Here is a 53,561-nt window from a genome sequence, read left to right as displayed (position 1 = left end):
TCAAAAGAAAGCCGTATCTTTGAACCCGAAAGTTAGGCAGACAAACAGCGGTCAAAGTTGGACAAGCCCAACATCTGAAAATCGTTACTGTTTCGTTACCTATTTGAAATTTTGAAAGCAAAGTAGCTGAAATATAAGCGGTTAGATTTGTAGGTTCAAAACCCTGTCTCTCCGCGAAAGCAAGTCACTGAAAGAGAGTTAGTACACGAGAACTGACTCTCTTTTTGTATCTAAAGGGATTCGAACCGAAACACTGGCTTCCACGCAATTCCTCCTTTTTCGTAAGTTTCAATAATCGGAACCAATCTGCTTTGTTTTACTTTACAACACGAAATTAGAATCTATTGATGTTCGTTTTTACTATTCCGAACTCTTTTTCTAATCTATTGCGTTTTTAGTCTCACTTATTCCACTCCACTATCAACATTAGAAACAATAATAATTCTTTATTCTCTCAAGTTTAAGGATATTTACATTCCCAGAACACGACTTGAAAATACAAAAAGATCAAGTCTAGAAATGGATGGGGCTTTTATTTTTACACAGAAAGGGATGTGTCGTACCTGCAGTCCGAGCATCATGGGATATAATTTTAGGGAGAATATATGCATATTAATAGAATAAAAAGTTACTTAAATCTACTGCTATTCGCGGTACTTTTATTACCGGCTTCTTGTATCGATGAAAAAATACACCACGAAACAAAAGAAGGTTATATAGAAATTTCCGGTATCAATTCCCGCAGTTACACGGGAAGTTACGCGGGTGACGAAGCTGACAACAAAGTCGAGACGCTCCGCATTCTTGCATTCAACAAAACGAGCCGTGCCTGTGAAAACAACGTACTGTACTACGGTTCCGCATTAGCCGAAAACACACTACGTCACCCGATCGAGCAAGGCGAATACGATTTTATCTTTCTGGCGAACGAACCCGCAGAGAACAGTATCAAAACAATACTCGACAATATCAGCGAATACGATGATCTGAAATCAATCGCATATCCCACGACACATTTCACCTCCGAGCGTTCTATCCCCATGATCGCGGAAAACAACGGCGTGAAAATATTACCCGAGGGGAAGATTGAGGTAAACAACAACACAAATTCCGAATTAAAAATAGGACTTCGCCGACTGGCGGCACGCTTTGACGTCGTTCTGAAATCGACTATTGACTGGGGAGCCACTAACACCGGGGAATTCAAGGGTATCACGTTATCGAACCTCCCGGACAGAGTGCCGCTTGTATATGGCTTACCCAGTACCCCGCAATCAAACTCATATACATACGACGAACCAACTCTGCCTTATACCGGGACAAACATCACAAGGGACGTGATCCGCCAGTTCACACTAGCGGACAACGCCGGATATTTTGAAGTAGACCCGAGCCTGTTGACAGTCGAAGATCAGGCAAAAGGCCTTGTATGGGCAGCCAAAATAAAGAGAATCATTCTCCCTTCCAGCTATTTCAGCGTGAAGACAGCCGAGGCAAACGCGATCATGTTCACGGTCAACCTGATTGACAAATACAGTCCCTCGTGCAAGTTGAAAATCCTATCCGACCCGGATTACAGACTACCCGCCAACGCAAGACTGGAACTGCTCGGAACGATCAAGGAACCTTTAGAAATGAATATACAGCCTGCTCCATGGACCCGAGATGAAACCGGTTGGGAAATATCCGGTATCCGCAAACTGAACGTGTCGCAAACAGAAGTCAAGATGACCGACCAGAACGGCGTTCGAATCTCATTCTGGTCTAATATGCCGGCTGTCAAGGTACTCGGTACCGTGCAAAAGGAAGGAGAGATAAATGACCGACCGACAAACGAAGTATTCAACTGCCTAACGGTAGATGCCAACAACACCTCCCCTTACCGTTTCCATTTCGACCCGACCACAGGTAGCGGGTACATGGACTTACTGATCGACGGTACCAACCGGATTTCCGGCACTCCTCACGACAGGACTGAAAACATGAGCGGTAAATACACATTGACTTTATCGGCAGAAGATGAAAACGGTAAAAATCAATTACAAAGAACAATTACTGTTACGGTAACACAAACGGGGCTACGATTTGTACACAACCCCACGGCAAACGCTCACGGATTATTTAACGGCGTGTTTTTCAGACACGACCAAAAAGGCGAACGCATCATTACCGGACAACACGCCGTAGACCGCCCGTGGTCTGTAACGGTACCCGAAGATTTTCAAGATTGGCTCGTGGTAAGTGCCACGCCCAGTTTCGACCCGGGTGTCGGCACCGAATACCCCGGAGATGCCGAACACTATCAAGTGATTCCCAACCCGTACAGGGTAGAGAAAGAGGGCAAGAAAATCGAAGGTATTAACGGGCGAATCTATTTCCGTATCGGCATCAAGGAGAGTTCCAATCACGTGCCGAACAAGACTTCCGACCCAAAATTCGGGTATATCACTTTAACCTACTACCCGGGAGGCTGGCAAACCACCATGAGAATCTACGTTCGGCAAGGCGAAGCCCCGGCATACATATACAGCCCGAGCGACCCGATCCCGGATGTCGTTCATAACGGCTGGAACGGCAACACCGACATCACGACACAAGTCCGGGCAGATATGCGCCTAACCTCAGCGAACACACGCCGGGGAGCGGTAAAATTCTCGCCTTATAACCTGACTACCCCCAAAATGGCAGGGTATACCGATCCCGACTACGAGAATGTTAATGCCAGAGGTGCCCAATTTGTCGACTTTCCTTCACAAGCGGGAGCATTCTTCCAGTGGGCGGTCGATTTACAAGGCAATACTGCAGGCATAAACTACACGGATTATTACCGGAGAGGCTTCAATCCGAGCAGGTCATCTCTAATCTCAGGTTTCCCGTGGGATTATCCCGAATTTCCCATCATGTGGGCAGGGGCTAGCGGCATACCTGCATATAAAAACACGTTTGAGATTTGCCCCACGGGCTATCGTCGTCCCACGGACGGGTACACGAATAAAGTATCATACAACGGATACTACGATTATTTGCCCGCCACGAATACACCTGCCATGAATCATTTGGAAGACGTGGAACAGTCCGAGTTAAGAGTTTCTTTATTTAACGTGCCCTTCGCGGGGAATGCAGCTTCAAGTGCGGACTACATTACCGTGTTCGACAACGTCGTGGGAACGAAAACCGGTCCCGGCACGTATCCTTACGGAACAAACGGCATCGCCCGCAAGCAGTTGAAGAATACAACCTTCACCTTTTACTCGGACGGATTCTTCGACAGGCGACCGATTAAGGAACCCTCGAACGGCAATTACGGCGTATCGATAGACAACAGCCATGCCGCTTATCAAGGGGTATTGTATTTCAACCCCACAACCTACGCATCCGTTTTCTTCCCTTCCGCCGGTCGTCTGAATAACACCAACGGAAAGCTGGAGGGTGCAGGTAGTACCGGTTATTACTGGTCAGCCAGCGTAAGCCCGCAATACACGAGAAGCGAATTAATAACGGAAACGAATAACAGAACGGTTCGTTACGGGGGATGGTCATTCGAATCCGCATATAATTCCATGAACTTCAGGGTCGCATACCAAGGTTTTGCTCAAACGATACGCTGCGTGGAAGAAGTGATTATTAACGTGAGATAGAAGATTACAATTGAGTTACTCACCGTCTTCGGTTATCTTTCCAATCACGGAATAATTCAATCATAAATCGAGAAATCATAAATCCCAAATTAAGACAGTGACTTGATAAACAAACTGATCCCGTCGAATATCATCTGCAAACCGATCGTGGCAACAATCAGCCCGATAATACGAATTAAAGGATTCATGAAATTGTACTTGATCAGGAAATTTCCGATACGACGGGCCTGTAACATACAGAACAAATTCACCGCCAAAGCGATTAATATGGAAACGATCGTGATTTCGCGACCATACTGGACGGGAAAAGTCACCGCCGCCGTGATCGTTGCGGGTCCCGCGATCATAGGAATAGCAATAGGCACCGTGGTAAGGTCTGCCAGCTTGATATGCTCGTCTACTTTCAAAAAGAAACCTTTCAACAACCCGGACAAACCGTTATACATCAACACGGCACCACAAGTGATTTGAAAAGAATACAACTCGACATGAAAAACATAACTGAACGTGAGCTCGCCAAGAAAAAGAAAAAACACCAGAATTAGTGCCGCCGTGATTGTTGACTTGATAGAAATATAGCGCAATTCCTTCAAACTAAATCTCTCTTGCAGAGAGGTTACGATCAACACTTTCTGTACCGGGTTCACCAACGCCAAAAGAGCCACGATACATCCTAATATCATTTTTACTGTCATGACCTGTGTATTTCAATTACATCGCGAAGATAGAGGATAAAAGATAAAAACTGAAAGATAAAAACTAAAAGTTAGTTTAGAGTTCACATTCTAAACTTTAAACTGGCAAGACTCTTTATAGTATTAATAAATTATATTACTTTTGAGCCTGTAAATTACATCATAATGAAAAGGCTGTTTTTACTAGATATACCTATATTTCTATTTTCTTTAGTATTCATTGTCAACGGGCTGCAAAAGACAATGACCGAGAGAGAGAGTATAGTGTACGTCCAAGAAGAACAGCTGTCTATCCCGGAAACCCAAGCGAATTTTCATTCTCATGACGGATTTTTCCACCACCTTCTGGCGGACGAGGGTATCACGATGCCTCACGGACGACGTTTCGGGTTGAACAAACCGCCAAAGACTAACGTGTATTTCCGAAACTCGGTTAACGGTTTGAAAAACAAACCGCTCAAGTTAGCCATCGCGGAAAACACGAGGCATTTCATGCAATATCTTACTACCCGCCACAGTCAGGGATTTTATATTTATTCGCTAAAAGAGTTAATTTTATGACACAAAATATCCTTTACGTCGTACAAGGTGAATAAATATAGAATATTGTAAACTGAATTATATAATATGATCGATTGGCTTCAATCAATTCTCGATTGGTATATGTATAACGTGAACTACTGGAGTGTTCTCGTCTGTATGGCTATCGAGAGTACCATCATACCTTTTCCGTCAGAACTAATCGTGCCTCCGGCTGCGTGGAAAGCCGCAAACGGGGAACTCAACTTCGTGCTCGTCATCGTGTTCAGCACCATTGGGGCGGTTATCGGGGCATTGGCAAACTACGTGCTTGCCTGCACGCTGGGACGGAAATTCATTTACTCCTTCGCAGAATCACGCTGGGGAAAGGTATGCGGCATGACAAAAGAAAAAATAGAAAAATCCGAACAATACTTTTTGAAATACGGCAAAAGTTCCACGTTAATCGGGCGACTGACTCCCGGCGTGAGAAGCCTTATCTCGCTCCCGGCAGGACTCGTGAGAATGCCGTTGAAAAGTTTTATATTATACACGGCAGTGGGAAGCGGCATTTGGAATCTGATTCTCGCCACCGCCGGATATTTTCTGTATTCCCGAAAAGAACTGCTGGAAATGTATTTCACGGAAATAACCATCGCGATGCTGGTCGTGGGATGCTGCTTTTTCGGGTATCTGGTTATAAAGAACATTCGTAAAAAAAACAAATTAAATACAAAATCATAACATGGAATCACGCAAACACTACACGGGACTCACGGACAAACAAGTCGAGGAAAGTCGTGAAAAACACGGTTCAAACGTGTTGACGCCCCCGAAAAGGGACTCCCTGTGGCAAGTATTTATCGGGAATTTCGAGGATCCCGTCATTCGTATATTAATGGTAGCCGTTTTCCTTTCCGGGGGAATAGCCATTGCCATGTATTTCTCGGAAGGCATTATCGAGATAGCCGAAACCATCGGTATTGCCGTCGCCATTCTGCTGGCAACAGGCGTAGCCACGTGGTTCGTCTGGGATGCCAACAAGAAATTCGACGTGCTGAATCAAGTGAACGACGACACATTGGTAAAGGTCATCCGTAACGGCAACGTGCACGAGGTGGCAAAAAAAGACATCGTGGTCGATGACATCGTGATACTGGAACAGGGAGAAGAGATCCCCGCCGACGGGGTATTGTTGGAAGCCCTCTCGTTGCAGGTCAACGAATCGAGCCTCACGGGAGAACCCGTTGCCAACAAGACGACGATCGAGAGCGAATTTAACATGGAGGCTACCTATCCCTCCAATCACGTGATGCGGGGAACCACCGTCGTGGACGGTCACGGAGTGATGCAAGTACTCGCCGTGGGCGACTCTACCGAGTTCGGACGAGTGGCTGAAAAATCATCGGAGAAAAGCGAAGAACCAACCCCACTGGACACGCAACTCGAATCACTCGCCAAATTCATCGGAGTGATCGGGTTCTGCGGTGCGGCCGTGATGTTCACGATACTGTTTATTAAAGGGTTGTTTTTCAACCCGACCTATCCCACTCCCGAACTGGGACAACTGGGATTGATCGGTGCGGTGATTATCGCTGCCGTTATCATGCTGGCAAAAGTCTGGGTACCCGTTGTTTACGACGTGTATTCTTTACAAGGCAAGGACAAACCGCTTCCGAAGAGTATTGCCGCGGGAGGTTGGGGACGCTGGATACTTTACGGTCTGGGAGCATTGGTCGTGATGCTCGCTATCGGTCTGGCATTCGGTGTGAAACCGTGGGACCCGCACGCGTGGATTCCGCTGGGACTCGGCAAAAAGATTCTTTCCGCTTTCATGGCTTCCGTTACCCTAATCGTGGTGACCGTGCCGGAAGGATTGCCGATGAGCGTTACCCTCAGCCTCGCATTGAGCATGCGCAAGATGTTGAAATCCCACAATCTCGTGCGGAAAATGCATGCTTGTGAAACCATGGGCGCAACGACCGTGATCTGCACGGATAAAACGGGTACGCTGACGCAAAACCAGATGACGGTGTACAAGACAAACTTCTACGGGTTGGATGGCGAACGTCTGTCTGATAACGAATACTCGAAACTACTTGCGGAGGGGATCGCCATGAACACGACAGCTTTTCTGGATTTCAGCGACCCGGAGAAGGTAAAAACACTGGGCAACCCTACCGAGGCGGCGTTGTTACTCTGGCTGAACGACCAAGGTATCAATTACGCGGAATCGCGGGAAAGTGTCACGGTGATTGAACAGCTGACATTCTCCACCGAACGGAAATACATGGCAACCCTCGTGCAATCACCTACTTTCGGGAAGAAAATCCTGTACGTGAAAGGTGCCTCGGAAATCCTTTTCGGATACTGCAAAAACGCTATTGTCGGCGACAAAACAGTACCTATCGCCGAGCAACAACCCACAATCGAGGAACAATTGCTCGAGTACCAAAATCAAGCAATGCGAACGCTCGGGTTCGCTTACCAGATCATTGAAGACGACGAACCGCATTTTAAAGACGGACGATTGTATAACACGGAATTGACATTTCTCGGCATCGTTGCCATATCCGACCCCATTCGCCCGGATGTGCCGGATGCCGTACAACGCTGCTTCGACGCCGGAATCCAAGTTAAGATGGTAACAGGGGACACCCCGGGTACCGCAAAGGAGATCGGGCGGCAAATCGGGTTATGGACAGGAAAAGATACAGACCAAAACCTGATTACCGGTGTTGAATTTGCCAAACTGACGGACGAGGAAGCCCTCGACCGAGTACTCGACATGAAGATCATGTCGCGGGCTCGACCATTGGACAAACAACGGTTGGTACAACTGTTACAGCAAAAGAAACAAGTCGTAGCAGTAACGGGCGACGGAACAAACGACGCTCCCGCGTTGAATCACGCTCACGTCGGACTATCCATGGGTAGCGGAACATCGGTAGCCAAGGAGGCCAGTGATATTACCCTGCTCGACGACTCGTTCAGCAGTATCACCTCCGCCGTGATGTGGGGACGTTCCGTGTACCAGAACATACAACGCTTCGTGCTGTTCCAGTTGACGATCAACGTGGCAGCCTTGATTATCGTGCTATTGGGGTCGTTGTTCGGTTCCGAACTGCCGATCACGGTAACGCAAATGCTGTGGGTAAACTTAATCATGGATACATTCGCGGCAGGAGCACTCGCCTCTCTCCCACCCAGTCCGGACGTGATGAAACGGAAACCGAGGGACTCGAATGCCTTTATTATCGTACCGCGGATGCGCACACTTATCCTAACCACGGGTATCGCTTTTGTGGTAATCTTGATGAGCTTACTCTATATACTATCCCACTACGCGGGAGGAATAGACGCCGCCACACCGCAAGGCTTGGACAACCTGACGATTTTCTTTACCGTGTTCGTGATGTTGCAATTTTGGAATATGTTCAATGCCAAGACCTTCGGCACGAATGAATCCGCTTTCAAGAACCTTTCCAAGAGCGAAGGATTCCTTACTGTCGGCTTGGCCATTGTCGTGGGACAAATCCTCGTGGTAAACTTCGGGGGAAGCGTATTCAGAACAGTACCCCTCTCGTGGACGGAATGGATATGGATCACGGCTGCAACCTCGCTGGTGTTGTGGGTAGGCGAAATATTCCGGGCAATAAAAAGAAGAAAAGAAAAATAAGTCCGTAAGGTCCATAAGCTCACGGGTGTCCTTCGGACAGTGTTTATCGGCAGCATATAGCTACCGTAGACAAAGCGCCCCGCAGGGGACCATGGACCTTATAGACCTTATGGACTTTACAGACTTTATAGACCCAAATTGATTAAATTATGAAAAGAAACAGCTCAAATTACTGGATATATCTGGGAATGATTAGTGTATTCGGGGTGTTGATCTACCTTGCCCTGTGTTCGGGCGAGCGTTTTGACCATCACCCGGGAACAGGTATAATGCCCACAAGTGCCGGGGCATTCGAACTGTTCACGAACATTATTTCCGATAATATGACAAATTCATTGACGATACTGTTATTACAGATCATCGTGATTTTGCTTACCGTCCGGGTGTTCTCTTATCTTTTCAAATATATCGGGCAACCGGGTGTGATGGGAGAAATCGTGGCAGGTATCGTCCTCGGTCCCTCTCTACTAGGATATTTCTTCCCAGAATTTTCCGCTAACCTATTCCCTCCCGAATCACTGGACAACCTCAACCTGCTTAGCCAAATCGGGCTAGTATTGTTTATGTTCGTTATCGGGTTGGAACTGGATTTCAGCGTATTGAAAAACAAGCTGAATGAAACGCTCGTCATCAGTCACGCGGGGATAGTGGTACCTTTCTTCCTTGGCGTGGTGGCAGCAATCTGGGTATACGAGGATTATGCTTCGGGACAAACGGCGTTTCTGCCTTTCGCTCTCTTTATCGGGATATGCATGAGTATCACGGCATTTCCCGTGTTGGCACGCATCGTGCAGGAACGGAACATGACGAAAACATCCGTGGGGATGCTTTCTATTGCCTCGGCTGCCAATGACGACGTGACAGCATGGTGCCTGCTGGCAATCGTTATAGCACTCGCCAAGGCGGGAACTTTTGTCAGTGCCTTGTACACGATCGGACTAACACTGATTTATATTGTTTTCATGTTTCTCGTGATGCGTCCCTTCCTGCGGAAAATCGGTGAAACTTACGCCTATTCGGAAGTGATAAACAAAACATTCGTGGGGTTTATATTCCTTATACTTGTCTTGTCATCGGCAATAACGGAAATCATCGGGATTCATGCCCTGTTCGGTGCGTTTATCGCCGGAGTGGTAATGCCCACGAATATAGGATTCCGCAAAGTGATGATGGAAAAAGTGGAAGATGTTTCACTCGTGTTCTTTCTTCCGTTGTTTTTTGCCTTCTCGGGTTTACACACCGAAATAGGTTTGATTAACACACCTGAATTGTGGGGCGTTTGCTTGCTGTTTATCGTGGTAGCCATCGCCGGAAAATTCGGGGGCTGCACCCTTGCCGCCCGCGCCGTCGGGGAGAACTGGAAAGACAGTCTTATCGTGGGAACATTGATGAATACACGGGGACTGATGCAACTCGTGGCACTGAATATCGGCTTCGAAATGGGTATTCTCACCTCGGAGATGTTCGTGGTACTACTGCTAATGTCGCTACTGACAACGTTCATGGCAACACCAATGCTTTCGCTTGTCGAACGGATATTCTCGAAACAAAAAGAAAGCAAGGGACACCGGGAGAAGGTGCTGCTCTCGTTCGGTAGACCGGAAACAGGAAAAACACTATTGAATATTGCCGATTTGATGTTGGGACATCGTTTGCAATCGAGCCTGATCACCGGGATTCACTTCACGCTGGGTACCGACCTCAACCCTGCCAAGGCAGATGAATACGAGCAAGAAAGCTTTATCCCCTTACGGGAAGAAGCAGAACATTTGCAATTACACGTTCAAGAGCGTTACCAAGTGACAGACAGGCTTATCCCCGAAATGGTAAAAATAGCGCGACAGGAACAGGTAGACCACCTTTTCCTCGGCGCCGGACAACAGTTCATGATGGGAAATGACATTCCTGCCAGCACATTCGGCAAGAAATTTACCACGGTTTCCCGTTGGCTGAAACAACTCAAGAATCACCCGTTACATCTGCCGGGAACGTTGTTAAGGCAGAAACTGGAATCTATCATGGAACACGTGGATTGCTCCGTGGGCATCTTTGTCAACCGGGGTTTCACGCATGCATCTTACATCCTGCTACTCGTGGATAATGAAACTGACCTTTTCCTGTTCAATTACGCGCAAACCCGTCTGGGAGAACAAAGTATGACGATACGCATCTGCTTTACAGACGAACACCCGAACGAAACTGTGCTTGCCCGAGTCACGTCCGACTTCGTGCAACGCGACACCGCGAAGTTTATTCTGGATAAACCTCTGGTTTCCAACCCACTCACTGAGGACAAAGAAAGCCTGTTGGTTTTAAGTTATGCGACTTGTCAGAAACTGTCGAAAGACCAAAATCTGTTTGCTAAGTTACCCTCACTTCTAATCATACGGCCTCAAATAAATACGGAAAATACAAATAAATAGATATGGAATTTTTTATCATTATAGGACTTATTCTTTTAAACGGAGTGCTCGCTATGTCGGAGATAGCGATGGTGTCGGCACGTAAATCACGTCTTGAGACGGAAGCCAAAACAGGGAACAAATCTGCTCGGCGGGCTTTGAAACTCGCCAACGAGCCGGATCGTTTCCTATCGACCGTCCAAATCGGGATCACCCTTATCGGTATCCTTACCGGTCTTTATTCGGGACAGGCTTTAGCCGGGGATCTCGCCGTATGGGTGGAGAAAATAGAGGCATTGCAACCTCACGCCCTGCTAATTTCTAAAACAATCATCGTGATCGTGGTGACTTACCTAACTCTAATCTTCGGGGAATTGGTTCCGAAACGTATCGGGATGGTTGCTGCCGAACGGATGGCCAAAATTATTGCCGCCCCGATGGACATACTCTCCCGTATAGCATCCCCGTTCGTGTGGCTGCTCTCGGCCAGCACCTCATTTATGATGCGGGTACTCGGTCTTAATAAAACAGGCAGCAATAAAATCACGGAAGAAGAGATCAAGGCTATCATACAGGAAAGTACTGCGGAAGGCGAGATTCAAGAAGTGGAACAGGACATCGTGGAACGTGTGTTCAATCTCGGCGACAGGGATATTGCCTCTATCATGACACATCGCAGTGATCTGGTATGGCTTAATATCACGGACTCCAACGACCGGATTCGTGAAATAGTCAAAACAAACCTGCACACGATTTACCCTGTGTCGGATACCAAACTGGATAATATTGTAGGTGTCGTGTTCCTAAAAGACCTCTTCGGAAAGATCGACGCACCGGATTTTAATCTGAAAGCCCTCGTTCGTCCCCCGCAATATTTTCCGCAAAACCAAAGCGTGTACAACGCACTGGAACATTTGAAACAAGGACATCTCAAATACGGGCTGGTCACAGATGAATTCGGGAGCATCGAGGGTATCGTAACCTTGAAAGATATCGTGAAAGCCCTCATCGGCGACGTTCCCGAAATAGGTGAAGAACCGGATATCGTGCAACGGGATAACGGGACGTTCCTCGTGGACGGTCAATGTCCCTTCTATGATTTTCTAGCCTATTTCGACATGGAATTTCTATACACGAACCACTATTATAACACGTTGAGCGGTCTGATCCTAAAAATACTAGAACACATCCCTCGCACCGGGGAAAAACTGGTATGGTATAACTTCGAATTTGAAATCGTGGATATGGACGGGGCACGTATAGACAAGGTACTTGTCAAAATAAATAAAGAGTAAGGACTTATTAAAGTTCCTTACTCTCACACCATCAACACCTTGCAACATTATTTGGTCTTTATGGTATCTTGTGTATATCACTTATGATCCCCGCACTCGTGGTTACAAGCAATGCCCGAATCCAACAGAAAACCCTTGAGGTAGCCCTCTGCAACTTTCCGCACATCGCCCTTGCAGCCGCGAAGTACTTTTATTCCCTGCTCGCTTAATTTATTCAAAGCACCATCCCCCATACTTCCGGCAAGCATGACGGTAACACCTTTCTCCCGCAACACGGCTGCAATATCCGATTTACAACCGCATCCTTGCGGAGAAGGAAGCGTTTCAACACTTGTAATGTTTTTCATGTCGTCGACGGTAAACAAGGTATAATACTCACAATGCCCGAAGTGGTCGTCCACCGCGTTGTCTTTGGTTGGTACAGCAATTCTCATGATTAAATTCCTTTCTTTATAGTTTCTATTGAAAAATCACTCTTTATAGATAGAGGAACAAATGTACTATTTTTTTTATTGAATAGTACCTCTAGGCAGAAATGAATATTTATTCATTACGAATAATGATAAACATCTTTTCAGAAAAACTCGCTAACCGAAACTATTACAAGGCCATTTTTCTCATTCCATACAACTTATTGTAATATTCATTATTATTTCTAACTTTGTAATGGAAAGAAAATTACCCACACAAGCATGACGAAAACACAGCTTAGAAGGGTAGAGTTAGAAGATGAAAAAAAGAGTGTTGGCATTTATAATTTTACTTTGAAAGGAAGGAGAAAAGTGAAAGTAAAATATATAATTCGATATTTATATGCAATACAAATAAATTCATATATAGACACAATACTTGTTGAAAAAGAATTTATTGTACACGATATAAAAAGCTAAAACGGGCAATAATTAACAGGTTTAAAAACCTCTTAAGATTTATGCTTGAACAATGAAAAAAAGAATGTTCGATGCACCGGGATAGGTATGTCAAAATTTTAACGGGAATTAAAGGCTGACATGAATTGAGGGAAAAGATAGAACCCGGAGAATCGAAGAATTAACAACCAGCTAAACCAATATGAACAACAAGATTATAGAACATCCGAGTTGTCATAGTGTTGACAATTTGAATAAACCACAAATAGAAACTGTTAGTATTCCGAAAGGTACAACGGGATGCTTGGAACTTAATCATAACGAGGTTGCTTTTTTCTTGGAAGGGCGCTTGAAGTTTATCTTCGGTAACTTCCACGAACACGAAAGCAAGAAAGGACAAATCCTATTTCTCCCTGTTGGAGAACGATATTTTTATCGCGCACCGGCTAATGCCATCGTCATGGTCTTCAGGTTACATGGCCCTTTAAAACTATGCGACAACTACCCCGTAGAGAAACTATACGGAGCGAAAGCCTTTGTTACGGGAAATAATTGCAAACCCCTGAAAGAAAAACTAAACATGTTACAAATTAATTCACACCTATGGCATTTCCTTGACGGGATAAATAATTGCCTCACGGACGGGATCAATTGTAATTACTATTTTGAATTGAAAATCAAAGAGTTCTTCTTATTATTGAGGACATATTACACGAAGGAAGAAATTCACGACTTTTTCCAACAGATACTGACAAAGGACACCATATTCTCTGAATTTGTGAGACTTAACAGTAAACGTTTCCGAACGGTTACAGAAATTGCAGATGCGATGAATCTATCGCCGAAGCAATTCGCTAAAAAATTCGTGGAGATATTCAAGGAAACTCCTTACCAGTGGATGAAAGCAAACAAAGCAAAGGTTATTCAAGATGAAATCACCTCGACCAATAAGCCTTTCAAACAGATAGCTTACGAAAACGAGTTCAGCACAATTGCCCAATTCACGAAGTTTTGCAAGAAAGAAATAGGTAAAACACCCAGTAGTATAAGGGCCAGTGTAGAGTAAACATAGCTCAACACCCACTTATATAAGGGTTGGTGTGAAATTGCAGGCTGAAATTGCAAACAAAAAGGGAGAAATTGATAAATACAATTTAATACTCATAGCGTATCTTTGACAAACCATTTAGGGTTAAAGGTCTTTCCGGAAATAACCCGAAGCCGGAAGTAAAATAGTTGAAGTCCGCAATATGTATTAATGATTCAACAAATTCGGGTAGGATTGATGTTACGATATGGAGGGAATTTTTAAGAAGATTAAAAAGAATAGATTCAGAGGTATGCTTATACTGCTCTTGGCCATTTGTGTGGCTTGTATCGACGAGATACAAACACCGGTCAACGAAGAAGCATACATATCTATTGATGGAATCATCAGCCGGGCACACAACGGTGTGCATGATGGTGATTCGGAAGATTACATCGTGAATACACTTCGTGTCATGGCATTTGACGCACAAGGTGACATTAAAAGTAACAAACTATATAATATAGGTGTTAGTACAACGGTTAAACATCCGATTGAAACGGGGATATATAATTTAATGTTCATAGCCAATGAACCCCATAATGTTTCTGTCGTTAACGCATTGGATGGTGTGACATCGCGAAATGACTTTGACACGATTTCTTTTCCTGCCTCGGCTTTTACAGCCAAGGAAATCATTCCCATGATACAAAGAGTAGATAACGTGGAAATCCTAAGCGGTGGTAAAATCAAAGTTGACGGTGGAAGTGAAACCTCTCTTTTAAAATTAACATTAAACAGGCTTGGAGTCCGTCTTGACATTATTTTAAAGGCAAAGGAAAACCTGAGTCAAGCATTTGCGGGGCTTACTTTCAGTAATATCCCCGACCGAGTACCCCTCTCCGCTAACTACAATGTTGCACAAATCAATCGTAACGAAACTCGCACGCTTACCCCGATAAATGACGGAAGTCATTTCTCGGACGAAATACCTTCGGAAACCGATATCGTGTGGCAAAAGAAAGTGACTAGGATTATTGTACCCTCTAATTACTTTACTCCTACATCCGCCCAGAGTAACGCGATAAAAATGACAGTAAACTTGGAAGATAAATATAACCCGGATGCCAATCTGAGAATCGAAAATAATAATTACACGCTCCCGGCAAACACGAAACTGGACGTGATCGCCACGATTAAGATGCCGTTGGAAGTCAACATCAAAGCATCCGAATGGAATCCGCACTGGAATAACTGGATCATTGACGGCGAACGTAAGTTGAACGTATCCCAAATAGAGGCAACAATCACACCGCTGAACGGAGTACGAATTTCGTTCTCGTCGAATATGCCTCACGTGTGGGTTGCCGAAAACTGTTACGATCAGAATAATCAACCGCAACTCACTGCAGCTTTATTCAATGAATTAGTCGGGGGATGGTGGAATAACGAAAATCCCACTCGTTTTACTTACAATTACGATCCGACCACAGGTATCGGAGAAGGATACATGGATATTATCATCCAAGGTAGTCAAAGCGGATTTACCGTGGGACAAATCAATCAACACAAACTTGTATTATGTGCCGGATTGGAAAAAAATGATAACGGAAACCTGCAACGTGAGATCACGATCAACACGAATATGCTTTTCGATCATGGTTACTACAACGAAATGGTGAGTAGAACCGATTACGTGAGTACATTCCACAAGCACAGCGAACGCGGGGAACGAGTAATTTCCAATTTCCGTAATTTTACCACGTGGAATGGCACGGAGTGGAATGATGTCAGGGAATTCGATCCCAATGGAGTTGAAACAACAGACCATGGTTGGTTCGATTATCAATTACAATGGAAAGCAAAGATTATTTCAGGAGATGATTTCTTTGTTATCAGCCCGACACCGAGTTTTGACCCGAATTTAGGAACCGATACACCCGACAATCCGGAAAGATACCCGGTAACCGACGGGAAAACCGAAATCACGGGATACGGGAGAACTTATTTCCGCGTGGGAATGAAAAACCAATACGCGACAGGAAGCACGAACAAATATGGAGCTATCGAAGTCACCGTATACGACTACAGTATACAAGCCATCGCCACTTACACGATTTACGTGCGTCAAGGTGAAACGGACGATTATCTGATGCGTCCCGGCGATGCCATTTTGGACGGTCCCATGCAAGGCGCACCACGGAGTAAAGCCCGAAAAGTACCGGTTTACAATTTAACCGCACCGGAATTTAAAACAAACCCGTGGACAACAACGGAATACGTGAAATTAACCCCGTCACAATACACGGGAGGTCCCGGTTACGCGAACTATTTTACAAACTATCCTTCGCAAGCAGGAAGCCACTTCCTCGGAATGATTCCCTCGTACAAGGATGCGGCATACACGGCTTACCAACGAAGAGCTTATACCCCGTTCAAAGATATCATATCCGATTGGATAGATAAAAACAACGGTGTTATGAATGATTGGGAAGAAGAAAACTACGGTACAATTTACTGGGGAACCGGGACAAATCGTGCTGATAATGAAGTCTGTCCCCCGGGGTATCACCGTCCCATAGATTGGTCGGAAACCAGTCGTTCGGGCGAAATGGATACACAAGCAGCTCTTGCATGGTCAGAAATACGCCAAAGCTTGTTCCAGAACCCGTCTTCCGGTGTCGTGAACTATTCTCAGTCCGGGAAACTAAACGCAGTATGGGGCAAGGTAGCCGATGGATTCTATGATCGTCACAGAACCGAACTATGGGGTAGCTTAGCAGTTTCCAACACAAACGCCAACGCGGCGTATGCGGGTACTCTATTCTACAACCCGAATAATTACGCTTCCGTGTTTTTTCCCGGTGCGGGACGTAGAGACGCAGGGTACGAGTACGACATAATAGAAGAATCGGGTAAATTAATGTACACGGGAGGGGCCGGATATTATTGGACAACAGCTATGGCCCCGATAGCCGGCGTAGTCGAGCATGGTAGCTCAATATTATTCGTCAGTGGTCCGCTTTGGGACAAATCCGTGGCTTTCATGGGTTTGAGCGCAAACACTTACGGTCTTTCGGTTAGATGTTTCGTAACAGAATACATTTCAGTACGATAAATTAAAATAAAGCATATGATGAGTTGGCAAAAATATAACATACAGTTTCTCTTAACCGCGATAATGGCGCTGGTATTCTTCTCCTCGTGTATCGACGAGACGACAGCTCCGGAAGAGGAGCCTGTTGTGTCCGACGACAAGGTACAACTCGAATTGTTTACCAGAATTGACCCGTACAATATCCCGAACGCGCGTTCCATGGCCAATGAATATTACGTGGACACGAAACCATGGATACTTGTATTCAAAGGGAATGATGCCAAATTCGCGGAAGCCGTTCAGGTTATAGAAGTCAGCGGAATCAACAAGAGATATGCAGTCCTCACAAAACAATCGGAACCGTGTTGGTTACTGATTCTGGCTAATCCGCAAGACTACTTCTACACGAGTGCCACACAAAGTTATACTTATTCCGTGGGTACATTGGGAACTGCCTTGCAGGATAAATCATTGAGCGAGGCATGCCGGATGCTGCGCACCCAACCGTTGAATAACCCGCAAACCACGATACCGTTCGTGAACGCAACAAACAGCATACCGCTCCCGATGAGCCACGTGGAAGACTTACCGGACGGAATAAACGAAAGCACGAAAATAGGAAGTTCCACGCAACAGATAGAACTTACCCGTGCAGTCGCGAGAGCGGAGATTGTAGACAATTCGGCCAACTCCCGTTTTGATTTCAAAGGTATAACAATGGTCGCAAACGCTTCAAGACAAGGACTATTACATAATTTCACCGGTACACTGGAGAACATCCCCGGTGAGCAAACAGAATACAGACACGATGCTTCGTATTCGGCAGACATCGCTCAGGCCGTTCTGGACGGAACAGAAAAGAACACGACGGCAAGTCCCGTTTATCTTTACGAGGCAAAAGATCAAAGTGACATATACCTGATTATACGTGCCACTTACGACGGAGAAGAATGTTTCTACAAATTGGCCATTGTCGATGGAGAAGGAACACGCATGGACATAAAAAGAAACCAACGATATATATTCAATATCACTCACGTCAGAGGTATCGGTTACTATTCGGTAGCTGACGCGAAAGAGTCTTTGGCATCAAATACAAACTTGGATTACACGATCACCGTACGCGACGAATCTTCCTATGAAATAAGTTCGAACAACGATTATTACATGGGAGTCAGTAACTCACATTACATCGTGTACGGCGATGTCGGTACAACCAGAGAATTTCACGCTTTCACGTTATCGACAGACTGTATACGCCCGTTCCCCGATAAAAGAACGATCACGGTTTCTCCCGGATTGACATTGACGAACCCGGGTACAAATGAACTCCCCATCGTCACGAATACTAGCCCGGAAAAAACGGAGATTAAGCTAAGACTCGATGCCGCGTTCAGCACGGGTACCGTCAAGCTGGAACTGGGAAATCTGGATAAGACGATAAATATCGAACGTCGGGATAGATTATCCCGGCTCGAGAACACGCTGACTTTCCCCGAATTCTACTGCCTATCCGGTTACGTGGAAGAAGATGATGCCAAGAACTGGATTCAATTGCATTCCTCTTCCGGTGCACGGGACGTAACAGACCAGATTATCGTGGAAGACGGAGTCATAAAAATATACGTGACAAGAAATAGTTCAGGGAAAAGATACGGCACAGTCTATCTGACGACCATACAGAATCCCGGAACGTCGGCAAGTCACATCGTGCGCATCAAGATATATATAACGCAACAAGAAGTAATCAACGTGTAATTAAATAAAGAAAAGATGACGATATTAAAAAAGGTACTGATAGCAGCATTGTTCATGGTCGGGTGGATACTACCCGAGGCGAACGCGCAAAAAGTTGCCGTGAAAAGTAACTTATTGTACGATGCCACCACGACAATCAACCTGGGAGTGGAAGTCGGCTTGGCACGCAAGTGGACATTGGATGTACCCTTCAATTACAACCCGTGGAAACCGGCCAACGGCAGACGACTGGCACACTTCGGCGTGCAACCGGAAGTGCGTTATTGGTTCTGCGAGCGTTTCACCCGTATGTTCGTCGGGGTACATGCGCATTATGCCGATTTCAACGTGGGCGGCTGGCCTAACTGGTCGTTTATCAGCAAGAACATGCAGAACCACCGCTATCAGGGTGAACTGTATGGTGCGGGATTCAGCTTCGGGCGCTCGTGGATACTAAAGAAACGTTGGAGTATAGAGGCTACCGTCGGGGTCGGGTACGCTCATATCAAATATGACAAATACCCTTGCGCGGATTGCGGACTAAAAGTGAAAAGCGGGCACAAGAACTATTTCGGTCCCACGAAAGTAGGAATCTCATTGGTGTATCTCATAAAATAAGGAAAGTGATGAACAGGATAATAAAATACATAACGGCAATACTTGTGATATTCCAAGTGGGTATGTCCCATTCCGCGGCACAAACCCGTTCTTATACAGGAAATGTCCTCGTGAAAGCCGTACGGATGGAACAAGTGGGCAACCTACTTCACGTGGATATAGATTTCATTTTCGACGACTTGAAAGTCAAGTCGGCACATGGAATGGACTTGATCCCGCAACTGGTTACCCCGGAACGGACATACAATCTACCGAAAGTATCCTTCAAGGGACGGGACGAATACCTGTCGCACGAACGGAAACTGGCTCTTATCGGTTACAATCCGCAGGTAGACACGGACAAAGCATACGTGATCGAGAAAGTTAGCAAGAAGAAAAACGGAACATTGAACTACCGTTACACCCTCCCCTACGAATCATGGATGGCATACGCTGCCCTCGATATGCAATACGACGAATGCGGGTGCGGTGACACGGAATTGATGCGAGTGGAAGGTCTTCTCGATCCGACACCGCCTGTTGAAGAGTATATCGTTACCCCTTATCTCGTGTACATCCAACCGCCGAGAGAAGAGATCAAACGTCGGGAGATTCACGCCGAATGTTTCCTCGATTTCGAGGTCAATCAAACCGTGATCCGCCCGTACTACATGAACAATCCCCAAGAATTGGCAAAGATACGTAACATGATCAATGACATAAAAGACGATCCGAATATCACGATAAATCGTCTGGACATCACGGGATTCGCTTCGCCGGAAGGAACACTGGCAGGAAATCAACGCTTGTCGGAAGGACGTTCCAAGGCTTTGGCAAATTACCTTGCCACGCAGTACGACTTCCCGCGTAACATATACCATATCTCTTTCGGGGGAGAAAACTGGGCAGGTCTTGTAAAGGCTGTTGAAGCAGGACACATGGAATACAGGAACCAGATACTTGACATTATCGAGTACACGCCATCCTCGGCAGAGAGAAAAGACAAGCTGAAAAAACTGGCTGGAGGTGTCCCCTACCGTCACATGTTGCGCACCATCTACCCGAGCTTGCGTGTAGCCATCTGCAAGGTGGACTACAACGTGAAGAACTTCGATGTAGAAGAAGCGAAAGTAGTTATACTGACAAGACCGCAAGACTTGAGCTTGAACGAGATGTTCTTGGTGGCAAATACCTACCAGTACGGCTCACAAGAATTTGTCGACGTGTTCGAAACAGCCGTCAGACTCTTCCCGAAAGACGAGATTGCCAACTTGAATGCCGCTATCTCCGCGCTTACGCGTAATGATATGGTATTGGCAGAGCGCTACTTGAATAGAATAACCCCGGAGAACTATCCGGCAGAATATAACAACGCCATGGGCGTACTCGCCCTATTGCAAGGAAATTACGAGAGAGCGGAAACCTATCTGCAAACAGCTGCCGCCAATGGGCTGGAAGTTGCCAAGCAGAACTTAGAAGAGTTGGCAAGAAAAAAAGCCAATGCTATTGAAATAGAAAAAAGGAATAAATAATCAATTATTAATCACATCTTAATCAATTTGTAAAATGAAAAGAATGAACAAATTTTTTACTTTGGTATTTGCAGCGTTAGCTTTCACTGCATTTACAGCATGTAGCGACGACAAAAGCGGACCCGACGGCGACGACATCGCCCCCGAGGGAGAAGCATGGACTACACTTAGAATAAGCAGCTCCAGCAATTTGGGACGTGCGATAACTAACCCCATGCCGGGTGACACCTATCCTTCCACGAGTCCCGAGGAAACGGAAGCTCAAGAAGTTTTAGCTATTTTCTTTAATGGATATGATGCGACAAGCGTGGTAACAGATGTAAAGCAAATCACGCTCAAACCCAATTCCACTATCAGTGATGCTTTCTTGGTTTCGGACAAATCAAAATCGATATTGGTTATAGTGAACCCGCCTAGCAATTTCCCGACTTTTACCAAAGGACAACCTTTTGCCACGGTAAATGCTGCTCTCGCGGTACATACGGACATCTACACGGACAACAAATTTATGATGACTAACGCCAAAGGTGGTTTGGAACCTTCATTAAATGACGGTTCTCCCGCTGCCGGTTTACCGTTGTTCACGAACAAAGCTGATGCAGAAGCATCCGGTAATGCCATGAAAATCAACGTAGACCGTGTTGTATCGAAAGTACGTGTATACGTAACTTATGCCTCCACAGAAGCTTTTCAGGTTAGAGATGCGAGCTGGGTAATAAATCTCACGAATAAATGGTACTATCCGGTATCAGAGAGAGTTAAAACTTTCTTAGACACACCCACAACGCTTGATGAATACGAATTAGGTACATACCGTATTGATCCGAACTTCGATCACACGAACATTCCCTACCCGTCAGCAGTTTTCAACGAGCAATACGACTTCTACACACAGCAAGACGTGATAGATAATAAGATTACTTGGATCAATCCCGTCAATTCAGCAGATCCCAATCCCGCCGGGAAACCTCAATACTGCGCGGAGAATACCCAGCGTAAAGAGGACAACACCTATGCTTACACGACTCAAGTATTGCTGAAAGCAACCTATTTACCCAAGTACAAAACATTTGACGGTCAAATAATCGACACTCAAGAAGGCAACAATGACTGGATGGACATCAATGGCGGTTTCTACACCTACACCGTGATGTTGGGATGGATCGAGGACGAATTAACCAAAAAGTACCAAGATCAAAACCCGGCAGGATACGTTACAAACGTGACTACCGCTTTCAACAAATACTTGAAGTATCTCGAAGGTAAGGGAGTTGCTAACGTACAGGAAGTAGTTATCCCGAATGACCTCACCGGTACATCGGTAGCAGACCTTGTACAAGCATTTGAGAACCAAAAAGCAGGTGTTGTTGCTAACGGTGCAGATGTGGATACGGACGAGATTGTAAAATACTACAAATCCGGTATCAGTTACTACCCGATCGCTATCAAACATGATAACGACACAGACGGTTCCAACAATGAATTCGGAGAATTCGGCGTGGTTCGTAACTCTATGTACGACATCAAAGTTAACTCCTTCAACAACCCGGGTTACCCGATCATTCCGGAGCCGGATCCAGACAAGAAGGATGAGTTTGAATATTGGTTAGCTATCGAAATCGGTGTTAACCCGTGGACGTGGTATACTCAAGAAGAAAACCTATAAGCGTTCTACGCGTAAAATTAAGTATGGGATTCGTCCCATACTTAATTCACCCAAAACGTGCGTTTCCTTTAATAACAATAGAAAGACAGAAAAATGAAATTCAAAAATCTCTTACGTCAAATAGCATTAGGTATTCTGGTAATCATCCCGGGAATATTCCATTCCTGTGACAGTATTCGGGAAGACCTTAAAGAATGTCGCTTACTTGTTCGGTTCAAGTACGACTATAACATGCTCTCCACCGACGCGTTCCACACGCAGGTCGATAAAGTGGACCTATACGTGTTTGACGAAGAGGGCAAGTTTCTATTCATGCAATCCGAGGAAGGCACTCCCTTGACAACCGGCGACTACCGCATGGAATTGTTTCTCCCTATCGGACAATACAAACTCCTAGCGTGGGCGGGAGTACACGACTCGTACGAGGTAACCAACCTCGAACCCGGCGTATCGACCTTCACCGAGATAGAACTCAAGTTGAAACGCGAGGCATCACTCGTCGTGAACAAACAAGTTGAACCCCTCTGGTACGGGGAATTAGCCGACGTGGACTTTACCGGGATAGAGAACACCTCGACAACCATCAACCTGATCAAGAATACGAATACAATCCGTTTCGTGTTCGAGAATCTGGGCACGAGCAATTTCGACGTGAATGACTACACGTACGAACTCTCCGAATCGAACGGATACATGGGTCATGACAATGCACTGAAGCCCGACGATGTACTGAGTTATCAACCTTATCATATAAACCAGTCCTCTGCCACCACGGGCGTTATCGAACTCAACACCATGCGGCTGATGACCGACCGCCTGAATAATTTTACAGTAAAAGATAAAAACACAGGTGCTACCCTGTTCAACGTAGACCTTACTGATTTTTTCCTTCTGCTCCGTCATGAAGAACATAAAAACAAATGGGGTGACCAAGAATATTTGGATCGCAAGGACGCCTACGACGTGGTATTTTACCTTTCCGGCTCCACCAACGCGTGGTTAAGTATAAGTGTCATCATCAACGGCTGGACGTGGTACTTACAGGAAGAAAATCATTAAATCTAAAATTAATTAAATCTTTTCGTGTACCCGTGGCAATACGGCAGCGTTCCTTTTCGCCCGTAATAATTCTGATGATAATCCTCGGCAACCCAGAAAACAGATGCCGGAGTGAGTTTTGTCACTACATCATATCCTTTCTCCTTCAATTGTCGGATCAACTTCTCGGCAATAGCCTTTTGTTCCGGACTGTTATAAAATATCTCCGAACGATATTGTTCCCCGTAATCCGGTCCTTGCCGGTTCAATTGCGTCGGATCGTGCAACTCGAAAAAGAGTTTAGCCAACGTCTCGTAATCCGTTTTCGACTTATCGAACAACACCCGTACAGCTTCCACGTGTCCCGTTCCCCCTTCGCATACCTCCTCGTATGAAGGATCCTCCACGGTACCTCCCGTGTAACCGGACTCCACGGCAAGCACCCCGGGAGCTTTTTTCATGTAATACTCCACTCCCCAGAAACATCCGCCCGCGAACACGGCAGTATCCACCTTCAACTCGTCGGCAGGTACAAATTCCATTGAAATAGAGTTCACACAATGCCGGGTATTCTTGGAAGTGAATCCCTCTCCCGTGAACACGTGCCCGAGATGAGCCCCACAACGGGCACACACGATCTCCGTGCGTCTTCCGTCCGCATCCGGTACCCGTTTCACCGCTCCCTTTATCTCGTCGTCAAAACTCGGCCAACCGCAACGGGAATCGAATTTATCTTCCGAACGATACAGCGGAGCCCCGCATTGTTTGCAAACATACGTACCCTTTGCCTTGAAATCATAATATTTACCCGTGAACGGACGTTCCGTCGCCTTGTGAAGTATCACTTGTTTCTCGTCTGCCGTCAACTCTTTCTTCTGTGCCATAATCGTGTAATTTACCAAAAACAACATCAATATCAATAATCCTCTTTTCATAACCTCGTTTTAAATCGTGAAACGTATCCCCGTCCATAAAGTTATGCATTTTTCAAGGCAATATAACAACTTTTCCGAAGCTTTTCACATATAAAGGATATGAACTAAACTAAAAATTAAGAGATATGACAACAAGAACTGCAACTACAACAGCCGGACCTAAAGGATTCAGATGGTTATACCTAATCTTGGGCATCGTGCTGTTCGTTTTCGGGGTAGGTATCGTTCGCCACCCTGCCGTGTCTTACTTCGGACTGGCAATGTACTTTAGTATTATGATCATCGTGCTCGGTATCAGCGAAGTGCTGAACGCCTTCGTGGGCGGAAGCTCCCGCAACTGGGGATGGGGCCTGTTTATCGGGTTACTCGACCTCGTGATCGGTTTTGTTTTACTGGTCCATCCCGCGATAGCCGAAGACATACTCCCCTACATCGTTGGATTTATCCTCATGTTCAAGAGTATAGATTTCATCTCCGAGTCCATAGAGATGTCCTCCTTAAGAGTCAGGGGATGGGGATGGATACTCACCGCGGGCATCATCACCCTCATATTCTCGTTCATGATTGTTTTCTTCCCTGTGTTCGGGATATTCAACATTATTATCTGGACAGGACTCAGTTTCATGTTCGCGGGAATATCTTCGTTCATTTACGCTTTCGTGAAATAGAAACGGAACGAGGTTTCTTTAGTTTATAAAGTTCGTAAAGTTTATAAGGTTTATAAAGTAGCGGGTGTCCTTCGGACAATGTTTAACGACAACTTATGCTACCGTCGATAAAGCACCCGCGGGAGGCAATCAACTTTATAAACTTTACAAACTTTATGAACCTTATAAACCCTTTTTCTCCTGCCACACGAAACATCCCGGGAACTCTTTTTCAATGTCAACGGGGTTATCAAACAGTGCGTACACTGCCGATCCGCTCCCGGTCATAGAAACGTAAAGTGCCCCCAAGGACTTCAACCTGTCTTTTATTTCCCCGATCTCCGGGACTTTAGGAATAACCGAACCTTCAAAATCATTCCGGATCACCTCGCTCCATTCTCTCATGGGCAACTTCCCGATCTCCCGCAAATCAAACATCGCGGCACGCGGTACAATCCCCCGGTAGGCTTCCGGCGTGGATACACCCCGGTCCGGTTTCACTAGCACCATCGAGTAAGCAGCCAACGACAAATCCACGGCTTCCATCAACTCACCCTTCCCGAAAGCAAACACCGGTCGGTTCCTCACGAAAAAGGCGCAATCACTTCCCAACCGCTCCGCGTACGCCATCAATTGTCCCTCACTCAACCCCAAAGAGAACAATCTATTCAACCCCACCAGCGTAAAAGCGGCATCGGCAGACCCACCTCCCAAACCAGCACCGTAAGGAATAACTTTATGCAGGTGCACATCGACAGAAGGCAACCCGTGTTCTTCCGCTAACAGGTAGTACGCCCGCGTGACCAGATTCTTCTCCGGGGCACAGTCAATCGGGATGCCCGTCGAAGTGAACGAGCATACTCCCTTGCTTCCTTTCACCTCGTGAATCTCAAGAATATCACGCAAGTCTATCGGGTAAAACACGGTTTCTATATTGTGAAAACCATCCGGTCTTCTCTCTGTGACATAAAGTCCTATATTAATTTTCGCGTTCGGGAACAATATCATGTGTAAACTTTATAAACTCTCTTCTGGCAAATGTAGCATTTTTCAGTATATTTGCCAAAGTAAGCTATCATATAAATATTTCGTGCCATGTTAGAATCCCTGCAATCACTAGACCAAACTATATTCCTGGCGCTCAACGCCCTGCACACACCCTATCTTGACTCGTTCATGTATATATTCACCGGAAAACTGGTATGGATACCCCTGTACGCGTCAATCCTATACGTGTTATGCCGCAATTTCAACCCGCGCATGGCTATTTTCACTGCGATCATGTTCGCGCTACTGATCTTGATCGCCGACCAGACTTGCAGTTCCATATTGCGACCGATATTCGAGCGTCCCCGCCCTTCCCGTAACCCGGAGATCGCGGACATTGTACACCTCGTCAACGGTCGTCGGGGCGGAAAATTCGGATTCCCCTCTTGTCACGCCGCCAACACGTTCGCTTTGGCGTGTTTCACGATGCTACTGTTCAAAAACAGGGCTGTCACCACCTTCTTCATGCTTTGGGCTATCGTCACCTGTTACACGCGCATCTACGTGGGAGTACACTATCCCGGTGATCTGCTTTTCGGCACCGCGGTAGGATTCGCGGCAGGTTTCATCACTTACGGCATCTATCGTTTCAGCCTCCGCGTAAACGGAATCGCCTCCGTTCTGCATTACCAAGAAAACAGGGCTTTAGTAAAACGCCCGCGTAATATGACTCACACGTCAGTCATCATTTACACGGGCTTGCTCACTATCGCCTGCTTCGCCATCTACTGCATCTGGTGGAGAACGAATTGATTTTAGATTTACGATTTTAGATTGAAATCGACAATCACTGAATCATTCTTCTCCCTTTGAATATGACTTTCGGTTCTATCACGAAAGGGATGATCGTCAATGTCGCGCTCAACTCCAGTTCCTCGTCTTTCATTTTTCCCTTGTGGGAATAGGAGAACTTCTGTCCGCCATAGTCCACTTTTCCATCCCCAGCGAGCCGAAAAGCCCCGTCAAGCAGGGTCACGCTACACGGTATCGCTTTCATCTCCACTCCCTCCACGGGCATTTTGAACCCTACCAACTCGAGCCCGACTTTTCCTTCCCCGTCCGTCCCGATCGCCACCTTGCAAGGAATAGGACCGTCGGGAATCAAAGAATTGCCATTGGAATCTTTCGCCATAGACCTGATCTTCTCCGGTATATCTAACGTCGCTTCCCCCTCGTAAACTCCCACCAAGGTCGTCGTATCACAAACGCCCTCACCTTTTTCACCTTTTCCAAAATACAAGATTGCGATAACGAAAGCGATAACTATCGTCACACCCGTTAAAATAAAAATTCTTTTCTTCATCCTTCTATTTTTTCTCTTTACACAATTTTTCTGCCAATTTCACCGATCCGAGGGCGTTCAATATTCCCCCGGAAACACACAAATCCTCGAAATACACCTTGTCTTTTCCCAGAGCCTTAATCCCCGCGGGACGGGTTACCTCCACCCCTCTCCGGGATGTAACCCCATCAAGCAACACCTGTTTCAACTCCTTCACGCTCAATTCCGGGAAGTAATTCCAAATTAGGGCTGCCACCCCCGCCACCACGGGAGCCGCCATGCTTGTTCCGGTAAACTCCTTGTACTGATTCCCCACGATCGTGGAATAAACAGCTCCCCCCTGCGCGAACAAATCGACCTCATCCTTACCGAAATTGGAACTGTTCACGGGCATCCCGTCCGCGTAAGAGTTACCCACGTTAATCAAATTCGCCACCGTCTTCCCGTTACTCAAATACCTTGTCGGATAATCATAAGCATCATTCGTGCAACGACCGTTATTCCCTGCCGCGTGCACAACCAACACCCCTTTCTTTTCCGCGAACCGAAGAGCCGCATCCAGCCATTCCCTGTGCATGGAAACAGAACGTACCAAGCTGATATTGACAATATTAGCCCCGTTCTCCACCGCGTACCGGATAGCCGTGGCAACATCCTTGTCATACTCGTCGCCGCCGTCCGTACACACGCGCAGGCTCATCAACCGCACATCGGCAACCCCATCAATACCTACCCCATTATTCCGTGTCGCGCCGATGATTCCCGCCACGTGAGATCCATGCTCGTGAGGCGTCATCGCGGCATTGCCGTAGAAACGATCTTTGATATTATTCAGGTCATCCCCCACGCTCTTCCGCCCGTCCGCCTCGTAAGCCCGGAGTTTACTATTATAGCGTCCCTCGAAAGTCGTCAAAAGCGTGTGCCGCAAATTCAACATCTGCTCCCAGTTATACTTGGGAGAATATTTCCAACGATCAAGATAATATTCAAACGCCTCCTTATCCGCCGCGTTCTCCAACTTCTCGCCCAAGGCGACAAAATGCTCCTTGCCCAACTCCACGCCGGAATACATTTCTTTCAACTGCCGATCGAACCCGTCCATACGTTCCGAATAAGTCTTCACGTTTATATAAGTGTTATAAGCATCGGCCAATTCAGAGATTTTGGGCAATTCATTCACGTAATAACAATAAAGAGCCCTATCTTTCTTCGATAAGCGATTCGTGTCCACCCCCTCGAAACGCTTTTTCAGATACATATAATACCGGTCTGCTTCCGCCGATATCGTCTTTACCGTACCCCCATCGGGAGTTCCCAGAAAATTCCATCCATGCACGTCATCCACGTACCCGTTCCCGTCATCGTCAATCCCGTTACCCGGAATTTCACCCTCGTTCACCCACAAACTCCCCCGCAAATCCTCGTGCGCGATATCCGCCCCACCGTCTATCACTGCCACCACAACCCGTCGCTTCGGCTCACGTCCTTTCAGGTAATCGTAAGCATCATACACGGCTGCCCCGTGCATTCCATCCTTCTCGACAGACCTCAAATGCCAATCATGAGGCAAATTCTTCTTCGTCCATACCGTTTCCTGCCCTTGCACCATTCCACACAAGCACATACAACAGAACAACATTACATACCAATTTTTCATACAAACATTCTTTTATTCATTATACAAATCATCCATGTATTCCTCCCTCTTGCAACCTCCCGAAAACATAACGAACAACCGACAAAAACGGGGTACACTTACAATTGAAAATGGAGAATTGAAAATTAGCTTCACGAGTTTAAAATTGCCATAATTTTTAATTAGTGGCGTGACAAACTCTCAACCCTTGCTACACTTAACCTACTCTTTACCTACCCTTGAATTGGTCTTAACCCGATGGGTCGGTATACATGTTTGCCGGAATACTTCTCGCTTGTTCTTCTTAATTTCAAACTCGCAAAGCTAATTTTCAATTCTCAATTTTCAATTTTCAATTTTCAATTATATCGGCATACTTCTTGCATGATAACCTAAAGGTTTATCCGCCGTAAAAGATATTCGAACAATAGAAAACAAAATAAAATGAAGAAATTGGTATACAGTAAAGCGATAAAGACTTTATGTCTGGGTATCATCTTGGGAACGAGTATGAACGGTATAGCCCAAACAGCCCCACCGGTCACGGAGAAACTGATTCCTTACGGGGATTTCAACAGTTGGATGGTCCGAATCATCGACGAATCATTCGTTATCGGCGGAAACACGAAAATCCTTTACGAGGTTGCCCCCGTAGATACCATTCGGGGTGCCGTTCCGTACAACAGTTCCCCCGTATCCCCTTGGCGTACATCCAACGTGATGGCAAAAGTCAGCGGTGTCACGAAATGCAGTATCTCCGTGTTCCCGGAGAAAAGAGGTGACGGACAATGCGTGCGCCTCGAAACACTCATGGAAAACTGCAAAGTGCTGGGACTCGTGAATATCACCGTGCTCGTGCCGGGTACCATTTACCTCGGGGAAATGCTGGAACCCATCAAGGATACCAAAAACCCGCAAAGCAAATTGAACGCCGGAATCCCTTTCACGGAAACCCCGAAAGCGGTCGTACTCGATTATAAAATGTACATCCCGGAAACCGACCACCGGATTAAAGCCACGGGATTCAGTAAAATAGTGGACGTCCCCGGGCGTGACTCCGCCGAGATATACGTGATATTGCAAAAACGCTGGGAAGATGCCAACGGCAACGTGTTCGCCAAACGCGTCGGCACCGTGGTAAAACGTATTTCGGAAACAAACCCCGACTGGGTAAACAACCACAGGCTGGAAATCCTGTACGGCGACGCCACCGGACAACCGGGATACAAACCTTTCATGCAACTGATTCCCAAGGAACAATCCCTCTATTGCATCAACAGCAAAGGCAAATCCGTACCTATCGAGGAAGTAGGCTGGGGGGACGCTGACGACCAACCGACTCATCTCGTTTTCCGCATCTCCTCCAGCTACGGGGAAGCGTACATCGGCTCCGTCGGTAACAAATTCTGGGTAGACAACGTGCGATTGGCATACTAATCCCTACCCTTTCCCTACCCCTTCCTGCCCTCATGAACGTAGCATAAACGTATCATGAACGTAGCATAGTCGTAAATCTGCGTTCATGATGTGTTCATGCTATATTCATAATACCCTCTTAAGGTAGCGAATCCATAGCCCAAAGAGCGGGAAAAGAATAACTAACCGTTTCCACGACTTACCCGCCAAGCGAATAACAAAAACAGCATCCCCGCGAAAATAAAAGGAATACTCAACACCTGTCCCAAATCCAGTGACATCTGTTCCTCGAAAGACACTTGACGCTCTTTCAAAAATTCCAACAAAAAACGGGCACTGAATACCGTCACGAGCATCCCTCCCCACAACATCCCCGGGTAACGCCTCAACCCCACCCGCCGGTAAAGCAACATGTTTCCCCCAAAAATAGCCAAATACGCCATCGCCTCGTACAACTGTGCCGGATGTCGGGGTACACCATCCACCCGTTCGAAAACAAAAGCCCAAGGCACACTCGTCCCGCTCCCGACAATCTCCGAGTTGACCAAATTTCCCAACCGTATAAAACAAGCCGCCAACGGCAACACCAAAGCAATCGCGTCCAACGTTCGAATAATCTTCTCCCTCGTTACCCGGGAATAAATCACCAACGCCACAATCCACCCCAGCGCTCCCCCGTGGCTCGCCATCCCCTCGTAGCCCGAAAACACGTACCCTCCTCCCGGCAATTCCCTGACAGGCAAAAAGATCTCCAACGGATGTTTCCAGTAATAATCATACTCGTAAATCAAACAATGTCCTATCCTCGCCCCGAGAAACAAACCCACCAAACTCAACACCACCAACACCTGCAAATGTTCCCACGGCATCCCGTTCCTCTCGTACACCCGCTTCAATATCCACACGGACAACACTGTCCCCGCGATAAACAGCAGGCTGTAGTACATAATCGGCACCCCCAACACCTTAAAAGCCACCGGCTCGACATTCCAACGGATAAACATCATAACAAAACAGATAATCAACTCGAGCCAAAGGTACGTAAAATAGTCAAATATTCCCCGTGTTCCCACGGTAATCCCAAGGTAATACTACCTCATCCCGGTTACAGCACGGGTATTCCCCCGTTACAGCCCCCTTCCCCAAGGGCGAAACAAGCGCAAGCGAAGCGACTTGTAAGTAACGTGAGGTATTACTACCCTAGGAATACGGTATATTTTCCGTGAAATCAAGACACGATAAAAAATAACCTTACATGCGCCCTAATTATTCGGCGGATTTTACTATCTTTGCCCAATTTTTAATCAATTCGTATAAAGATAAACTCTATGGCAATCTATTTGGACGATGTATCAAGAACTTTCGGAGAATATCTGCTTATTCCCGGTTTAACCACGAAACAGTGTATTCCTACCAATGTTTCATTGAAAACACCTTTGGTGAAGTATAAAAAAGGCGAAAAATCGGCTATCGAGCTGAATATTCCTTTTGTTTCCGCGATTATGCAGTCGGTTTCCGACTCGGGACTGGCGATAGCGCTTGCCCGTAACGGCGGATTGTCATTCATTTTCGGTTCGCAACCCATCGAATCGCAAGCCGAAATGGTTCGCAAGGTAAAGAAATTCAAAGCCGGATTCGTTACCAGCGACTCGAACATCACCCCGGAAGCCACCTTGGCTGACGTGCTGGCTCTCGTGAAACGGACGGGACACACCACCATGGGAGTGACTGACGACGGTACCCCGAACGGCAAATTGCTAGGATTGGTAACCAGCCGGGATTACCGCGGGGAGAAAGACCCGAAAGACCGGAAAGTAAAAGAGTTTATGACCCCGTTCTCCAAACTAACCGTGGGAGAAGTAGGTATGACTCTCAGCGAAGCGAACCAAATCATCTGGGATCACAAGCTGAATACATTGCCCATCATAGACAAAGACCAGAAGCTGGCTTACTTCGTGTTCCGCAAAGACTACGATAGCCACAAGGATAACCCGAACGAACTGTTGAACATGACGGACAAGAAATTACTTGTCGGTGCGGGTATCAATTCACGGGATTACAAAGAGCGGGTTCCCGCCCTCGTGGAAGCAGGAGTAGACGTGTTGTGTATCGACTCGTCCGACGGATTCTCCGAGTGGCAAAAAGAAACTTTGCAATGGATCAAGGAAGAATACAACGGCAAAGTACTCGTGGGAGCCGGAAACGTGGTAGATCAAGCCGGATTCCGTTATCTGGTTGAAGCCGGAGCGGACTTTATCAAAGTAGGTATCGGTGGCGGTTCCATCTGTATCACCCGCGAGCAAAAAGGTATCGGACGCGGACAAGCGACTGCCGTTATCGACGTGGCAAAAGCCCGTGACAAGTATTTCGAGGATACCGGTATTTACGTGCCTATTTGCAGTGACGGTGGTCTGGTACACGATTACCACATGGTATTGGCTCTTGCCATGGGTGCCGACTTCTTGATGATGGGACGTTACTTTGCCCGTTTCGACGAGTCCCCCACCAAAAAATTAATGGTGGGAAACAACTACGTGAAAGAATACTGGGGCGAAGGTTCCAACCGCGCGCACAACTGGCAACGTTACGACATGGGCGGCAGCGAATCCTTGAAATTCGAGGAAGGAGTGGATAGTTACGTTCCCTACGCGGGAAAATTGAAAGATAATCTGGACGTAACCATCGGAAAGATCAAATCGACCATGTGCAGTTGCGGGGCAACCACTATCCCCGAATTGCAGAAAAACGCCAAGATCACGCTGGTTTCATCTACCAGTATCGTGGAAGGCGGCGCTCACGATGTAATCTTGAAAGATCACAATAGATAAAAAAACACGAGTTTATCAGGCAACATACTGTAAACTCACACAAAAATACCCGTTGGAAAGATAAACTGGTCTTCTCCAACGGGTATTCCTTTGAACAGGAAAATACAGCAAAGACTCTCCGTTAATTATTCAAATAATTTTGTAGGATTAATACTTAAAAAATCCTCGGCTTTCATTCCTCCATCTCCCACAACCATAGTCATATAAGGATTATACATTTTCCGAATTTCCTCAAGTCCGGCATTATACTTTTCTCTGTTACTCTTCACTTCTATAGCAACAATACGACTTTTTTTCTGAAGAATATAATCAACTTCCTTATCACGTTCCCGCCAATAAAAAACTTTATATCCACCAATAAAAGCGTTACTAATAATATGAGCTCCAATTGCCGATTCAAAAATACGTCCCCATTCTTTACTATTTATAACAGCTTCCTTAAAAGTCAGATCTCCGTAAATATTTTTCAAAGCATTATTATAGACTTGAAATTTCGGAGCACTTGCCCGCTGACGAGAATGGTCAATCGTGAATTTTTGTAATCCGCCAAGTAGTCCACTATCCCCGAGCAAATTCAGATAACTGGCTAAAGTTGTTGTATTACCAGCATCTTGTAACGCTCCGACCATCTTCGTCAATGAAACTATTTCCCCGGAATAAGATGAACCTAATTCAAAAGCCTGTCGTAACAGAGCGGGTTTTCCTATCGGAGAATCATACAAAATATCCTTATTAATTGTAGCGTCAATAATTGCACTATTTATGTACTGACTCCAACGTTCTTCATCATCAATCAAAAATGCTGCACCCGGGTAACCTCCAAAAAAGATATACTGCTCTAACGTCATACCAAAAGCATCCCGCATCTCGGGATAAGACCAATGAGTCATTCTAATTTCCTCAAAACGTCCCATCATTGAATCCGATAATCCTTTTTCCAGAAGCACCCGCGAAGAACCAAGAAGAAGAACTTTAATATTTATATCATTAAATGTATCCTCATCCCACTCCTTCTTTACAACCTCACTCCAATTCTTTATTTTCTGAATTTCATCAATCACTAAAACAAATTCAACATATTTTTCTACACGCATTTGAGCTCGAGCCGTGTTCCAACAATCGGATATCCAAGACACTTGAGTGGCCGGAACATTATCTGCAGAATAGATTTGGAACGGAATATCCAAATCCTTTAGAACTTGTTTGACAACAGTTGTCTTTCCGACTTGCCGAGGTCCCAATACAACTTGCAAGAAATGCCTTGACTCCTCTATTCGCTGTTTTATAATCTGATACTGCTCTCTTTTATACATATATAACAATTTACTCAATGGAATGAGTATTTTTACTCAATAATATATGCAAATATATGAAATATCCTCTACTCTACAAACACCACTTAATATAATATCACCTATTTATTCTTCATCATATTCCAAGTATTTTACCATCTTGTAATTCTTCAGGAATAGACGGTTGGCAGGGTAACTCTGTTCTTTCTCCACCACGAACCCCAATTTCCGGAAAAAAGGATAAGCCGTGAGGCTCACGTCAGCAGTGATTGCCGATACTTTCAAGGCACGGGCTCTTCTCTCCATAAAACCGTACAGGGTTGAAGCGATACCTTGCCCTTGAAAATCTTTATGCACGAACATGGAATTCAAATATCCATTTGCCGACAGCGCGGCAAATCCCAACACATGACCGTCCTCATCTTCTACCATCAAAGTGTAATAAAAATACACGATCTTCTCCCAACGTTCGTCATTTTCCCCGCAGGAAGCCCAGTCTGCCACTTCTTCTGCCGTGTAATCCTGTCTGTTCACTGACAAGACGGTTTCCCGGAATAACTGTTTCAAGGCAGGAATATCCCGGATAGTAGCTTTTCGCACACACTCTATCGCTCTCATATAGAACGAATTTAAGTATCAGTATTTCTGACAGGTGTTACAATAATAGATACTTCCTCCCATGTAATTTTCTTTCAATATCGTATCGCCGCAACGAAGACAATGAGTCCCGACCGTATCTTTGGATAAATAAGAAATATATCCTCCCTTCCGGTCAAACAAATCTTTCTCCGAGCTACGACCACCTTTCTCAAGCATTTCACGCGTGGTTTCTTTCACGTGATGATACAATTCTTCCCGCTGCCGCACGGATAGAGTAGCGATCTTCGTTTTCGGATGAACACGGGCATTGTACAGGATATCCTGTAACACCCCGTTTCCCAAACCGGGAATCATCTGATCCGTCGCCAGAAATGCTTTAGCGCTCTTGTTTTGCACGTCCCCGGCGTTAATCAATCCCAAGAAATACTCCTTGGTAAAAGCATCCGACATCACTTGCGGCTTTGTTCTGGCACAACTGTAATAGGCGTTCAACCCGCCATCGAACGAGTCGCCCGCGAAACAAAGTATTCCCCCGTACATGCGTACGGAAACGATGATACAACTTTCATCCTCGAATCCCACGAGCAACTGGTGTTTGTCCGGCAATTTCGCCCCCGGTGCGTAATAACGTAAATTCGCCCCATCCGTGAACACAAGTTTTACATCCCCCGCGTTTACCTGTACCATTCCCCCGTAAGCACATGACTCTCCCACGATTTTATCTTGCAACATTTCGGGATACTCGTCCGGGTTTCCACAAGAAAAAGTGAATTTATGCGGCGTGTGACGCACCAATACATAAGTAACACGCTTCCCTTTGATCGTTTCATTCAATTGCCTTGCCAAACAAACTGCTTCCGGTGCTTCTATCATATCATTCTGTTTTATTGTTTTATTTTCAAATATAGAATAAAAAAATGAACCATAACATTCTTTTTATTACTTTCGTACACGATAAAAAAGAACTTATGAATTACAAAATCACTCACTATCCCAACAAACAGCGGTTTGAAATCGAAATCGGAGGCATGACAGCCTACGCGGAATATTATTTACACGACGGTAGTCTGGATATCATCCACACGTTTGTACCCCCGGCATTAGAGGGACAAGGCATAGCCGGGGCATTGACCGAAGCCGCCTATGAATACGCGAAAGCCAACGAGTTGAAACCCAAAGCGACTTGCTCTTACGCTGTCGTCTGGTTAAAAAGACACCCGGAATATCTTTGATTTTCATTTCGCCATGTACTGGCAGTATATATTAAACAACTCCTTCGGCATCTTCAATAAATGGGTGAACTTTATACGGCTATCCCCTTTCTCCACCCACGTGTCGAGAGGCACCTCGTGAATGATTTTGTCGTAGTCGGCATGCTCCTTCCGTACCCGCAAAATCAGTTCCACGTCAAAGAGCCATTTGGAATTAAAACTATCTTTAAAAATCACGGGTACCAACTCGCTTTTAAATAATTTCGCCCCGCATTGGCTGTCATACACGGGAAGCTGATACAGCACGGAAACCAACGTGGCGAATCCCCGCCCCAAGTAATGACGATACGCTTTACGCTGCACGTTTGCCCCCAACCGTTTCAACCGGACTCCCATCACCATCTGTACCCCCTGCTTATACTCCATCTCTTCCGACAGCAAATGCAAATCCTCTAACGGGGTAGCCAAATCGGCATCCAAAAAGCCTATCGCCATGTACCGTCCCAACGAAGCCGCGTACAGCATGCCACTCCGCACGGCTTCCGCCTTTCCCCGGTTGTCGGCGTTATCCACCAGCAGGAACCGTTCCGGTTCCGAGGCTACAGCCCGACGCAAAACCTCGGAAGTGTTATCCTTACTCCCGTCATTCACGAAACAGAAATCAAATCTCTCGTCGTGCCTCACGAAATCACGGAATTTGGATACTTCCAAACGTTGGGATTCGTTATAACAAGGTATTATAATACATATTTTTTTCATCGCGTCTCTTTTTATAATCGGATGTCGCCCCCTTTGGACAGTACATTCTGCAATTCCGAGGCTTCCCAATCGTGAGGATCAAGTTCCGTGGCTTTCTTCGCGTATTCCAACGCCGAAGCACGCCGCCCCTCTGTCAATTCGTACAATCCCCACAGCAACATCAACTCGCTATCCTCTTTCACGTCCTTCATTTGCAGTAACAATTCACGTGCTTCCGCCGACTTTTTCTGTTGCAAGAAAGCCCGTATCTCAATCTTCCGCAAAGTAACCTTATCCCGTCCCTGCTCGTGCAGCAAGGTTGTAACCTGTTCCAGCATTTTGTAGTTCTTCACCCGGCAATAACACTCTGCCAATGAAAGCAATACCTTCTCGTCCGCTTTCTTTGCCCGCACCACCTTTTCGTACGTTTCAATAGCTTTCGCGTAACTCCGGTTACGTTTCAGAATATCACCACCTAACGCCAGAGCCTGATCGTTACGTCCGTTATAACGCAACGCTTTATTCACTTGATCGAGGGCTTCTTTATCCTTCCCTTCAGTGTAATAAATCAATCCTTTCAAATAATAGGACGAAGAAGCCACGTCATTCTGAGCCAACATACCATCGACAGCCTGATGCGCCGTGGCATAACGTCCCAACTCCAACGCGCTGAGAGCCTTTATATTCAACGCGTCCATCAGTTGAGGCTGCCATTTCAACGCCTCCCCGGCACAACGTAAGGCATCCTCGTGTTTGTGCGCACTGTAATACATTCTCGCCAACCGCATCCACATCTCCTCGTTCCACGGGTGGGCTTTCAAATAATCCTCCAGTTCCGCCTCGGCTTCCGCGTATTTCTTTTCCTTTTCCAACAATATCGCCCCGTAATCTTTTTTGGAAGTACGTTCCCCGATCACGCACATGGGCAAACCATCCACATCCACGGAATGAAGGAATCCCTCTTTCACGGGGAAAAGCCCGTTCTTCAACTGGTAACTATTGATATACACGTTACCGAATATCATATAATCCCAATCTTTACTATACTTGTCGTAATATCGGCTGTAAATCACCGTCACGTTCGTATCCTTCCGGAAATAGTGTTGCAAATTGGCACTGTGATTCGTGACGATCGTGACCGGACGTCCCTTGTAATCCACGTTCGCCTTAAACCAATCCACTCCTTTTTTCAAAGAATTATAATAGTAATCTGTTTCGTAATCACCATAAGCACCCTTCACCCCTCCTACCAGTTCGTTAAAATAGACGTAATCGTTCGGGTGGTTCACTGCCATATGCCGTGCCGGCAGGAAAAGCAAACCGATAAACCCGAACGCCGACACGAGTTTCAGGTATTTGGGAGCCACAGACAGCAACAATGTCCAGAAACGGGCAGCCAGCAACACCATGAACGGCATAACGAACAACAAATGCCGGATTCCGCCATATAAATTCGATTTCTGGTAAATCACCCAGAACACGGGAAACACCAGTGAAAACAGGATAAAGAAAGAGAGTAATGAAAACTCTTTCTTCCTCGAAACCATAAAAATAAAGTACCCGAAGAAACCGATCACCACCACCAGCGGCGATGCGATCATCAAGTATTTCGGGGCATAATGCACGGGCAACATATTGGACATCATCTGTTGTCCCTCGAATATGGTACGCAACCCGATATTATAATTCGTGAACTCCTTCAAAGAAAAGACCACGTTCGTGAAAGGACGAGCCATGGCAAAAGGCCACGTGACAATAGACAAGAAATAGCCGACAAACAACACGATCACGATAAGAAACAGGATATTCTCCACCTCTTTCCGGTATTTCAAGAATTTGTAAAATTCCTTGAAACCTACCCAAAGGATATAGAATAAACCTCCGTACATCACCAGATAAGGAAACAGGAGCAAACCTCCCGAACGAGTCCCCAATGCCAAAGCGATACCCAACACGGCACCAATGACGTGACGCAGTTTTATCACGGGATAACGATCGAACAACCGGACAAAATAAAATATAGCAACCAAATACCCCACGGCAAAAGGTATATCCTTCAAATTATTCATGCTATGCCCGAAAAAACGCGGCGAGAAGAAAAGCATCAACATGGACAGCAAACCGCATAATCCACCCCCGAAACGCAATCCCATCAGTCCGATAACGATAACCCCCAGTACCCCGACAAAGGCACATACCACGTGCCGCACGGCGTACACGTCATCCGCACCGATCACGTTTGCCACAACAGCCGCCACGACCTGCATCGAGTTCCCGTAAAGATGTAACGCCGTTTTCGGTTGATTTAGAGCCGCCTTATCCCCTTTCGTGAAATAATCCAACACGTAACCGGAATGACGGTGGTCTACAAACTCATCGCCACTAATACCGTAATCTTTGCTCACGTAAGGCATATAGAAAAACACGAATATCCCGAAAAGCAACATCAGCATACGATAGACCATATCCCGTCGGGCACGATTACCGGGATCAAACAACGTGGTAAAAAAACGACCGGATACCAGAAATTGAAACGGTACCCGCCACAAATAGTTGACAGCCGGATTAGAAGTCGCGGTTATTCCCTTCCAAGTGACCGTTGTCTCCAAACGACTGAATTTCACGTATGCTTTCTGCAAACTATAACTTACCGCCCGCAACAGGTTATCGTCCAAATCCTGCCCGGCGTATGATCTCGTGAACAAAGACTTCTGCCCGATCAATACCGGAGAATCCGTGATTACCCGATCCCCTCTCCACAATGCCACATCCATAAAACCGAACCATAATTTCCGTTTTTGTCCCGACACGTAATACAAATGCTCTTTCCGGCATGACTTACGATATGCCTGCACAAAAGTTGACAAAGTATTTACCGCCACCCGGTCAAGATCGACCAACATGACCTCGTCAGCATCCACGTTCTGAAGTGTCTTCAAGAACTCTTCATGACTACATCCCGACCTCAACAAAACAAAGTTACTCCGAAAGTCATTACCCGAATCCAAGAGGGATTCATGAAAATCTGTATTTCCGCTAAAACCAATCACTTGGATAGCTTTGTTCACGTTCTCTTCCACTATAATTTCTTTTACACAACAAGTTATATTATCTTCTAGCCTGATTGAATCTCTTCTAAGGGGATAAATATAATAAAAAACTTTATAGCAAACATCATTCTTAAAAAGTATTTAATATATCCATTTTTTTCGACATCAAGAACCTATAGAGAACCCACCGAAGACCTACCCAAATAATACCGTAATCATACCCCTCTTTCGTTCTTCCTCCGTTTATCCTCTGAACATCCTATAATCTTTCATATAGAAACACTGGAGCGAAACTGCCCATTCACCGTTTATAGGGGATGTCTTCCCTAGGACTTCAGTAGGTCTTCAATAGAATTTCAGTAGGTCGTCGAACAAGAACATATGACAAATCAAACAGAATTTTACAAGACATGGTTCCATACACAAGCCTTATCTATGACAAATCGTGACGTTCTGTCAGTAATCATGTCATTAAATATTCCAATTTTCCGGCTGGCACACCGTTTGATAAAAGATTAATGTTCTTGAAACTATTCGAGGACAAAGAACGAAAAACAAGTATTGAAAATAATAACATTATAATATTAAACAATATGGGAAAGATAATTGGTATAGATTTGGGAACCACGAACTCTTGCGTTGCCGTAATGGAAGGTAACGAACCCGTGGTGATCCCTAACAGTGAGGGAAGGAGAACGACACCGTCTATCGTCGCTTTCGTTGACAATGGCGAAAGAAAAGTAGGTGACCCCGCGAAACGTCAGGCGATCACGAACCCGACGAGAACAATATATTCTATCAAACGGTTCATGGGTGAAACCTATGATCAAGTAGCAAAAGAAATTAACCGGGTAGCTTACAAAGTGGTACGCGGTGACAATAACACCCCGCGTGTCGAAATCGGTGACCGGAAATATTCTCCGCAAGAGATTTCCGCGATGATTCTTCAGAAAATGAAGAAAACCGCCGAGGACTATTTGGGACAGGAAGTTACGGAAGCGGTAATCACCGTACCCGCGTATTTCAATGACGCTCAACGTCAAGCCACAAAAGAAGCCGGAGAGATTGCCGGATTAACGGTTAAGCGTATTATCAACGAGCCGACGGCTGCCGCTTTGGCCTACGGGTTGGATAAACAAGACAAAGACATGAAAATCGCTGTCTTCGACTTGGGTGGTGGTACTTTCGATATTTCTATCCTTGAATTGGGTGACGGAGTATTTGAAGTAAAATCAACCGACGGTGATACTCACTTGGGTGGTGATGACTTCGACGACGTAATCATCAACTGGCTTGCAGACGAATTCAAGAAAGACGAAGGCGTGGATATCCGGAAAGACCCGATGGCTCACCAACGTCTGAAAGAAGCGGCAGAAAAAGCGAAAATAGAGTTGTCAAGTTCCACGTCAACGGAAATCAACTTGCCGTATATTTTCCCGGTAGACGGAATGCCCAAACACTTGGTAAGAACATTGACAAGAGCTCAATTCGAGCAACTGACCGACCAACTGGTGCAAAACACGATCGAACCATGTCGCCGTGCCTTGAAAAACGCTAACATCAGCGCTTCCGAGATTAGCGAAGTGATTCTGGTAGGTGGTTCTACCCGTATCCCGGCTGTTCAGAAAAAGGTACAGGAGTTCTTCGGCAAAGCCCCGTCAAAGGGTGTAAACCCGGACGAAGTGGTGGCAGTAGGTGCCGCTATCCAAGGTGGTGTATTGACCGGAGAGGTAAAAGACGTGCTGTTGCTTGACGTAACCCCGCTTTCTTTGGGTATCGAAACGTTAGGTGGCGTGATGACCAAATTGATCGAGTCCAACACGACCATTCCGACCAAGAAATCAGAGGTATTCTCAACGGCTGCCGATAACCAACCGTCAGTAGAGATCCACGTGTTGCAGGGAGAGCGTCCCATGGCAAAAGACAACAAGACAATCGGACGTTTCCACTTGGACGGTCTACCACCAGCCCCGCGCGGTGTACCACAGATCGAGGTAAGTTTCGATATCGACGCCAACGGTATATTGAAAGTATCTGCCAAGGATAAAGCTACCGGAAAAGAACAATCTATCCGTATCGAAGCATCATCCGGTCTTTCGGACGCAGATATCAAGAGAATGAAAGACGAGGCTTCCGCTAATGCCGAAGCTGACCGGATTGAAAAGGAACGTATCGACACAATCAATAAAGCCGACAGTATGATCTTCCAAACCGAAAAGCAATTGAAAGAGTTTGGAGATAAATTGCCCGCGGACAAGAAACAACCGATTGAAGCCGCTTTGCAGAAACTGAAAGACGCTCACAAGGCTCAAGACGTTGCCGCAATCAACTCGTCAATCGATGAATTGAACAACGTGTTCCAAGCTGCATCACAAGAGATGTATAACGCCCAACAACAAGCCGGCGGACAACAACAAGGTGCACCTCACGCAGAACAACAACCGAACAACGGTGGTAAAGATCAAGAAGTAACCGACGTTGATTTCGAAGAAGTGAAATAAGAAAAAAGGGGCTGAAAAACAGTCCCTTTTTTAGTCCATAAAATTCGTAAGGTTTATAAAGTCTATAAGGTAATAATACCACTTTATAAACCTTACGAATTTTATGGACTATTTATTTAAGATATTTCGCTATCGTTTCTTTTAACAAGTTAGCTGATAATGGTTTTGTCAGATAATCATTACATCCGGCTTCCAATGCTTTCACACGGTCGTCATCAAAAGCGAAAGCGGTTAAGGCTATGATTGGTACCTCTTTAGATTCCGCCCGAATCACACGGGTTGCAGCCAAACCATCCAGTACCGGCATTTTTATATCCATGAGGATAAGGTCGGGGTTTGATTGTTTGAATAAATCTATTGCTTCTTGCCCATCCCACGCGTGAACCAATGTGTAAATTTTTCCGATAATAGCTTTCAATAAAAGGTAATTACTCTCAACATCTTCCGCAACCAGAATTGTTCTACCGGCACTTACGCTTTCTTTTGTTTCATTATTTTCCATATCGTTCATTCCTGTTTCGATTGCAATTTCTTGATAAGGAATTGTAAATTTAAAAATAGAACCTTTATCCCCTTCGGATTCGACAGATATATCTCCGCCCATTTTTTCAACCAGCATCTTACATATCGCCAATCCTAATCCCGAACCTCGGGCAAAGGTATTCAATTTTGTGAAACGATCAAAGATTGTGGTTACTTTTATCTTTCTACCGTTCAAGTGTAAAAACGTTATAAGAATATAGCAAAAAACTTTTGCAGAACATTCAATTTTTATACTTTTGCGCCATACTTAGCATGTGTGCTAAACGTGGAGTAATATTCATTCAAACTATAAATGTTTAATTAAAAATTCAAAATTATGGTCGGATTAATTTATCTGCTTATTGTCGTTTTGATGTTGGTTTCCATGTGGAAAATCTTCGAAAAAGCCGGCAGACAAGGTTGGGAAGGTATTATCCCTATTTACAACATTTACGTGATGCTTCAAATTATCAACAGACCGTGGTGGTGGCTTTTGATCATCATTTTCGTGCCGATTGCAAACCTCGTGTTTTCTATCATCATGTTACACGAGTTCCTTGCCAAATTCGGTAAAGGCGTCGGATTCACGATTGCAACCATTTTCTTCGGTTTCATCACGTTACCGATGTTGGCTTTCGGAGATGCCACTTTCAAAAATGAATAAATAAGTTTATAAAGTTCATAAGGTGCATGCATCTTATGAACTTTACTAACTGTTTGCCAGTTCTCGCAAAAAATTCCGTATAGTTTCTTGAATTTTCACCAGGTCTCCCGTGTAGTTATTCACGAATATGGTGAATGCCAATGTTTCTCCATTCCGTGTTGACAAATATCCGGCCAAGGCACGCACTCCAAACATAGAACCCGTTTTCGCTCTTAAATTACCGCCTAATACCGGATCGGCTGAATATACACGCAGCCCCCTGTCAATACCGCCTCGGGGTAAGGAAGCAAAAAAAGAATCTCCCAAATGACTTTTCGCCCATAATAGCAAATCCGTGATTACCTCTGCAGGCAAGGCATTAGACGGAGAAAGCCCGCAAGCATCCTTTATCGTGATTCCCGATGAATCAATGCCGATAGCACTTAATTCTTGTTTCACCGTAGTTTCGAAATCAGAAGGGTTTACCAGCGCACCCAATGCTTCGGCAAATAGATTCACGCTATTTTTATTCGTGTAGAAAACGATTTCTTTTAGTAACGGAGATTCAACAGTAAACCATTCGCGACATTCGGTAGAAACACCTTTTTTCTTTTCCACGATAATGTTTTTCGCTTTCAATTCTTTCTCTATCTCTGCCCGAAAAACCGATGCCGGTTTATGCATAGCTCCTTTCACGGCAAAAGAAGAACGGTTGGCAGGTATAGTCCCTCGCACCAACAGCACGGAAGCCTCCGGACCACCATATATCCACGCATCATCCTGTTGCTTCACGGAGGCTAAAACCTCATTTTGTAATTTCACTCCCGGCACTGACGGGATGACAGATACGACACGGGTACGTGTTCCCGGTTTCCCGGATGCCAAAGTGACCGTGTACGTGTTATCCCGATAATTGAACGGGTGATACAAAGCCCCGTAGTAATTGGCAATATCCTCCCAAGGCCACGAACCCGGGATACGGGGTTGTTCCCCCTCGCCCTGAATAATAACGGCTCCTTCGATACGTCTTATACCCAGTCCGACGATCGAATCCACCAAACGTTTCGTAAAGACAGCATCTTTGAAATACTTCGAATCAAGACAGGGATCACCCCCGACCTCTATAACGATATTTCCTTGAAGGAGCCCTTCTTTTATCTCTCCCGTGTAAAATACTTTAGTCTGATATGTCAACGAGTCACCCTTCAACTTCAAAGCCAACGAGGTGGGCAATAGCTTCAACACGGAAGCCGGACGCAAAGCCATTCCGGGGTTATGTTCATACACGACTTTGCCGTCGGTGACATTCTTCACGCTCACGCCGATTGCCGCGTGTTTCAGTCCCTCCTGCTGCCACAAGGCTTGCAATTTATCGGGATTCTGCGCGATCCCTTGACCAAACGTCAACAAGAGAACAATAACGGTTCCCCAGAAGTTCATCATTCGGCAATGGATTTCAACACCTTGTTTACTTCTTCCTCCGTACTGTGCAATTTCTCTTTACAAAATTCGACAAGCACGGCTATCCGCTTTACTTTTTCTCGCAACTCGTCTACATCCAACTTATTTTCTTCCAAGAGTTTTACCAAGTTCTCGATCTCCTCCATCGCTGATTTATAGGTCAAATTCTCTTCCATAATAATTCCTTTATTTATCTATATCTTTAACTTCACTTCGTATCACACCCTTAAACAATTCCGTTTCCAGAATATCTCCATCCCGCACGAGAACACTGTCCCGCACGGCTTTCCCGTTTACACGAGTAATAGAGAATCCCTTCTCCAGTATATTTTTCGGATCGGCGTATTTCATCTTGGTTTCCGCCAGTTCCAGAAAATAACGGTTTGCTGTCAGTATCTCCGCGACTTTCACCCCGAATTGTGTTTTCAATCGTTCCAAATAATTCATTTGATTCCCCAGAAACAATTCCGAGGCATGATTGGCACGTCGGGAGCCCAGAATCAAACGGTTTTCCTGTCCCTCCAAAAATAAACGGGTGAACTGTTTTAATTCGGTAATCTTTACCACTTGCCGGGTTTTCTCGTCCTGCAACAATCGTTTAGCTCCCCGCATCAAACTCTCTTTGGCTATTTCCAAGCGTCCCTCCGCTTCATTGAATCGTTCGATCAGGAATGCTGCTGCCGCCGTGGGAGTCTTTACACTACGGTACGCCACCCGATCAACGATAGTTTCATCCCGTTCATGCCCGATGCCCGCGAGTACAGGAATCGGGAATTGTGCCACATTTGCCACCAAGTCATACGAATCAAAACTTCCCAAATCCGTTTGAGAACCACCACCGCGAATAATAACCACCACGTCGAAAAGCGACTCGTACTCGTATATCCTTTCCAGTGCGGCAATCACCGATTCCGTTGTTTTCTCCCCTTGCATAACGGCAGAGAATAACTTGGTATGAAAGGCGTAACCGTACATGTTCCGATGCAATTGATCCGTGAAATCCCCGTACCCCGCCGCTGTCGGAGAGGATATCACGGCTATCGTTTTCGGAAGCATGGGTAACTCCAACTCACGATTCATGTCAATCACTCCCTCTTGTGTCAAGCGGTCGATAATTTCTTTTCGCTTACGCTCCAAATCACCTACCGTGAAAGTAGGATCAATATTTTTTATATTCAGCGAATAGCCGTACAGCTCGTGAAAAACGATCTCCACGCTGACAAGGACTTTTATCCCTCTTTGCAGGGATTTGCCTGTCGTTGTTTCGAAATACGGTTTCAACATCCGATAGGTGAAAGCCCATATCGTTGCTCTTGCCGTGGCAATAACGGCATCATCCCCCTCCCGCTTCTCCACGAGTTCTAGGTAACAATGCCCCGAACGGTTTTCTTTCACGTCCGCGATCTCGGCAATCACCAAGAAAGTATCCGGGAAACGGTTTTTCAACTCTTGTTTCACCAGACTGTTTAATTGATATAAACCGATAGGAGTCATTGAAATTTTAGATTTAAGATTGTCGATTTTAGATTTCTACCCGCTTATTTACGCTTCTTTTCTTCTAAATTAAATCTCACTCCATTGGTTCCAACTCCAGTTGATTTAGCTCATCAATATAAGATAACAATTCTACCCGTCCCAACTTGGTTTCGGCAGAAGTCATAAAGGTTATCGGCATACTCTCCCACGTGTCCTTCATCCCCTCGTGATATTTGGCGATGCAATTCATACGTTCCGTGGTGGATAATTTGTCTGCTTTCGTGAATACCATCACGAAAGGTACTCCGTTTTCCCCCAACCATTCCATAAATTCCAAATCGATTTTTAACGGTTCATGACGGCTGTCTATCAACACGAATAGACAAACCATATTTTCCCGTTTCAAAATATAATTCTTGATCATGGCACTAAATTGCGACCTTTGTGTTTTTGATGTACGGGCATACCCGTATCCCGGTAAATCGACCAAATACCATTTGTCATCAATCAAAAAATGGTTTATTAACTGTGTCTTTCCGGGACTGGCGGATGTTTTGGCCAGTTTACTGTGGTTCGTCAGCATATTAATCAACGAGGATTTTCCCACGTTTGATCGCCCGATAAACGCATACTCGTGTCTGTCAGGTTCCGGACATTTACTCACATCCGTGTTACTTGTCACAAATTTTGCACTGTAAACTTCCATAATGTCTTATTTAAAAATGAAGAAAATTGAAGATGTAGTTTATGTCTCTACATCTTCAAATTTACAAATTATTTAGCTCCGAGAAGAAGATCTGTTGAAATTTCTAGGCTTTTTCGGGTCACTTCCCGGTCTGCCTCTACGTTTTCCGCCGTTACCGCTTCCGCCGCGGTCTTCACGACGTCCGCCACGGTCACGAGAATCACCGCCACGGTCATTGGAACGCCGATCTCTTCTACCGGAGAAATTACCTCTACCCCGATCATCCCGACGACGTCCGCGGTCACGGGTAGGAATAGCCTTGATTTCCAAAGGTATTCCGTTGAAAAGCACCTTACTGAAATCAACTTCAAAATCAGATGCACTTTCCTCATCAATCTCGAACTTCGTGTCCGTATCGAAAATGCGGATTCCTCCGACACCGATACCCCGACGACGGGAATATTTGTTAATCAAGGACATCAGATCTTTCGGCGTCAAACCGTCTTCCCGACCGACATTCAACGTGAAAGTGCTGTACACGGTATCCCCGTCACGTCCTCTACGATCACGGCGATCTCCTCTTTCCGAACGTCCTCCGCGATCATCATCCTCGATATTCAGATCATTGGTATTCTTGTATTTCTGCAACAACCGTCCGAACTCGTAAGACACCAGATGGCGGAGTAATTCTTCTTTCGTAAATTCGGCAAATTTATCATATACATCCTGTGCATACACATCCATATCCTCGTATTCCTCTGAAGTAAGGATCTTATCGGCATAGAACGCCAACTGTGCCCGACAAATCTCTTCTCCACCCGGCACGGACATGTATTTAAATTCTTTTTTAAGCATATTCTCTACCCGACGCAATTTTCCTTTCTCTTTCGAGTGGATGATCGCTATCGAAATTCCCTCTTTTCCGGCACGCCCGGTTCTACCGCTACGATGTGTATAACTCTCTACATCTTCCGGCAAATTATAGTTGATCACATGTGTCAATGTATCCACGTCCAATCCGCGTGCCGCCACATCCGTGGCTACCAGCACTTTCAAACGTTTTGCCCGGAAAGCATTCATCACGCTGTCACGTTGTGCCTGACTCAAATCACCATGCAATGCATCGCAATCAATCCCATCCCGTTGCAAGTGCTTGGCAATTTCTTGCGCATCATTTTTCGTGCGGGTAAAGATAATGGCATACATACTCGGCGCACAGTCTATGATACGACGCAATGTTTCGTAACAATCCTTGGCACGCACCATATAATACTGATGTGATACGGTGTCGGCTCCCTGATTCTTTTTACCGACAGATATCTCCTGTTGGTTTACCAGATAATTGCGGGCAATCCGTTCCACCTCTTTTGGCATGGTTGCCGAGAAAAGATACGTGTTCTTTTCCTTGGGCGTATTACTCAAGATAAAATCCAAATCTTCTTGGAATCCCATGTTCAGCATTTCGTCGGCCTCGTCCAGCACGACGGCAAACACGCTCTCGATGTTAATAGCCTTACGATTCAGCAAATCGACCAAACGCCCCGGTGTAGCCACGACCACGTGTACACCTCTCTGCAAATCTTTGATTTGTCTTTTAATATCCGTACCTCCATACACACACGTCACACGGATATCTTTACGATACTTGGAGTAGTTTTTCAAGTCATTCCCAATCTGCACGCACAATTCACGCGTGGGGCTTAAAATCAAGACTTGAACATTATTCCACTCCGGCTCAATTTTCTGTAACAGCGGCAACCCAAATGCGGCCGTTTTTCCCGTCCCGGTCTGAGCCAATACTACTAAATCGTTCTCTTCTCCTAAAATAACGGGGATTGCTTTTTCCTGTACCGGACTCGGTGTTTCAAACCCTAAATCCGCGATTCCTTTAAGCATCTCCTCGCTTACTCCTAATTCTCTAAATTTTTCCATTAAACTGTTTTAATTTACCCTCTCGATTCTCGATTTTCGATTACAATTAAAAGTTGACGGGCAACTTTTCCAAAGCTTCTTCAATTTTCACTGAAACCATCGTGTGGTTTCCAATCTAAAATCTAAAATCGTAAAATCCGAAATCGCTAGGTTCTGTCTATTTTAATATGTCTCCGCGTATAGGCCGGAGTTTCCTCTAATTCTTTTATCTGTTCCCGCGACAAATCAGCCCGAAGCACCACGTCTGTTTCTTTTAGCAGTTCCTCCACATAATTGATCGCTCCTTTCTCCAATTCTTTTTTCCTGCCGGGTTCCGTCACTTCCTCTGTCGCCACCGCATTCTTCGGACCGGGAATCGGTATCGTATCCACGTCGTCCATGGGGAATCCCGTGGCTATAATCGTCACGGATATGGCATCACCCAACGATTCGTCTGTTCCTACACCCCATATTATAGCGGCATTATCCCCGACCTCCCGTATGACATACGAGGTGATCTCGTTCATCTCGTCCATCGTGATCTCGTCCGTACCCGACGTGATGTTCAACAATATATCCTTTGCTCCTGCCAAATCATTCTTGTTCAGCAAAGGGCTATTCAAAGCATCCGCTATAACCCGGTGCGCCCGTTCTTCTCCGGCTGCCTGCGCCGCCCCCATGATAGCGATACCGCTATCGGTCATCACGGTACGCACATCAGCAAAGTCCACGTTAATGTATCCCGGCAAAGTAATAATCTCGGCAATACCTTTTGCCGCGATATTCAATACATCGTTCGCCTTGCCAAAAGCACAGGACAAAGGTTGCGGTCCGTATATTCTCTGTATTTTCTCGTTATCGATAATGATAAGAGAATCCACGTAATCTTTCATTTTACTCACCCCGACACGGGCTTGTTCCAACCGTTTCGGTCCCTCGAAACGTGCCGGTATCGTCACGATCCCTACCGTCAGGATACCCATTTCCTTGGCAAGTTTGGCTATCACGGGAGCAGCTCCCGTTCCGGTTCCGCCTCCCATGGCTGCCGTGATGAATACCATTTTCGTGTTCACGCTCAACAACCCCCGAATTTCATCCACACTTTCGAGAGCTGCCGCTTCACCGACTTCCGCACGGTTGCCCGCACCCAGTCCGGTTCCCAATTGAATGCGAGTTTTTATCGGGCTCTGGTTCAATGCCTGCGAATCCGTGTTACAAAGCACGAAGTCCACATCACATATTCCTTGCCGGTACATGTATTCGACGGCATTACCGCCACCTCCCCCGACACCGATCACTTTAATAATTGGTGTCGTTATCTCGTACTGATTAAAATTGATCAATCCATCTACCATGACAATACATTTTACATTTCAGAATCCCTGCTCATATCTTCATTGAACATATTTCCTAACTTACGCTTGAACCAGCTATCCACGTCGGGCACCTCGTTCAATCCTCTCTTGCGTCCCCTCTCCCGCTCGAACTCCCGGTCATATTCCTTGTTATGCTCACGTATATTCCGTTTCCGTTTGAACAACGGTTCATCATCCGAATCTTCAAATTCCCTCATCTCTTCATCATCCCGCCACGTCTTTCGCTCCCGTTCCTCTCGCTCTCGTGCGGTACGACGTTGTTGGTCTTCCTGCTCCCGACGCGTGCGACGATTTTCTTCCACCTGTTGTTTCCGGCGACGTTGTTCTTCCTCGACCTCTTTCGCGCTCTCCAATTTCATCTCCAGATCATCTACCCGTTCCACCTTGAATGTAGGCGCCTTCCGTCTAGTGTCCACCGGAGAATTATTAAACCCAGTAGCGATAACCGCCACGTGCAGCTCCTCGTTCAACGACTCGTCTTTCCCGGCTCCCCAGATGACATCTACATCCCGTCCGACCAATTCTTTCACGTAATCGGTGATTAGCGTGATCTCATCCATCGTGATTTCTTTCGAGCCGTACAACATATTCAGCAATATATTGGAAGCTCCCCGGATATCGTTACTATTCAGCAGAGGGGATTCCAAAGCCATCTGCACAGCTTCCATGGCACGATTCTCTCCTGCCGATTCCCCGGCTCCCATCAGTGCCACCCCGCTATTCCGCATCACGACTTCCACGTCTGCAAAGTCGACGTTCACGAACCCTTTCAAGGTAATGATCTCCGCGATACTCTTTGCCGCTATGGTCAACACGTTATCCGCCATCTCGAAAGCCTTTGACAGCTTCAAGTTACCGTACATATCCCGTAATTTCTCGTTACAGATGATTAACAAGGCATCCACGTATTCCGACAGTTCGTCAACTCCTTCCATGGCTTGTTCCACACGCCTGCGTCCCTCGAAACTAAAAGGAATGGTCACGATACCTATCGTCAGTATCCCCAACTCTCTAGCCTGTTTGGCTATCACCGGGGCTGCCCCCGTTCCGGTTCCTCCCCCCATACCTGCCGTGATGAATACCATTTTCGTGTTCCGTTCGAGTATGGTCTTGATATAATCCAGACTCTCTATCGCCGACTGTTTACCGCGTTCCGGCAAACTGCCCGCTCCACGTCCCTCAGTAAGTTCTTTTCCGATCTGTATTCTATTCTTCACGGGACTGATCCGCAGAGCTTGTATATCCGTGTTGCACACGACGAACTCCACCCCCCGGATACCCTGTCGGCACATGTGATTGACGGCATTGCTTCCGCCTCCCCCGACACCGATTACTTTGATAATCGACTCATCCTGCTCCGGAATCCTCAAATCCAATAACGCATCTTCATTCCACATAGCTGAAACGTGTTATATCATTATTCTTTAAAAAAACTATCAAACCAACCTCTTTTCTTCGTTTCCTTGCGTTCGCAACGCAACAACCCCAGAACCGTCAGATTCTCCGGTGCTTTCAAAGGTGTTTCTTTGGCAGATTTTACCGTCATCACGCTTGCCATACTTATCGGATGTTTTGACAAACGATTCAACAGAGTATCAATTCCTTGCACCCGACTACCTCCTCCTGTCAACAATATACCGTCTTCCAATTCCTTATAATAACCACTTTTCAATATCTGCCAGATCGCCCCTTCCAACAACTCCTCCAAACGGCATTGCTCCACGTGTACCATATCCTGCAAATCAATACAATATTTTGTATCCGGTATCATTATCTTACGACTTTTACACTCGGCTTGTAATGCCATTCCGTATTCGTGTTTCAATTTCTTAGCACTCGCCATGCTCTCGATTGAAAAAGCCGTATTTATATCCCGCTCCACGGTATTGCACCCCAATGGCAATACTTCGTCGTACGCGATCATTCCATCCCGGAACACGTGTATTTTCACGCTTTCAGCACCCAGATCGATCAAGGCGAAATCTCTCGCGCCTTTCCGCCCCCGTACTACCAGTGCTTTCTGGGCTGCAGTCACCGCCGAGTAAAAATTAATTTTCTCTATCCCGGACTCGTTCAATGCTTGGCGTAATCCTTCCAGCGTACGCTTTCTCGCCACGTAAACATGAAAATCTATCTCCAACCGCCGCGCTTCACAACCGATCGGCTCACTCTCCGCCTCCCCGTCCAACCAATAACCGAAGGGTACCACGTCCACGATCTCTTCCATATCCAAATTGACATTACCGCGGCATTTCTTTTCCAGCTCCAGTAAATCACTCTCTTCTATTCTTCTCACCCGAGAGAATTTCGACACTTCCCGCTCCTCTACCTGTTGCACCCATTCCCCCGCCAAGGCGATATTCAACGCATCGATATGCATCTCGTGTTCCTGCTTGAATTTATCAAGTAAACGTTGTACACAAGACTTCACCCGAAGCCTATCGACCACCATTCCCCGGTGGATACCTTGAGAAGCAACACTCTCTATTCCGACCAAACGGCATTCTCCCCCG

At 45.9% G+C, this 53,561-nt stretch carries 41 protein-coding genes (1 of these 41 cut by a window edge); 20 read left to right on the top strand and 21 right to left on the bottom strand.

Annotation, left to right across the window (positions count from 1 at the left end; translation table 11 throughout):
• The first annotated feature begins 605 nt into the window (after positions 1-605).
• Entirely contained in the window at positions 606-3,638 is a 3,033-nt protein-coding gene (locus tag H8S64_RS13590; protein ID WP_186976622.1) for a hypothetical protein, read from the top strand.
• Between the two features lie 89 nt (positions 3,639-3,727).
• Here the strand turns inward: H8S64_RS13590 and H8S64_RS13585 are convergent, their stop codons facing one another.
• Positions 3,728-4,333: a MarC family protein gene (locus H8S64_RS13585; RefSeq protein WP_186976620.1), complete on the bottom strand. Its 606-nt coding sequence runs from the start codon at positions 4,331-4,333 to the stop codon at positions 3,728-3,730.
• A 165-nt stretch (positions 4,334-4,498) separates the two neighbouring features.
• Here H8S64_RS13585 and H8S64_RS13580 point away from each other — a divergent pair, with 165 nt between their 5' ends.
• From H8S64_RS13580 to H8S64_RS13560, 5 genes are all read left to right on the top strand, one after another.
• Positions 4,499-4,894, top strand: coding sequence for a hypothetical protein (locus tag H8S64_RS13580; RefSeq protein WP_186976618.1), 396 nt, complete (start codon positions 4,499-4,501; stop codon positions 4,892-4,894).
• 66 nt (positions 4,895-4,960) lie between these two features.
• Positions 4,961-5,596, top strand: coding sequence for a DedA family protein (locus H8S64_RS13575; protein WP_099293173.1), 636 nt, complete (start codon positions 4,961-4,963; stop codon positions 5,594-5,596).
• A gap of 1 nt (position 5,597) precedes the next feature.
• Entirely contained in the window at positions 5,598-8,531 is a 2,934-nt protein-coding gene (locus H8S64_RS13570) for a calcium-translocating P-type ATPase, PMCA-type (RefSeq protein WP_186976616.1), read from the top strand.
• Between the two features lie 149 nt (positions 8,532-8,680).
• Positions 8,681-10,954 (top strand): cation:proton antiporter domain-containing protein, encoded by a 2,274-nt coding sequence (locus H8S64_RS13565; protein WP_186976614.1) that lies wholly within the window; start codon positions 8,681-8,683, stop codon positions 10,952-10,954.
• A gap of 2 nt (positions 10,955-10,956) precedes the next feature.
• A complete protein-coding gene (locus H8S64_RS13560; protein WP_186976611.1) occupies positions 10,957-12,228 on the top strand; it encodes a hemolysin family protein in 1,272 nt (423 codons plus the stop codon).
• A gap of 77 nt (positions 12,229-12,305) precedes the next feature.
• Here the strand turns inward: H8S64_RS13560 and H8S64_RS13555 are convergent, their stop codons facing one another.
• Positions 12,306-12,662, bottom strand: a complete 357-nt coding sequence (locus tag H8S64_RS13555; protein WP_099293179.1) for a NifB/NifX family molybdenum-iron cluster-binding protein — start codon at positions 12,660-12,662, stop codon at positions 12,306-12,308.
• 637 nt (positions 12,663-13,299) lie between these two features.
• Here H8S64_RS13555 and H8S64_RS13550 point away from each other — a divergent pair.
• The 7 genes from H8S64_RS13550 to H8S64_RS13520 all read left to right on the top strand — a co-directional run bounded on the left by H8S64_RS13550 (position 13,300) and on the right by H8S64_RS13520 (position 23,812).
• Entirely contained in the window at positions 13,300-14,163 is an 864-nt protein-coding gene (locus H8S64_RS13550) for a helix-turn-helix domain-containing protein (RefSeq protein WP_186976609.1), read from the top strand.
• 274 nt (positions 14,164-14,437) lie between these two features.
• Positions 14,438-17,242, top strand: coding sequence for a fimbrial protein (locus tag H8S64_RS13545; RefSeq protein WP_186976607.1), 2,805 nt, complete (start codon positions 14,438-14,440; stop codon positions 17,240-17,242).
• 15 nt (positions 17,243-17,257) lie between these two features.
• Positions 17,258-18,979 carry a DUF4906 domain-containing protein gene (locus H8S64_RS13540; protein ID WP_186976605.1) on the top strand — a complete coding sequence of 574 codons (1,722 nt, stop codon included), beginning with the start codon at positions 17,258-17,260 and terminating at the stop codon, positions 18,977-18,979.
• A 15-nt stretch (positions 18,980-18,994) separates the two neighbouring features.
• Positions 18,995-19,576, top strand: a complete 582-nt coding sequence (locus tag H8S64_RS13535) for a DUF3575 domain-containing protein (protein ID WP_186976603.1) — start codon at positions 18,995-18,997, stop codon at positions 19,574-19,576.
• Positions 19,577-19,581: 5 nt separating this feature from the next.
• A complete protein-coding gene (locus tag H8S64_RS13530; RefSeq protein WP_186976601.1) occupies positions 19,582-21,087 on the top strand; it encodes a DUF3868 domain-containing protein in 1,506 nt (501 codons plus the stop codon).
• Positions 21,088-21,130: 43 nt separating this feature from the next.
• A complete protein-coding gene (locus H8S64_RS13525) occupies positions 21,131-22,753 on the top strand; it encodes an Mfa1 family fimbria major subunit (protein WP_186976599.1) in 1,623 nt (540 codons plus the stop codon).
• 93 nt (positions 22,754-22,846) lie between these two features.
• Positions 22,847-23,812 carry a FimB/Mfa2 family fimbrial subunit gene (locus H8S64_RS13520; RefSeq protein WP_099293193.1) on the top strand — a complete coding sequence of 322 codons (966 nt, stop codon included), beginning with the start codon at positions 22,847-22,849 and terminating at the stop codon, positions 23,810-23,812.
• An 8-nt stretch (positions 23,813-23,820) separates the two neighbouring features.
• Here the strand turns inward: H8S64_RS13520 and H8S64_RS13515 are convergent, their stop codons facing one another.
• A complete protein-coding gene (locus tag H8S64_RS13515; protein WP_436231467.1) occupies positions 23,821-24,702 on the bottom strand; it encodes a bifunctional methionine sulfoxide reductase B/A protein in 882 nt (293 codons plus the stop codon).
• 149 nt (positions 24,703-24,851) lie between these two features.
• On the opposite strand from H8S64_RS13515, the gene H8S64_RS13510 reads away from it, so the two are divergent.
• Complete coding sequence (locus tag H8S64_RS13510) at positions 24,852-25,394, top strand: HdeD family acid-resistance protein (RefSeq protein ID WP_186976595.1); 543 nt, start codon at positions 24,852-24,854, stop codon at positions 25,392-25,394.
• A 162-nt stretch (positions 25,395-25,556) separates the two neighbouring features.
• Here H8S64_RS13510 and ispE read toward each other — a convergent pair whose 3' ends face one another.
• Positions 25,557-26,381, bottom strand: a complete 825-nt coding sequence (gene ispE, locus H8S64_RS13505) for a 4-(cytidine 5'-diphospho)-2-C-methyl-D-erythritol kinase (RefSeq protein WP_186976593.1) — start codon at positions 26,379-26,381, stop codon at positions 25,557-25,559.
• 87 nt (positions 26,382-26,468) lie between these two features.
• Here ispE and H8S64_RS13500 point away from each other — a divergent pair, with 87 nt between their 5' ends.
• Complete coding sequence (locus tag H8S64_RS13500; protein WP_186976591.1) at positions 26,469-27,173, top strand: phosphatase PAP2 family protein; 705 nt, start codon at positions 26,469-26,471, stop codon at positions 27,171-27,173.
• Between the two features lie 34 nt (positions 27,174-27,207).
• Here the strand turns inward: H8S64_RS13500 and H8S64_RS13495 are convergent, their stop codons facing one another.
• Complete coding sequence (locus tag H8S64_RS13495) at positions 27,208-27,723, bottom strand: hypothetical protein (RefSeq protein WP_186976589.1); 516 nt, start codon at positions 27,721-27,723, stop codon at positions 27,208-27,210.
• Positions 27,724-27,727: 4 nt separating this feature from the next.
• Positions 27,728-29,359: a S8 family serine peptidase gene (locus H8S64_RS13490; protein ID WP_186976587.1), complete on the bottom strand. Its 1,632-nt coding sequence runs from the start codon at positions 29,357-29,359 to the stop codon at positions 27,728-27,730.
• Between the two features lie 423 nt (positions 29,360-29,782).
• Here H8S64_RS13490 and H8S64_RS13485 point away from each other — a divergent pair, with 423 nt between their 5' ends.
• Positions 29,783-30,775 carry a PCMD domain-containing protein gene (locus H8S64_RS13485; RefSeq protein ID WP_186976585.1) on the top strand — a complete coding sequence of 331 codons (993 nt, stop codon included), beginning with the start codon at positions 29,783-29,785 and terminating at the stop codon, positions 30,773-30,775.
• 161 nt (positions 30,776-30,936) lie between these two features.
• Here H8S64_RS13485 and lgt read toward each other — a convergent pair whose 3' ends face one another.
• Positions 30,937-31,761, bottom strand: coding sequence for a prolipoprotein diacylglyceryl transferase (lgt, locus tag H8S64_RS13480; RefSeq protein WP_186976583.1), 825 nt, complete (start codon positions 31,759-31,761; stop codon positions 30,937-30,939).
• Positions 31,762-32,082: 321 nt separating this feature from the next.
• On the opposite strand from lgt, the gene H8S64_RS13475 reads away from it, so the two are divergent.
• Positions 32,083-33,582, top strand: a complete 1,500-nt coding sequence (locus H8S64_RS13475) for an IMP dehydrogenase (protein WP_186976581.1) — start codon at positions 32,083-32,085, stop codon at positions 33,580-33,582.
• 125 nt (positions 33,583-33,707) lie between these two features.
• Here the strand turns inward: H8S64_RS13475 and H8S64_RS13470 are convergent, their stop codons facing one another.
• The 3 genes from H8S64_RS13470 to H8S64_RS13460 all read right to left on the bottom strand — a co-directional run bounded on the left by H8S64_RS13470 (position 33,708) and on the right by H8S64_RS13460 (position 36,347).
• Positions 33,708-34,895 (bottom strand): ATP-binding protein, encoded by a 1,188-nt coding sequence (locus tag H8S64_RS13470; RefSeq protein ID WP_186976579.1) that lies wholly within the window; start codon positions 34,893-34,895, stop codon positions 33,708-33,710.
• Between the two features lie 105 nt (positions 34,896-35,000).
• The gene (locus H8S64_RS13465) at positions 35,001-35,492 is read right to left on the bottom strand and encodes a GNAT family N-acetyltransferase (RefSeq protein WP_186976577.1); all 492 of its coding nucleotides are present in this window, start codon (positions 35,490-35,492) and stop codon (positions 35,001-35,003) included.
• Positions 35,493-35,510: 18 nt separating this feature from the next.
• Complete coding sequence (locus H8S64_RS13460; RefSeq protein ID WP_186976575.1) at positions 35,511-36,347, bottom strand: endonuclease VIII; 837 nt, start codon at positions 36,345-36,347, stop codon at positions 35,511-35,513.
• 95 nt (positions 36,348-36,442) lie between these two features.
• On the opposite strand from H8S64_RS13460, the gene H8S64_RS13455 reads away from it, so the two are divergent.
• Positions 36,443-36,706, top strand: a complete 264-nt coding sequence (locus H8S64_RS13455) for a GNAT family N-acetyltransferase (protein ID WP_099294667.1) — start codon at positions 36,443-36,445, stop codon at positions 36,704-36,706.
• Positions 36,707-36,709: 3 nt separating this feature from the next.
• Here H8S64_RS13455 and H8S64_RS13450 read toward each other — a convergent pair whose 3' ends face one another.
• On the bottom strand, positions 36,710-37,444 hold the full coding sequence (locus H8S64_RS13450; RefSeq protein WP_099293229.1) for a dolichyl-phosphate beta-glucosyltransferase: 735 nt from the start codon (positions 37,442-37,444) through the stop codon (positions 36,710-36,712).
• An 11-nt stretch (positions 37,445-37,455) separates the two neighbouring features.
• Positions 37,456-40,503: a tetratricopeptide repeat protein gene (locus H8S64_RS22795; protein ID WP_186976573.1), complete on the bottom strand. Its 3,048-nt coding sequence runs from the start codon at positions 40,501-40,503 to the stop codon at positions 37,456-37,458.
• Between the two features lie 563 nt (positions 40,504-41,066).
• Between H8S64_RS22795 and dnaK the strand changes: the two genes are divergently transcribed.
• Entirely contained in the window at positions 41,067-42,974 is a 1,908-nt protein-coding gene (gene dnaK / locus H8S64_RS13440; protein WP_186976571.1) for a molecular chaperone DnaK, read from the top strand.
• Between the two features lie 112 nt (positions 42,975-43,086).
• Here dnaK and H8S64_RS13435 read toward each other — a convergent pair whose 3' ends face one another.
• Positions 43,087-43,707, bottom strand: coding sequence for an ATP-binding response regulator (locus H8S64_RS13435; RefSeq protein ID WP_366482771.1), 621 nt, complete (start codon positions 43,705-43,707; stop codon positions 43,087-43,089).
• A gap of 126 nt (positions 43,708-43,833) precedes the next feature.
• Between H8S64_RS13435 and H8S64_RS13430 the strand changes: the two genes are divergently transcribed.
• The gene (locus tag H8S64_RS13430) at positions 43,834-44,160 is read left to right on the top strand and encodes a DUF5684 domain-containing protein (RefSeq protein ID WP_186976569.1); all 327 of its coding nucleotides are present in this window, start codon (positions 43,834-43,836) and stop codon (positions 44,158-44,160) included.
• A gap of 45 nt (positions 44,161-44,205) precedes the next feature.
• Here H8S64_RS13430 and dacB read toward each other — a convergent pair whose 3' ends face one another.
• From dacB to H8S64_RS13390, 8 genes are all read right to left on the bottom strand, one after another.
• Positions 44,206-45,582 (bottom strand): D-alanyl-D-alanine carboxypeptidase/D-alanyl-D-alanine endopeptidase, encoded by a 1,377-nt coding sequence (dacB, locus tag H8S64_RS13425; RefSeq protein ID WP_186976567.1) that lies wholly within the window; start codon positions 45,580-45,582, stop codon positions 44,206-44,208.
• The gene (gene xseB, locus H8S64_RS13420; protein WP_099293239.1) at positions 45,579-45,776 is read right to left on the bottom strand and encodes an exodeoxyribonuclease VII small subunit; all 198 of its coding nucleotides are present in this window, start codon (positions 45,774-45,776) and stop codon (positions 45,579-45,581) included. Before xseB ends, dacB begins: the two co-directional genes overlap by 4 nt.
• 10 nt (positions 45,777-45,786) lie before the next feature.
• Complete coding sequence (gene xseA, locus H8S64_RS13415; protein ID WP_186976565.1) at positions 45,787-47,094, bottom strand: exodeoxyribonuclease VII large subunit; 1,308 nt, start codon at positions 47,092-47,094, stop codon at positions 45,787-45,789.
• Positions 47,095-47,170: 76 nt separating this feature from the next.
• The gene (gene yihA, locus H8S64_RS13410; RefSeq protein ID WP_099293243.1) at positions 47,171-47,782 is read right to left on the bottom strand and encodes a ribosome biogenesis GTP-binding protein YihA/YsxC; all 612 of its coding nucleotides are present in this window, start codon (positions 47,780-47,782) and stop codon (positions 47,171-47,173) included.
• A gap of 72 nt (positions 47,783-47,854) precedes the next feature.
• The gene (locus H8S64_RS13405; protein ID WP_099293245.1) at positions 47,855-49,693 is read right to left on the bottom strand and encodes a DEAD/DEAH box helicase; all 1,839 of its coding nucleotides are present in this window, start codon (positions 49,691-49,693) and stop codon (positions 47,855-47,857) included.
• 146 nt (positions 49,694-49,839) lie between these two features.
• Positions 49,840-51,027: a cell division protein FtsZ gene (gene ftsZ, locus H8S64_RS13400; RefSeq protein ID WP_186976563.1), complete on the bottom strand. Its 1,188-nt coding sequence runs from the start codon at positions 51,025-51,027 to the stop codon at positions 49,840-49,842.
• A gap of 11 nt (positions 51,028-51,038) precedes the next feature.
• On the bottom strand, positions 51,039-52,445 hold the full coding sequence (ftsZ, locus tag H8S64_RS13395) for a cell division protein FtsZ (protein ID WP_186976561.1): 1,407 nt from the start codon (positions 52,443-52,445) through the stop codon (positions 51,039-51,041).
• Between the two features lie 20 nt (positions 52,446-52,465).
• On the bottom strand, positions 52,466-53,561 hold the 3' portion of the coding sequence (locus tag H8S64_RS13390; RefSeq protein WP_186976559.1) for a cell division FtsA domain-containing protein. It continues 65 nt past the right edge of the window; only the last 1,096 of its 1,161 coding nucleotides appear in the window; its start codon lies beyond the right edge, outside the window — the gene reads right to left on this strand; it ends in the stop codon at positions 52,466-52,468.

This window comes from Butyricimonas hominis (genome assembly GCF_014287455.1).
GTDB lineage: Bacteria > Bacteroidota > Bacteroidia > Bacteroidales > Marinifilaceae > Butyricimonas > Butyricimonas muris.
This window is presented reverse-complemented; position numbering and strand designations above follow the sequence as displayed.

Bases quoted from the DNA above. Each gene is read 5' to 3' on its own strand.
- H8S64_RS13590 (WP_186976622.1), top strand. From the start codon at position 606: ATGCATATTAATAGAATAAAAAGTTACTTAAATCTACTGCTATTCGCG.
- H8S64_RS13585 (WP_186976620.1), bottom strand. From the start codon at position 4,333: ATGACAGTAAAAATGATATTAGGATGTATCGTGGCTCTTTTGGCGTTG.
- H8S64_RS13580 (WP_186976618.1), top strand. From the start codon at position 4,499: ATGAAAAGGCTGTTTTTACTAGATATACCTATATTTCTATTTTCTTTA.
- H8S64_RS13575 (WP_099293173.1), top strand. From the start codon at position 4,961: ATGATCGATTGGCTTCAATCAATTCTCGATTGGTATATGTATAACGTG.
- H8S64_RS13570 (WP_186976616.1), top strand. From the start codon at position 5,598: ATGGAATCACGCAAACACTACACGGGACTCACGGACAAACAAGTCGAG.
- H8S64_RS13565 (WP_186976614.1), top strand. From the start codon at position 8,681: ATGAAAAGAAACAGCTCAAATTACTGGATATATCTGGGAATGATTAGT.
- H8S64_RS13560 (WP_186976611.1), top strand. From the start codon at position 10,957: ATGGAATTTTTTATCATTATAGGACTTATTCTTTTAAACGGAGTGCTC.
- H8S64_RS13555 (WP_099293179.1), bottom strand. From the start codon at position 12,662: ATGAGAATTGCTGTACCAACCAAAGACAACGCGGTGGACGACCACTTC.
- H8S64_RS13550 (WP_186976609.1), top strand. From the start codon at position 13,300: ATGAACAACAAGATTATAGAACATCCGAGTTGTCATAGTGTTGACAAT.
- H8S64_RS13545 (WP_186976607.1), top strand. From the start codon at position 14,438: ATGCTTATACTGCTCTTGGCCATTTGTGTGGCTTGTATCGACGAGATA.
- H8S64_RS13540 (WP_186976605.1), top strand. From the start codon at position 17,258: ATGATGAGTTGGCAAAAATATAACATACAGTTTCTCTTAACCGCGATA.
- H8S64_RS13535 (WP_186976603.1), top strand. From the start codon at position 18,995: ATGACGATATTAAAAAAGGTACTGATAGCAGCATTGTTCATGGTCGGG.
- H8S64_RS13525 (WP_186976599.1), top strand. From the start codon at position 21,131: ATGAACAAATTTTTTACTTTGGTATTTGCAGCGTTAGCTTTCACTGCA.
- H8S64_RS13520 (WP_099293193.1), top strand. From the start codon at position 22,847: ATGAAATTCAAAAATCTCTTACGTCAAATAGCATTAGGTATTCTGGTA.
- H8S64_RS13515 (WP_436231467.1), bottom strand. From the start codon at position 24,702: ATGTTGTTTTTGGTAAATTACACGATTATGGCACAGAAGAAAGAGTTG.
- H8S64_RS13510 (WP_186976595.1), top strand. From the start codon at position 24,852: ATGACAACAAGAACTGCAACTACAACAGCCGGACCTAAAGGATTCAGA.
- ispE (WP_186976593.1), bottom strand. From the start codon at position 26,381: ATGATATTGTTCCCGAACGCGAAAATTAATATAGGACTTTATGTCACA.
- H8S64_RS13500 (WP_186976591.1), top strand. From the start codon at position 26,469: ATGTTAGAATCCCTGCAATCACTAGACCAAACTATATTCCTGGCGCTC.
- H8S64_RS13495 (WP_186976589.1), bottom strand. From the start codon at position 27,723: ATGAAGAAAAGAATTTTTATTTTAACGGGTGTGACGATAGTTATCGCT.
- H8S64_RS13490 (WP_186976587.1), bottom strand. From the start codon at position 29,359: ATGAAAAATTGGTATGTAATGTTGTTCTGTTGTATGTGCTTGTGTGGA.
- H8S64_RS13485 (WP_186976585.1), top strand. From the start codon at position 29,783: ATGAAGAAATTGGTATACAGTAAAGCGATAAAGACTTTATGTCTGGGT.
- lgt (WP_186976583.1), bottom strand. From the start codon at position 31,761: ATGATGTTTATCCGTTGGAATGTCGAGCCGGTGGCTTTTAAGGTGTTG.
- H8S64_RS13475 (WP_186976581.1), top strand. From the start codon at position 32,083: ATGGCAATCTATTTGGACGATGTATCAAGAACTTTCGGAGAATATCTG.
- H8S64_RS13470 (WP_186976579.1), bottom strand. From the start codon at position 34,895: ATGTATAAAAGAGAGCAGTATCAGATTATAAAACAGCGAATAGAGGAG.
- H8S64_RS13465 (WP_186976577.1), bottom strand. From the start codon at position 35,492: ATGAGAGCGATAGAGTGTGTGCGAAAAGCTACTATCCGGGATATTCCT.
- H8S64_RS13460 (WP_186976575.1), bottom strand. From the start codon at position 36,347: ATGATAGAAGCACCGGAAGCAGTTTGTTTGGCAAGGCAATTGAATGAA.
- H8S64_RS13455 (WP_099294667.1), top strand. From the start codon at position 36,443: ATGAATTACAAAATCACTCACTATCCCAACAAACAGCGGTTTGAAATC.
- H8S64_RS13450 (WP_099293229.1), bottom strand. From the start codon at position 37,444: ATGAAAAAAATATGTATTATAATACCTTGTTATAACGAATCCCAACGT.
- dnaK (WP_186976571.1), top strand. From the start codon at position 41,067: ATGGGAAAGATAATTGGTATAGATTTGGGAACCACGAACTCTTGCGTT.
- H8S64_RS13430 (WP_186976569.1), top strand. From the start codon at position 43,834: ATGGTCGGATTAATTTATCTGCTTATTGTCGTTTTGATGTTGGTTTCC.
- dacB (WP_186976567.1), bottom strand. From the start codon at position 45,582: ATGATGAACTTCTGGGGAACCGTTATTGTTCTCTTGTTGACGTTTGGT.
- xseB (WP_099293239.1), bottom strand. From the start codon at position 45,776: ATGGAAGAGAATTTGACCTATAAATCAGCGATGGAGGAGATCGAGAAC.
- xseA (WP_186976565.1), bottom strand. From the start codon at position 47,094: ATGACTCCTATCGGTTTATATCAATTAAACAGTCTGGTGAAACAAGAG.
- yihA (WP_099293243.1), bottom strand. From the start codon at position 47,782: ATGGAAGTTTACAGTGCAAAATTTGTGACAAGTAACACGGATGTGAGT.
- H8S64_RS13405 (WP_099293245.1), bottom strand. From the start codon at position 49,693: ATGGAAAAATTTAGAGAATTAGGAGTAAGCGAGGAGATGCTTAAAGGA.
- ftsZ (WP_186976563.1), bottom strand. From the start codon at position 51,027: ATGGTAGATGGATTGATCAATTTTAATCAGTACGAGATAACGACACCA.
- ftsZ (WP_186976561.1), bottom strand. From the start codon at position 52,445: ATGTGGAATGAAGATGCGTTATTGGATTTGAGGATTCCGGAGCAGGAT.